Origin of the sequence: Kitasatospora dryopteridis, assembly GCF_050749075.1 — a bacterium.
Taxonomy (GTDB): domain Bacteria; phylum Actinomycetota; class Actinomycetes; order Streptomycetales; family Streptomycetaceae; genus Kitasatospora.
The window spans coordinates 3,720,320-3,775,283 of record NZ_CP192749.1 but is presented as its reverse complement, the minus strand read 5'-3'; the positions used below and the strand labels follow the sequence as shown (position 1 = coordinate 3,775,283).

At 72.9% G+C, this 54,964-nt stretch carries 55 protein-coding genes, 2 tRNA genes and 1 other RNA gene (1 of these 58 only partly in view); 32 read left to right on the top strand and 26 right to left on the bottom strand.

What is annotated here, in order from left to right:
* A protein-coding gene (locus tag ACQ614_RS17185; protein WP_431679435.1) for an ABC transporter permease subunit crosses the window boundary here: on the bottom strand, positions 1-336 show its beginning. It extends 1,200 nt beyond the left edge of the window; the window shows 336 of its 1,536 coding nt (coding positions 1-336); it begins with the start codon at positions 334-336; its stop codon lies off the left edge, out of view.
* Positions 333-1,274, bottom strand: a complete 942-nt coding sequence (locus ACQ614_RS17180; RefSeq protein WP_431679434.1) for an ATP-binding cassette domain-containing protein — start codon at positions 1,272-1,274, stop codon at positions 333-335. Before ACQ614_RS17180 ends, ACQ614_RS17185 begins: the two co-directional genes overlap by 4 nt.
* Before the next feature lie 153 nt (positions 1,275-1,427).
* Here ACQ614_RS17180 and ACQ614_RS17175 point away from each other — a divergent pair, with 153 nt between their 5' ends.
* Entirely contained in the window at positions 1,428-2,621 is a 1,194-nt protein-coding gene (locus ACQ614_RS17175) for a sensor histidine kinase (RefSeq protein WP_431679433.1), read from the top strand.
* Complete coding sequence (locus ACQ614_RS17170; protein WP_431679432.1) at positions 2,618-3,286, top strand: response regulator transcription factor; 669 nt, start codon at positions 2,618-2,620, stop codon at positions 3,284-3,286. The genes ACQ614_RS17175 and ACQ614_RS17170 overlap by 4 nt, the downstream gene beginning before the upstream one ends.
* Positions 3,287-3,383: 97 nt before the next feature.
* Here ACQ614_RS17170 and ACQ614_RS17165 read toward each other — a convergent pair.
* Positions 3,384-3,468, bottom strand: a tRNA-Ser gene (locus ACQ614_RS17165).
* 128 nt (positions 3,469-3,596) lie between these two features.
* On the opposite strand from ACQ614_RS17165, the gene ffs reads away from it, so the two are divergent.
* The 9 genes from ffs to ACQ614_RS17120 all read left to right on the top strand — a co-directional run bounded on the left by ffs (position 3,597) and on the right by ACQ614_RS17120 (position 12,042).
* Positions 3,597-3,693: signal recognition particle sRNA small type (gene ffs, locus ACQ614_RS17160), an RNA gene on the top strand.
* Between the two features lie 64 nt (positions 3,694-3,757).
* Positions 3,758-5,956, top strand: a complete 2,199-nt coding sequence (locus tag ACQ614_RS17155; protein WP_431679431.1) for a DNA polymerase III subunit gamma and tau — start codon at positions 3,758-3,760, stop codon at positions 5,954-5,956.
* A 131-nt stretch (positions 5,957-6,087) separates the two neighbouring features.
* Entirely contained in the window at positions 6,088-6,399 is a 312-nt protein-coding gene (locus ACQ614_RS17150; protein ID WP_431683948.1) for a YbaB/EbfC family nucleoid-associated protein, read from the top strand.
* Positions 6,400-6,617: 218 nt separating this feature from the next.
* The gene (gene recR, locus ACQ614_RS17145; protein WP_431679430.1) at positions 6,618-7,217 is read left to right on the top strand and encodes a recombination mediator RecR; all 600 of its coding nucleotides are present in this window, start codon (positions 6,618-6,620) and stop codon (positions 7,215-7,217) included.
* Positions 7,210-7,851: a DUF5063 domain-containing protein gene (locus ACQ614_RS17140; protein WP_363492184.1), complete on the top strand. Its 642-nt coding sequence runs from the start codon at positions 7,210-7,212 to the stop codon at positions 7,849-7,851. The genes recR and ACQ614_RS17140 overlap by 8 nt, the downstream gene beginning before the upstream one ends.
* A 238-nt stretch (positions 7,852-8,089) precedes the next feature.
* On the top strand, positions 8,090-9,370 hold the full coding sequence (locus ACQ614_RS17135; protein ID WP_363492183.1) for an aspartate kinase: 1,281 nt from the start codon (positions 8,090-8,092) through the stop codon (positions 9,368-9,370).
* A gap of 276 nt (positions 9,371-9,646) precedes the next feature.
* On the top strand, positions 9,647-10,171 hold the full coding sequence (locus ACQ614_RS17130; RefSeq protein WP_431683947.1) for a SigE family RNA polymerase sigma factor: 525 nt from the start codon (positions 9,647-9,649) through the stop codon (positions 10,169-10,171).
* Complete coding sequence (locus ACQ614_RS17125; protein WP_431679429.1) at positions 10,164-11,174, top strand: hypothetical protein; 1,011 nt, start codon at positions 10,164-10,166, stop codon at positions 11,172-11,174. Before ACQ614_RS17130 ends, ACQ614_RS17125 begins: the two co-directional genes overlap by 8 nt.
* 79 nt (positions 11,175-11,253) lie before the next feature.
* On the top strand, positions 11,254-12,042 hold the full coding sequence (locus ACQ614_RS17120) for an SURF1 family protein (protein WP_431679428.1): 789 nt from the start codon (positions 11,254-11,256) through the stop codon (positions 12,040-12,042).
* 10 nt (positions 12,043-12,052) lie between these two features.
* Here ACQ614_RS17120 and ACQ614_RS17115 read toward each other — a convergent pair whose 3' ends face one another.
* From ACQ614_RS17115 to ACQ614_RS17105, 3 genes are all read right to left on the bottom strand, one after another.
* Positions 12,053-12,463: a hypothetical protein gene (locus ACQ614_RS17115; protein WP_431679427.1), complete on the bottom strand. Its 411-nt coding sequence runs from the start codon at positions 12,461-12,463 to the stop codon at positions 12,053-12,055.
* Entirely contained in the window at positions 12,460-14,295 is a 1,836-nt protein-coding gene (locus ACQ614_RS17110; protein ID WP_431679426.1) for a S9 family peptidase, read from the bottom strand. The genes ACQ614_RS17115 and ACQ614_RS17110 overlap by 4 nt, the downstream gene beginning before the upstream one ends.
* 71 nt (positions 14,296-14,366) lie before the next feature.
* Positions 14,367-14,729 (bottom strand): nuclear transport factor 2 family protein, encoded by a 363-nt coding sequence (locus ACQ614_RS17105; RefSeq protein WP_431679425.1) that lies wholly within the window; start codon positions 14,727-14,729, stop codon positions 14,367-14,369.
* 127 nt (positions 14,730-14,856) lie between these two features.
* On the opposite strand from ACQ614_RS17105, the gene ACQ614_RS17100 reads away from it, so the two are divergent.
* Together ACQ614_RS17100 and ACQ614_RS17095 are read left to right on the top strand one after the other, a co-directional pair.
* Complete coding sequence (locus ACQ614_RS17100) at positions 14,857-17,538, top strand: AAA family ATPase (RefSeq protein WP_431679424.1); 2,682 nt, start codon at positions 14,857-14,859, stop codon at positions 17,536-17,538.
* A gap of 301 nt (positions 17,539-17,839) precedes the next feature.
* A complete protein-coding gene (locus tag ACQ614_RS17095; RefSeq protein ID WP_431679423.1) occupies positions 17,840-18,385 on the top strand; it encodes a DUF6197 family protein in 546 nt (181 codons plus the stop codon).
* Between the two features lie 59 nt (positions 18,386-18,444).
* Here ACQ614_RS17095 and ACQ614_RS17090 read toward each other — a convergent pair whose 3' ends face one another.
* The 5 genes from ACQ614_RS17090 to ACQ614_RS17070 form a co-directional block, all read right to left on the bottom strand.
* Positions 18,445-18,600, bottom strand: coding sequence for a hypothetical protein (locus ACQ614_RS17090; RefSeq protein ID WP_431679422.1), 156 nt, complete (start codon positions 18,598-18,600; stop codon positions 18,445-18,447).
* A 7-nt stretch (positions 18,601-18,607) separates the two neighbouring features.
* Positions 18,608-18,760, bottom strand: coding sequence for a hypothetical protein (locus tag ACQ614_RS17085; RefSeq protein WP_431679421.1), 153 nt, complete (start codon positions 18,758-18,760; stop codon positions 18,608-18,610).
* Between the two features lie 652 nt (positions 18,761-19,412).
* Positions 19,413-19,486 (bottom strand) — tRNA-Pro (locus ACQ614_RS17080).
* 100 nt (positions 19,487-19,586) lie between these two features.
* On the bottom strand, positions 19,587-20,528 hold the full coding sequence (locus ACQ614_RS17075; RefSeq protein WP_431679420.1) for a metallophosphoesterase: 942 nt from the start codon (positions 20,526-20,528) through the stop codon (positions 19,587-19,589).
* Positions 20,529-20,572: 44 nt separating this feature from the next.
* Positions 20,573-22,801 (bottom strand): O-methyltransferase, encoded by a 2,229-nt coding sequence (locus ACQ614_RS17070; protein ID WP_431679419.1) that lies wholly within the window; start codon positions 22,799-22,801, stop codon positions 20,573-20,575.
* Here ACQ614_RS17070 and ACQ614_RS17065 point away from each other — a divergent pair.
* Positions 22,800-23,255: a GatB/YqeY domain-containing protein gene (locus ACQ614_RS17065; RefSeq protein ID WP_363500639.1), complete on the top strand. Its 456-nt coding sequence runs from the start codon at positions 22,800-22,802 to the stop codon at positions 23,253-23,255. The genes ACQ614_RS17070 and ACQ614_RS17065 overlap by 2 nt on opposite strands.
* Positions 23,256-23,343: 88 nt before the next feature.
* On the opposite strand, the gene ACQ614_RS17060 is transcribed toward ACQ614_RS17065, so the two are convergent.
* Positions 23,344-25,563: a transglycosylase domain-containing protein gene (locus ACQ614_RS17060; RefSeq protein ID WP_431679418.1), complete on the bottom strand. Its 2,220-nt coding sequence runs from the start codon at positions 25,561-25,563 to the stop codon at positions 23,344-23,346.
* Between the two features lie 401 nt (positions 25,564-25,964).
* Here ACQ614_RS17060 and ACQ614_RS17055 point away from each other — a divergent pair, with 401 nt between their 5' ends.
* Complete coding sequence (locus ACQ614_RS17055; RefSeq protein ID WP_043175103.1) at positions 25,965-26,288, top strand: WhiB family transcriptional regulator; 324 nt, start codon at positions 25,965-25,967, stop codon at positions 26,286-26,288.
* A 56-nt stretch (positions 26,289-26,344) separates the two neighbouring features.
* Here ACQ614_RS17055 and ACQ614_RS17050 read toward each other — a convergent pair whose 3' ends face one another.
* Both ACQ614_RS17050 and ACQ614_RS17045 read right to left on the bottom strand, forming a co-directional pair.
* Positions 26,345-27,538 (bottom strand): ArsA family ATPase, encoded by a 1,194-nt coding sequence (locus ACQ614_RS17050; protein ID WP_431679417.1) that lies wholly within the window; start codon positions 27,536-27,538, stop codon positions 26,345-26,347.
* Positions 27,535-28,602, bottom strand: a complete 1,068-nt coding sequence (locus ACQ614_RS17045; protein ID WP_363490546.1) for an ArsA-related P-loop ATPase — start codon at positions 28,600-28,602, stop codon at positions 27,535-27,537. Before ACQ614_RS17045 ends, ACQ614_RS17050 begins: the two co-directional genes overlap by 4 nt.
* A 216-nt stretch (positions 28,603-28,818) precedes the next feature.
* On the opposite strand from ACQ614_RS17045, the gene ACQ614_RS17040 reads away from it, so the two are divergent.
* The 5 genes from ACQ614_RS17040 (at position 28,819) to ACQ614_RS17020 (ending at position 31,406) form a co-directional block, all read left to right on the top strand.
* Positions 28,819-28,977, top strand: coding sequence for a DUF4177 domain-containing protein (locus ACQ614_RS17040; protein ID WP_095874066.1), 159 nt, complete (start codon positions 28,819-28,821; stop codon positions 28,975-28,977).
* Positions 28,977-29,447 (top strand): RidA family protein, encoded by a 471-nt coding sequence (locus tag ACQ614_RS17035; RefSeq protein WP_431679416.1) that lies wholly within the window; start codon positions 28,977-28,979, stop codon positions 29,445-29,447. The genes ACQ614_RS17040 and ACQ614_RS17035 overlap by 1 nt, the downstream gene beginning before the upstream one ends.
* Before the next feature lie 69 nt (positions 29,448-29,516).
* The gene (locus ACQ614_RS17030) at positions 29,517-30,377 is read left to right on the top strand and encodes an NUDIX hydrolase (RefSeq protein WP_431679415.1); all 861 of its coding nucleotides are present in this window, start codon (positions 29,517-29,519) and stop codon (positions 30,375-30,377) included.
* Positions 30,378-30,420: 43 nt separating this feature from the next.
* A complete protein-coding gene (locus ACQ614_RS17025) occupies positions 30,421-30,588 on the top strand; it encodes a hypothetical protein (RefSeq protein WP_431679414.1) in 168 nt (55 codons plus the stop codon).
* Positions 30,585-31,406 (top strand): MBL fold metallo-hydrolase, encoded by an 822-nt coding sequence (locus ACQ614_RS17020; protein WP_431679413.1) that lies wholly within the window; start codon positions 30,585-30,587, stop codon positions 31,404-31,406. Before ACQ614_RS17025 ends, ACQ614_RS17020 begins: the two co-directional genes overlap by 4 nt.
* Before the next feature lie 108 nt (positions 31,407-31,514).
* Here the strand turns inward: ACQ614_RS17020 and ACQ614_RS17015 are convergent, their stop codons facing one another.
* The 3 genes from ACQ614_RS17015 to ACQ614_RS17005 form a co-directional block, all read right to left on the bottom strand.
* On the bottom strand, positions 31,515-32,189 hold the full coding sequence (locus ACQ614_RS17015) for a Crp/Fnr family transcriptional regulator (RefSeq protein WP_030272710.1): 675 nt from the start codon (positions 32,187-32,189) through the stop codon (positions 31,515-31,517).
* A 147-nt stretch (positions 32,190-32,336) separates the two neighbouring features.
* Positions 32,337-33,224: an aldo/keto reductase gene (locus ACQ614_RS17010; RefSeq protein ID WP_431679412.1), complete on the bottom strand. Its 888-nt coding sequence runs from the start codon at positions 33,222-33,224 to the stop codon at positions 32,337-32,339.
* Between the two features lies 1 nt (position 33,225).
* Entirely contained in the window at positions 33,226-34,170 is a 945-nt protein-coding gene (locus tag ACQ614_RS17005; RefSeq protein WP_431679411.1) for a reductase, read from the bottom strand.
* Between the two features lie 88 nt (positions 34,171-34,258).
* Between ACQ614_RS17005 and ACQ614_RS17000 the strand changes: the two genes are divergently transcribed.
* Positions 34,259-35,161, top strand: a complete 903-nt coding sequence (locus ACQ614_RS17000; protein WP_431679410.1) for a LysR family transcriptional regulator — start codon at positions 34,259-34,261, stop codon at positions 35,159-35,161.
* 18 nt (positions 35,162-35,179) lie between these two features.
* On the opposite strand, the gene ACQ614_RS16995 is transcribed toward ACQ614_RS17000, so the two are convergent.
* Together ACQ614_RS16995 and ACQ614_RS16990 are read right to left on the bottom strand one after the other, a co-directional pair.
* Positions 35,180-35,476: a hypothetical protein gene (locus tag ACQ614_RS16995; protein ID WP_431679409.1), complete on the bottom strand. Its 297-nt coding sequence runs from the start codon at positions 35,474-35,476 to the stop codon at positions 35,180-35,182.
* 281 nt (positions 35,477-35,757) lie between these two features.
* Positions 35,758-36,789, bottom strand: a complete 1,032-nt coding sequence (locus tag ACQ614_RS16990) for a LacI family DNA-binding transcriptional regulator (RefSeq protein ID WP_431683946.1) — start codon at positions 36,787-36,789, stop codon at positions 35,758-35,760.
* Positions 36,790-36,920: 131 nt separating this feature from the next.
* Here ACQ614_RS16990 and ACQ614_RS16985 point away from each other — a divergent pair, with 131 nt between their 5' ends.
* The 5 genes from ACQ614_RS16985 to ACQ614_RS16965 all read left to right on the top strand — a co-directional run bounded on the left by ACQ614_RS16985 (position 36,921) and on the right by ACQ614_RS16965 (position 43,457).
* A complete protein-coding gene (locus ACQ614_RS16985) occupies positions 36,921-38,231 on the top strand; it encodes an ABC transporter substrate-binding protein (protein ID WP_431679408.1) in 1,311 nt (436 codons plus the stop codon).
* Positions 38,232-38,249: 18 nt separating this feature from the next.
* On the top strand, positions 38,250-39,182 hold the full coding sequence (locus tag ACQ614_RS16980; protein WP_431679407.1) for a carbohydrate ABC transporter permease: 933 nt from the start codon (positions 38,250-38,252) through the stop codon (positions 39,180-39,182).
* Entirely contained in the window at positions 39,182-40,000 is an 819-nt protein-coding gene (locus ACQ614_RS16975) for a carbohydrate ABC transporter permease (RefSeq protein WP_431679406.1), read from the top strand. The genes ACQ614_RS16980 and ACQ614_RS16975 overlap by 1 nt, the downstream gene beginning before the upstream one ends.
* A gap of 8 nt (positions 40,001-40,008) precedes the next feature.
* Positions 40,009-42,369: a beta-glucosidase gene (locus ACQ614_RS16970; protein ID WP_431679405.1), complete on the top strand. Its 2,361-nt coding sequence runs from the start codon at positions 40,009-40,011 to the stop codon at positions 42,367-42,369.
* Between the two features lie 122 nt (positions 42,370-42,491).
* A complete protein-coding gene (locus tag ACQ614_RS16965) occupies positions 42,492-43,457 on the top strand; it encodes an acetylxylan esterase (protein ID WP_431679404.1) in 966 nt (321 codons plus the stop codon).
* Positions 43,458-43,559: 102 nt separating this feature from the next.
* On the opposite strand, the gene ACQ614_RS16960 is transcribed toward ACQ614_RS16965, so the two are convergent.
* The gene (locus ACQ614_RS16960) at positions 43,560-44,321 is read right to left on the bottom strand and encodes a CbtA family protein (RefSeq protein ID WP_431679403.1); all 762 of its coding nucleotides are present in this window, start codon (positions 44,319-44,321) and stop codon (positions 43,560-43,562) included.
* 13 nt (positions 44,322-44,334) lie between these two features.
* Entirely contained in the window at positions 44,335-44,559 is a 225-nt protein-coding gene (locus ACQ614_RS16955) for a CbtB domain-containing protein (RefSeq protein ID WP_363490516.1), read from the bottom strand.
* Positions 44,560-44,866: 307 nt separating this feature from the next.
* Between ACQ614_RS16955 and ACQ614_RS16950 the strand changes: the two genes are divergently transcribed.
* From ACQ614_RS16950 to ACQ614_RS16940, 3 genes are read left to right on the top strand one after another with little or no spacing between them, the layout of a single operon-like run.
* Positions 44,867-45,427 carry a histidine phosphatase family protein gene (locus ACQ614_RS16950; protein WP_431679402.1) on the top strand — a complete coding sequence of 187 codons (561 nt, stop codon included), beginning with the start codon at positions 44,867-44,869 and terminating at the stop codon, positions 45,425-45,427.
* Between the two features lie 47 nt (positions 45,428-45,474).
* On the top strand, positions 45,475-46,308 hold the full coding sequence (locus tag ACQ614_RS16945; protein ID WP_431679401.1) for a hypothetical protein: 834 nt from the start codon (positions 45,475-45,477) through the stop codon (positions 46,306-46,308).
* Between the two features lie 39 nt (positions 46,309-46,347).
* A complete protein-coding gene (locus ACQ614_RS16940; RefSeq protein WP_431679400.1) occupies positions 46,348-46,998 on the top strand; it encodes a DUF1963 domain-containing protein in 651 nt (216 codons plus the stop codon).
* Between the two features lie 37 nt (positions 46,999-47,035).
* On the opposite strand, the gene argJ is transcribed toward ACQ614_RS16940, so the two are convergent.
* Positions 47,036-48,190, bottom strand: a complete 1,155-nt coding sequence (gene argJ / locus ACQ614_RS16935; RefSeq protein WP_431679399.1) for a bifunctional glutamate N-acetyltransferase/amino-acid acetyltransferase ArgJ — start codon at positions 48,188-48,190, stop codon at positions 47,036-47,038.
* 168 nt (positions 48,191-48,358) lie between these two features.
* On the opposite strand from argJ, the gene nth reads away from it, so the two are divergent.
* Genes nth through ACQ614_RS16920 form a run of 3 tightly spaced genes read left to right on the top strand, consistent with a single transcriptional unit; the run spans position 48,359 to position 51,180 of the window.
* Positions 48,359-49,216 carry an endonuclease III gene (nth, locus tag ACQ614_RS16930; RefSeq protein WP_431679398.1) on the top strand — a complete coding sequence of 286 codons (858 nt, stop codon included), beginning with the start codon at positions 48,359-48,361 and terminating at the stop codon, positions 49,214-49,216.
* Positions 49,213-49,938: an NUDIX hydrolase gene (locus ACQ614_RS16925; protein WP_431679397.1), complete on the top strand. Its 726-nt coding sequence runs from the start codon at positions 49,213-49,215 to the stop codon at positions 49,936-49,938. Before nth ends, ACQ614_RS16925 begins: the two co-directional genes overlap by 4 nt.
* 57 nt (positions 49,939-49,995) lie before the next feature.
* Positions 49,996-51,180 (top strand): MarP family serine protease, encoded by a 1,185-nt coding sequence (locus ACQ614_RS16920; RefSeq protein ID WP_363490506.1) that lies wholly within the window; start codon positions 49,996-49,998, stop codon positions 51,178-51,180.
* An 88-nt stretch (positions 51,181-51,268) separates the two neighbouring features.
* Here the strand turns inward: ACQ614_RS16920 and ACQ614_RS16915 are convergent, their stop codons facing one another.
* From ACQ614_RS16915 to nhaA, 4 genes are all read right to left on the bottom strand, one after another.
* Complete coding sequence (locus ACQ614_RS16915; RefSeq protein ID WP_431679396.1) at positions 51,269-51,466, bottom strand: hypothetical protein; 198 nt, start codon at positions 51,464-51,466, stop codon at positions 51,269-51,271.
* 98 nt (positions 51,467-51,564) lie between these two features.
* Complete coding sequence (locus tag ACQ614_RS16910; RefSeq protein ID WP_431679395.1) at positions 51,565-52,587, bottom strand: alpha/beta fold hydrolase; 1,023 nt, start codon at positions 52,585-52,587, stop codon at positions 51,565-51,567.
* Between the two features lie 107 nt (positions 52,588-52,694).
* Complete coding sequence (locus ACQ614_RS16905) at positions 52,695-53,156, bottom strand: phage holin family protein (protein WP_431679394.1); 462 nt, start codon at positions 53,154-53,156, stop codon at positions 52,695-52,697.
* A gap of 115 nt (positions 53,157-53,271) precedes the next feature.
* Positions 53,272-54,585, bottom strand: coding sequence for a Na+/H+ antiporter NhaA (nhaA, locus tag ACQ614_RS16900; RefSeq protein ID WP_431679393.1), 1,314 nt, complete (start codon positions 54,583-54,585; stop codon positions 53,272-53,274).
* Positions 54,586-54,964 lie beyond the last annotated feature (379 nt).

Below are 54,964 nucleotides of genomic sequence, written 5' to 3'. Positions count from 1 at the left end.
CGGGGTGACGCCGGACGTGGTTCCGCTCGGCCCACCTGCCGTAGCAGCACTTGCCGTACCAGCACCCGCCGGATCAGCCAGTACGCCGGTCAGCGCGGTAACCGGGACGGTGATGCCGCCGTCGCCGGACAACGCCCGGTGCACGAAGTAGAAGCTGTCGTTGACCGCCCCGCCGCCGGGGCCTGCGGAGAGCGCCGTCGCCCGCTGCGGATGCTCGTTCGACGAGGCCGTGCCGACCAACAGGAACAGTGCGGACGCCAGCATCGCGCCGACGGCGCCCAGTGCCCAGCCGCGCACGGTGCGGAACTTGGTCCACTCGGCATGCAGCGCCCTCATCGCTCCACTCCCGCCGCCGCGTCGGCACTCCGATACTGAACGGCATCCCCGGTGAGCGCGAGATAGGCCTCCTCCAGCGTCGCGCGGTGGGTAGACAGTTCGGCGAACGGCACGGCCGCCGCGGTGAGCCGAGCGACGATCGCCTCGCCCGGCAGCCCGGTGATGCCGAGCGTCTCGGGCCCGGTCACCTGCACTGCTGCGCCGGTGCCCGACAGCACTTCGGCGGCGACGAGCGGTGCAGAGGTACGCAGCGTCACCCGGCCGGCCGCGACACCCGCCAGCAGTTCGCGCACGCCGGTGTCGGCCACGACCCGGCCGCGCCCGACAACCACCAGGTGGTCCGCGACGTCCTCCAGCTCGCCCATCAGGTGGCTGGAGACCAGTACCGCGCGGCCCTCGGCCGCCAGCGAGGTGAGCAGGCCGCGGATCCACCGGATGCCCTCCGGGTCCAGGCCGTTGAACGGCTCGTCCAACATCAGCGCGGGTGGGTCGCCGAGCAGCGCCGCCGCGATGCCGAGCCGCTGCCGCATGCCCAACGAAAAGCCGCCCGCCCGGCGCCGTGCCGCGCCGGCCAGCCCCGCCTGCTCCAGCACCTGGTCCACCCGGCGGGCCGGAAGGCCCTGTGAATGAGCCAGCCACAGCAGGTGGTTACGGGCGGTCCGGCTGGGTTGCAGAGCTCCGGCGTCCAGCAGTGAGCCCAGCCGCGTCAACGGACTGCGCAGACTCCGGTACGACCGGCCGCCGACCAGCGCGTGGCCCGCGTCGGGCGTGTCCAGACCCAGCACCACCCGCATGGTGGTGGACTTGCCCGCGCCGTTCGGGCCCACGAAGCCGGTCACCCGACCGGGCCGGACCGTGAACGTCATCCCGTCCAGTGCCTGCGTCTTCCCGAAGCGCTTCCGCAGCCCGGCCAGCTCGATTCCGACGTCGTCCCTCATCGCAACCGCCCGTCCTCTCACACGGTTCTCGGTTTCCGGCCCCACCATGCGTGCGAGGGCGTGACACGGGCGGAACGGGCGCTGTCATGTCGCTGTTAGGTCGCCTCGCCTAGCCTGATCAGGCAGCCAGGTGGTGCGGGAGAGGGAGGACCGATGACGGTGGACCAGGGTCTGCCCAAGCGACCCGTGCCACGCCGCCGCAGTGTCCGTTGGCAGTTCACGACCCTGTATTCCAGCCTCTTCCTGGCCTCGGGCGCCATGATGCTGGCGGTGGTCTGGCTGATCGCGGGCGGCTCGCTGGAGGTCACGCCCGCTCCGGACAACGGGACCGGGCCCATCGCCCCGGGCGCCCAGGCGCGGATCGCGAGCCTTGAGCACCAGCTCGCCGAGGCCCACACCCAGCAGACGCACCAACTGCTACTCGGCTCGGCCGTCGGCCTGACCGTGATGGGCCTGGTCTCGGTGGTGCTCGGCTGGTACGCCGCCGGGCGCGTGCTGCGCACACTGCGTGCGATGACCACCGCCACCCGCCGGATCTCCGCCGACAACCTGCACGAGCGGCTTGCCGTCCAGGGCCCGAACGACGAGCTGAGGAACCTCGGCGACACCATCGACGAGCTACTGGTGCGCCTGGAGGGCGCGTTCACGGCCCAGCGGCGATTCGTCGCCGACGCCTCCCACGAACTGCGCACCCCGTTGGCCACCATGCGGGCGGCAGTGGACGTGACGCTCGCCAAGCCGGGCCCCCTCCCCGAGCAGACACGGAGGCTGGCGGGCCGGGTGCGCGCGGAGCTCGACCAGGTCGACCGGCTGCTGGACGGCCTGCTGACACTGGCCCGCGCCCAGCACGGCGTGCTGCCGGGCACCGAAACCGTCCGCCTGGACGAGCTCGCCGCCGAAGCCCTCGACGAGCGGGCCGACACCATCGCCCGCCGCGGTCTGACGGCGACCCGCGAGACCGACTCCGACGTCCGCGTGCACGGCAGCCGCACGCTGCTGTGCCGACTGGTGCAGAACCTGGTCGACAACGCGGCGCAGCACAACGAGCCCGGCGGCTGGCTCCGCGTCGCCGTCCGCACCGGCAGCGACGCGCCCGTCCACCTGGTCGTGGAGAACGCCGGACCGAAGCTGACGCAGGACGAGGCGGCACAGCTCGTCCGCCCGTTCCGCCGGATCGGCCCGGATCGGCGCGGCGGCAGCGACGGATCGGGTCTCGGGCTCGCCATCGTCGCGGCGGTCGCCGAGGCGCACGGCGGCACGCTGGAGCTGCGTGCCCGCTCCGAGGGCGGCCTGCGGGTCACCGTCACCCTGCCGCAGGTCGGCGGAGACCAGGAGCCCGTGGCATGAGGGTTCTGGTGGTCGAGGACGCCCGGGCGCTCGCCGACCTCGTGGTCGAGGGCCTGCGCGACCAGGGCATGGCAGTGGACGTCGCCTACGACGGTCTGGAGGCCGCGGCAAAACTGAGCACCGCCGCGTACGAGGCGGTGGTGCTGGACCGGGATCTGCCGGGCATCCACGGCGACGCGCTCTGTCAGATGATCGCCGACCGGGACGAGCGGCCCATGGTGCTGATGCTGACCGCCGCCGACTCGCCGGGCGACCGCGTCGACGGTCTGAGCCTGGGTGCCGACGACTACCTGGTCAAGCCCTTCCACTTCCCCGAACTCGTCCTCCGGCTACGGGCCCTGGCCCGCCGTCGGCCCTACGCCCGCGCCCGCGTGCTCCGCGTGGCCGGCATCGAGCTCGACCCCGTCCGCCGCGCCGCCAGTCGGGACGGGCGACGACTCGACCTCTCGGTCAAGGAGTTCGAAGTCCTCGCCGCCCTGCTGCAGGCCAGCCCCGCCTTCCTCAGCACGGAGGCCCTGCTGGAACAGGTGTGGGACGAGCACGCCGACCCGTTCACCAACACCGTCGCGGTGACCATCGGCAGACTCCGACGCAAGCTCGGCGATCCACCAGTGATCGCCACCACACCCACGGTCGGCTACCGGATCGCCGATCCGACAGAGTGATCGCCTGTGCGAGCCGCCGCTGCACCACTTGCGGCAACGGCGACCCGCTGACGACGAAGGCCCGGACCGCGTGGTGCGGTCCGGGCCTTCGTGAAGGCGGAGGATACGAGATTCGAACTCGTGAGGGGTTGCCCCCAACACGCTTTCCAAGCGTGCGCCCTAGGCCTCTAGGCGAATCCTCCGTGGGAGAGCTTAGTACATGTCGAGGGGTGCTCGCGAACCGCTATCCCGCAGGTGGCCGTGCGCGGTCGCCTGCGGATCTCAGACGGGGTGGATGGGCCACCCCGCGGCTGGGATCCGCTACTCTTGGGGCAGCCCCTCGTGCGGCGTTATCTCTCTGAACCCCCCCAGGGCCGGAAGGCAGCAAGGGTAGGAGGGCTCTGGCGGGTGCACGGGGGGTCCTTGCGTTCAGGGGCGTCCGGCCGTCGAGGGACGACGCGTTTGTCGGCCCGTCCCGATATCGTCGGTGGCGTGTCCCTAGCCCTGTACCGCCGCTACCGCCCCGAGACCTTCGCGGAGGTCATCGGGCAGGAGCACGTGACCGCCCCGCTCCAGCAGGCCCTGCGCAACAACAGGGTCAACCACGCATACCTGTTCAGCGGGCCGCGAGGCTGCGGCAAGACGACGAGCGCCCGCATCCTGGCGCGCTGTCTGAACTGCGAGCAGGGCCCGACCCCGACCCCCTGCGGCGAGTGCCAGTCCTGCCGTGACCTGGCGACCGGCGGCCCGGGGTCGATCGACGTGATCGAGATCGACGCCGCCTCGCACGGCGGCGTCGACGACGCGCGCGAGCTGCGCGAGCGGGCGTTCTTCGCCCCGGTGCACAGCCGGTACAAGATCTTCATCCTGGACGAGGCGCACATGGTGACCTCGGCCGGCTTCAACGCCCTGCTGAAGGTCGTGGAGGAGCCGCCGGAGCACCTCAAGTTCATCTTCGCGACCACCGAGCCGGAGAAGGTGATCGGGACGATCCGGTCCCGCACCCACCACTACCCCTTCCGCCTGGTGCCCCCCGGCACCCTGCGCGACTACCTCGCCGAGGTCTGCGGCCGCGAGGGCATCCAGGTCGAGGACTCGGTCTTCCCCCTGGTCGTCCGGGCCGGTGCGGGCTCGGTGCGCGACTCGATGTCGGTGATGGACCAGCTGCTGGCGGGCGCCGGCGAGGCCGGTGTGACGTACCAGATGGCCACCGCCCTGCTCGGCTACACCGACTCCGCGCTGCTGGACGAGGTGGTGGACGCCTTCGCCGCGCACGACGGCGCCACCGTCTTCCAGGTGGTGGATCGCGTCGTCGAGGGCGGCCACGACCCGCGGCGCTTCGTGACGGACCTGCTGGAGCGGCTGCGCGACCTGGTGATCCTCGCCACAGTGCCGGACGCCGGCGAGAAGGGTCTGATCGACGCCCCGGCCGACCGGGTCGCGGTGATGCAGGCACAGGCGGACCGCTTCGGTGCGGCCGAGCTCAGCCGCGCCGCCGACATCGTCAACACCGGCCTGACGGAGATGCGCGGCAATGCCGCGCCCCGCCTCCAGCTGGAGCTGATCTGCGCCCGGGTGATGCTGCCCGGTGCGTACAGCGACGAGCTCTCGCTGCAGGCCCGGCTGGACAAGCTGGAGCGGCGTGCCACGGTGGGCGGTTTCCCCGCCGCGGGCGCCATGGCCGCCGGGCCCGGCCCGGTGATCGCTGCCGCCCCTGTACAGGCCGCCCCCGTCCAGGCAGCCCCCGTGCCGGTCGCCGAGGTGTCGCCCGTGCACCAGCCGCCGGCCCCGGCCCCCGTCCAGGCCCCTGCCACGGCCCCCGCGCCGCAGCAGGCAGCCGCCCAGGCCGCTCCGGCTGCTCCGGCGCCCGGCGCCTGGCCGATCCCGCGCAGCTTCCCCGCCCCCGGCGGGGCCCCTGCCCCCGGTACGGCCCCCGCGGCCGCCCAGGCACCGGCCCCGCAGGCCCCCGCGCCCGCGGCCCCTCCGGTGCAGCCGCCGGTGGCCGCGCCCGCCCCGGCGTCCGGTGCGCAGCCGTCCGCGGCCGCCCAGCAGGGCGCGGCCCAGATCCGGCAGATGTGGCCGCAGATCCTGGAGGCCGTGAAGAACCGCCGCCGTTTCACCTGGATCCTGCTCAGCCAGAACGGCCAGGTCGCCGGCTTCGACGGCAGCGTCCTGCAGGTGTCCTTCGTCAATGCGGGCGCCCGGGACAGCTTCGTGGGCAGCAACAGCGACGAGGTGCTGCGCCAGGCGCTGGCGGACGCGCTCGGTGTGGACTGGCGGGTGGAGTGCATCGTCGACCCGTCGGGCGGCGCCGGTGCGCCGGCCCCGGCCCCGCAGGGCGGGGGCGGTGGCTGGGGTGCTCCACCGCAGCGTCCGGCCGCCCCGCCCGCGCAGCCGTCGTACCAGCCGCAGTCCGCTCCGCCGCCGCAGCAGCCCGCCGCCCCGCAGGCCGCTCCGGTGCAGCCGCCGCGGCCCGCGGGCCCGTCCGCGGTGCAGCCTGCCGCGCCGGTGGCGGCTCCGCCGCAGGCCGCGGGCGGCTACCAGGCGCCGCAGCCGCCGCCGGTGGCCCCGGAGGACGACGTCCCGGAGGACGACGACCCGGATCTGACCGAGGAGGCCTTCTCCGGCCAGGAATTGATCATCCGTGAGCTCGGGGCGACGGTCCTGGAGGAGATCCACCACAACGGCTGACGCGCCCCGGCGGGCGGTGCCGGGCCGCGGCGGGGTTCCCGGCCGCGGCGCCCGGTGGCGCCGCGTAGGCTCGGGGGCGACGACGTCGTTGAAGGCAGGAGAGTGCCGTGTTCCCTGGTGGCCAGCCCAACATGCAGCAGCTGCTGAAGCAGGCGCAGAAGATGCAGGAGGAGCTCGGCCGGGCTCAGAAGGAACTGGCCGAGACGAAGGTGAGCGGTTCGGCGGGCGGCGGCCTGGTCGAGGCGACGGTGACGGGCGCCGGCGAGCTGGTGGCGCTGACCATCGCCCCGGCCGCGGTCGACCCGGAGGACACCGAGACCCTGGCCGACCTGGTCCTCGCCGCCGTCCGGGACGCCAACGCGGCGGCCCAGCGGCTGCAGGCCGAGCGGATGGGCCCGCTCACCCAGGGCCTCGGCGGCGGCATCCCCGGTCTGCCGTTCTGACCTGTGTCGCGAACCGGGTCCGCCCGCGGTGTCCGGCGGTTGCGGCCTGTCACCGGCGCGGTTCCCGGCGGGCCGGAACGCGCCGGTGCTGTGTGATTTATGGGTGAGTCGGGCGCCGGACGGTGTGTCCGGCGCCCGATTCGTTGGATGATGGCACCGGAGCGACGGGCCCGGAGCACTGGGCACCGGGCCGTGGCCCGGCCGAAGGAAGGCGTGACGTGTACGAGGGCGTGGTTCAGGACCTGATCGACGAACTGGGCAGGCTGCCCGGCGTCGGGCCCAAGAGCGCGCAGCGGATCGCCTTCCATGTGCTGCAGGCCGACCCGGTGGACGTCCGGCGGCTGGCGAACGCGCTGATGCAGGTGAAGGAGAAGGTCCGGTTCTGCGCGGTCTGCGGCAATGTCGCGGAGTCCGAGCAGTGCCGGGTCTGTCTGGACCCGCGCCGCGACCTCGCGGTGATCTGCGTGGTCGAGGAGCCGAAGGACGTGGTGGCGATCGAGCGGACGCGCGAGTTCCGCGGCCGGTACCACGTGCTGGGCGGCGCGATCAGCCCGATCGAGGGCGTCGGCCCGGACGACCTGCGGATCCGGGAGCTGATGACGCGGCTCGCGGACGGCACGGTCACCGAGCTGATCCTGGCCACCGACCCCAACCTGGAGGGGGAGGCGACCGCCACCTATCTGGCCCGGCTGTGCAAGCCGATGGGCCTGAAGGTGACCCGGCTGGCGAGCGGCCTGCCCGTCGGCGGGGACCTGGAGTACGCCGACGAGGTCACCCTCGGCCGGGCCTTCGAAGGGAGACGACTGCTCGATGTCTGACCACAGTGACACCGCCCACACCCGGGAACCCGACGACTTCGCCGTCCAGATCGCCGACTCGGTGGAGAGCTTCGTGCTCGCCGTGACCGAGGTGGCCAAGGGCGACGAGCCGGGCAGCGCGATCTCGCTGCTGCTGCTGGAGGTCTCGCAGCTGCTGCTGGCGGGCGGCCGGCTGGGGGCCATCGAGGACGTCCTGCCGGAGGACCGGTTCGAGCCGGACACCGGGCCGGAGCCGGACGGCGTCGAGCTGCGCGAGCGGCTCGCCGAGCTGCTGGCGCCGATCGACGTGTACCACGAGGTCTTCGACCCGTACGGGCCGCCGGAGAAGCCGAGCGCCTTCCGGATCTCGGACGACCTGGCGGGTGTGGTCGCGGAGCTGCGGCACGGCCTGGTGCACTACCGGGAGGGCCGGGTCAGCGAGGCGCTGTGGTGGTGGCAGTTCTCGTACCTGTCCAACTGGGGTTCGACCTGCACGGCGGTGCTGCGGGCGCTGCAGTCGCTGATCGCGCACGTCCGGCTGGACAGTCCGATCGGTGCGGCGGTGGACGGTGCGGACACCGACCAGGACGGGCTCACCGACGAGCAGCTGGAGCAGCAGGCCGGCGACCTGATGGCCGCCGAGCTGGGGCTGTGAGGAAGGTTCCACCGAATCTCCACAACGTGAAATCCGGGGTCGGGCTGGTGCCCGGCCCCGGATTTTCTTTCGGCGGGCGGGGCTCCGCCCGCAGACCTGCCTGTTCCCGCTGCTCACCAGGCGATATGGTCGTCTCGTCATATGGATGGCTCCGGTCGCCCGCGCCCCGCTCGATAGACTGGCCGCGACCGCAGAAGGGGGCCACCACCCCCGAAACGACACAAGTCGAGGAGCGCACGTGGGCCTTGTCGTGCAGAAGTACGGCGGCTCATCCGTTGCGGATGCCGAAGGCATCAAGCGCGTCGCCCGACGGATCGTCGACACCAGGAAGGCCGGCCATGAGGTCGTCGTCGTGGTGTCCGCGATGGGAGACACGACGGACGAGCTCATCGAACTCGCGGAACAGGTGACCCCTATTCCGTCCGGCCGTGAGTTCGACATGCTGCTGACCGCAGGAGAGCGCATCTCCATGGCGCTGCTGGCCATGGCGATCAGAACGCTGGGCTTCGACGCCCAGTCCTTCACGGGCAGCCAGGCGGGCGTCATCACCGACGCCACGCACAACAAGGCACGCATCATCGACGTCACGCCCGGCCGCATCCGCAACGCCCTGGACGAGGGCAACATCGCGATCGTGGCCGGCTTCCAGGGCGTGTCGCAGGTCAGCAAGGACATCACCACGCTGGGCCGCGGCGGCTCGGACACCACCGCCGTCGCCCTGGCGGCGGCGCTCGGCGCCGAGGTCTGCGAGATCTACACCGACGTGGACGGCGTGTTCACCGCCGACCCGCGCGTGGTGAAGAAGGCCCGCAAGATCGACTGGATCGCCTTCGAGGACATGCTGGAGCTGGCGTCGTCCGGCTCCAAGGTGCTCCTCGACCGCTGCGTCGAGTACGCGCGCCGCTACAACATCCCGATCCACGTTCGCTCGTCGTTCTCCGGTCTGCCGGGGACAATCGTGAGCAACGACAACCCCAACAAGCCCGAAGGGGGCGAGATGGAGCAGGCCATCATCTCCGGAGTCGCCCACGACACGTCCGAGGCCAAGATCACGGTCGTCGGGGTGCCGGACAAGCCGGGCGAGGCGGCCCGCATCTTCCGCGCCATCGCGGACGCCGAGGTCAACATCGACATGGTGGTGCAGAACGTCTCCACCGCGTCCACCGGCCTGACCGACATCTCCTTCACCCTGCCCAAGACCGACGGCCAGAAGGCCATCGACGCCCTCGGCAGGGTCAAGGACGGCATCGGCTACGAGTCGCTGCGCTACGACGACGCCATCGGCAAGCTCTCGCTGGTCGGCGCCGGCATGCGCTCCAACCCGGGCGTCACCGCGACGTTCTTCGAGGCGCTCTCCGAGGCCGGGGTCAACATCGAGCTGATCTCCACCTCCGAGATCCGCATCTCGGTCGTCACCCGCTCCGAGGACATCCCGGAGGCCGTGCGCGCCGTGCACACCGCCTTCGGCCTGGACACGGACACCGACGAGGCCGTCGTCTACGGCGGCACCGGCCGCTGATCCACCGGACGGGCCGGGCGCACCGATCTGCGGTGCGCCCGGCCCGTTCGTTCGTGGAACGGGAGCACCGTCACGGTTTCTCCCGATCCTGCCGAGACAATCCGTCATAATCACCCGTTGTCCCGCTGGAGCGGCCTCCCGTTCGTACGGAAGAATGGCAGGCCGTCCGGGCAACCATGACGGGGGATCGAGTGTCCAACAGGCGTGTCGAACGTGATCGAGGCGGTGCCGGTGGTGTCGCTGCCGCTGCCGGTGCGCCGGTCGGCAGCTAGTCGGATGGGCTCGGCCGCGGCGGCGGACGCGACGGGGGCCAGCGTCGACCAGCTCACCGAGACCTACCAGGCCCACTACCGGTCACTGCTGCGCCTTGCCGCGCTGCTGCTGGACGACCTCTCCTCCTGCGAGGACGTCGTGCAGGAGGCGTTCATCCGGGTCCACGCCGCCCGCAAGCGGGTCCGCGAGCCCGAGAAGACCCTCGCCTACCTGCGGCAGACCGTCGTCAACCTGTCCCGCTCCACGCTGCGCCGACGCATCCTGGGCCTCCGCCTGCTGCCCAAGCCCATGCCTGACATGGCCAGTGCAGAAGAAGGGGCCTACGATGCGCTGGAGCGCGATCAGCTGAGGACCGCGCTGAGAGGGCTGCAACGCCGTCAGCGGGAGGTGCTCGTGCTGCGCTACTACGCGGACCTGACGGAGGCCCAGGTCGCCGAGGTGCTCGGCGTCTCCGTCGGCTCGGTCAAGGCGTACGGCTCGCGCGGACTGGCCGCCCTGCGCGTCCTGATGGAGAGCAGCCATGACTGACGACCAGCAGGGCCGCGAGCGCGCCGAGTACGAGCTGCGCGCCCTCCTCCGCGAATCCGTGGCCGCCGTCGAGCCCGACCCGGCCGCACTCGGCCGCATCCGCCTCGCCGTGCCCCGCCGCCGCGCCCGCCGGCGCCACGCCTGGACGGGCGCGGTCGCCGCCACCCTGGTCGCGGCCGCCGCCCTGCCCACCCTGCACGCCGTCCGGCCCTTCGACCTCTCCGGCGGGCCCACCGCCGGCAGCGCCGACGCGCACGGCGCCAGCAGCGTGCCCCGGCCCAGCCGGGGCAGCCCCGGTGGCCCGCGCAGCACCCCGCTGCCCGCCTTCCCCGACGGGCGTCCCACCCCCTCGGCGAGCGGCAGCGGCACCGCCACCGACCCCGGGCGGTCCGGCACCCCCGCCAGCGCGCCCCCGGCCGTCCCCGCCTGCCTGCGGGCCGACCTCGGCCGCGCCACCGCCCACCTGGACACGGCCGACAGTGCCGGCAGCATCTACGGGTACTTCACCGTACGGAACACCTCTGCCCGCAGCTGCGGGCTGACCGGCCCCGGCACCGTCGCCGCCACCGCGGGCGGCCCCGCCGAACAGGCCCGGATCAAGGTCGTCGACCACATCGCCGGCGACGCCGCCGCGGCACTGCCCGCCCCGACCGCCGTCCCCCTCCCGCTGGTGCTCGCGCCCGGCGAGGGCTACCGCGTCCGGTTCGGCTGGGTGCCCGAGGGCACCTGCCCGAGCAGCGCCCCCCGGGCCGCCGGGCCGGCCGCCGCCCCCGCCGCCGACAGCGCCGCCCCGGCCGCCCCCGGCGCGGCCGGCACCGAGACCAGCCCCAGCCCGACCCCCTCGGCCGTCCCGCCGAGCGTCACCGTCGCGCACACCCCCGAGGGCGGCGTGCCCGAGGCGGCCAGTGCGGTGATCACCGGGAGCTGCGGCGGCACGGTCTACCGCACCGCCCCCGAGACCGTCCCGGTCGAGCCGCCCACCGCCGCACCCACCTCCGGCTGACCGCCGCGCGGCGCGGCGCGCCGGCCCGCGACGGCACCCCTGCGGCCGGGGCCGGCGTAGGGGTCGTTACCGTGGTGGTGTGTACCGGTTTCTCCTGACTCCGCGGTGGATCGCCGCCAGTGCCGTCGGCGTGGCCGCCATCGTGGTCTGCCTGATGCTCGGCAGCTGGCAGCTCGGCCGGTTCGAGGACCGGGTCGACAGCCACCGGGACACCGCCCGGGCCTCCGCCGCCGCGGCCGCCTCCGCCGCCGCACCGCTCACGGACGTGCTCACCGCCGACCGGCCGCAGGTCGGCACCGACACCGTCGGCCGGGCCGTCACCGTCACCGGCAGCTACGACGGCGCCCACCAGTTCCTCGTCCCCGGCCGCACCGTCGACGGGAAGCAGGGCTACTACGTGCTCACCCCGCTGCGCACCACCGACGGCCGGGCCGCCGCCGTCGTCCGCGGCTGGGCGCCCGGGGAGCCCGGCAGCGGGCAGGCGCCGCCCGCGGCGCCGACCGGCGAGGTCACCGTCGTCGGCCGGCTCCAGGCACCCGAGAACAGCGGCAGCGGCGGCGCCGTCGCCGGCGGCCTGCCCGCCGGGCAGCTCGGCACCATCAGCCCCGCCACCCTGATCAACGTGCTGCCCTACCAGGTGTACGACGGCTGGATCGCCGCCGACAGCGTCACCCCGCCGCTGGCCCAGGTGCCGACCGTCGAACCGCAGGGCGGCAACGGCCTCACCCTGCGCGCCTTCCAGAACCTCGGCTACACCCTGGAGTGGTTCGTCTTCGCCGGCTTCGTGGTGTTCATGTGGTTCCGGCTGGTCCGCCGGGAGGCGGAGGCCACCCAGGACCGGGCCCTCGGGTTGGACCCGGTCCAGTAGGCCGCGCCCGCTAGCGCTTGGTCGGCAGCGGGGTCTTCGCCGTCGGCAGCGGAGTCCGAGGCGAGGGCAGCAGGCTGCCGGAGCCCGGCACCGGGCTCGGCGAGAAGGACCACGACCGGCTCGGCACCGGGCTCGGCGAGGAACCGCAGCCGTAGCCGTCACCGCTCGACCCGCTCGTCGAGCCGGACGTGCCCGAGTGGTGGTGCACCGTCCGGCTGCTCTTGGACTTCTTGGCGCTGCGCCCCGACTTGGCCATCAGCTGCGCCGACAGGTCGCCGCCGAGCGCCCCGCCGTCCACCGAGACGGCCGGAGCACCGGCCGCATCGGGGTCGCAGGGGTCGTCGCTCTCGTCCGAGCATGCCGTCGCCGTCAGCAGTACCGTCAGCACTGCGGCCGCAGCCAGGGCGGTGCGTCTGCTCATTGTCCGTCTCCCCCGTGCACAGGGCCGCCGAGGTGCCGCTGCGCGAAGTCGATCTCAAGCCTCAGCTGCCGGATGCGCTCCTCCACCACCAGCGAGCCGTGGCCGGCGTCGTAGCGGTAGACCTCGTGCACCTTACCGAGGCCCTCCAGCCGGGCGACATAGTTCTCGATCTGCCGGATCGGGCAGCGCGGGTCGTTCACGCCCGCGCTGATGTACACCGGGGCCTTCACCTGCTCCACGTACGTCAGCGGCGAGGACGCCCGCCAGCGGTCCGGCACCTCCTCCGGCGTGCCGCCGAACAGCGTGCGGTCCAGCGACTTCAGCGCCTCCATCTCGTCCGCGTACGCCGTGAGGTAGTCCGCGACCGGGACGGCCGCCAGGCCCAGCGTCCAGTCCTCGGGCTGCACCCCGAGACCGAGCAGCGTCAGGTAACCGCCCCAGGAACCGCCGGACAGCACCAGCCGGGCCGGATCGGCCAGCCCCGACGCCACCGCCCACGTGCGGACCGCGCCGATGTCCTCCAGCTCGATCAGGCCCACCCGCTCGCGCAGCGCGTCCGTCCAGGCCTGCCCGTAGCCCGTCGAGCCCCGGTAGTTGACCCGGACGACGGCGAAACCGTGGTCCAGCCAGGCGGCGGGCCCGGCCGCGAAGGAGTCGCTGTCGTGGTGGGTCGGGCCGCCGTGGATCTCGAAGACCGTCGGGAACGGGCCCTCGCCGGCCGGCCGCTGGACCAGCGCGTGCACCCGCCCGCCCGGCCCCTCCACCCAGACGTCCTCCACCGGCACCGACCCCGGCGGCACCGGGCCCGGAGCCCGCAGCACCACCGTGCCCGCCGTCGAGCGGACCGCCGACGGCTCCGCCGCCGACGACCACAGGAACTCCACCGTGCCGTCCGGCCGCGCCGTCGCCCCCGCGACCGTGCCGCGCGGCGTGTCCAGCCGGGTCAGCTCCGCCGCCGCCAGGTCGTACGAGAAGAGCTCGCTGCGCGCCTCGTACTCGTGCTCGATGAGCAGGGACCGCGCGCCCGGCCGCCACTGTGCCGACAGGTCGCCGGGGAACTCCCGGCCCTGCTCGTCGCGGAGCACCAGCTCGGTCTCGGTGCCGGCCACGACGTCCCACAGCATCGGCTCCCAGCGGCCCCGGCGCTGGTGCGCGACCAGCAGCCGGGTGTCGCCGTCGGCCGGCGCGAAGCCCAGGCAGGCCACCCCGCGCGGGTCCTCGCGCCCGGTGACCTCGTCCAACTCGGCGACGGCCGCACCGTCGGACAGCCGCAGCACCCGGATCGCCGAGTGCATCGCGTCGCCGTGCTCGGTGTGGTCCACCGCCAGCAGCGAACCGTCGTACGACAGGTCGCCGATGCCGCCGTACTCGGCGTGCCGGTACACCACCTCGGCCTCGGACGAACCCGGCCGGCGCAGGTACAGCGCGGTGCCCTCGTCGTCCGTGGAGGTGCCCACCACCACGGTGCCGTCCCGGCCGAGCGCCAGACCCGCCGAGTACGCGGCGGGCACGCCCGGCACCGCCTCCTCGTCCGGGCCGCCCGCGAACGGCTGACGGCGCCACACCCCGAACTCGTCGCCGTCGGTGTCGTCGAACCACCACACCCAGGCGCCGTCCGGGCTGAGCTCCGCATCGGTCGTGCCGTTCGGGCGGTCGGTCACCCGGCGGTGCGTGTCCGTCACCCGGTCCCAGGCGTACACCTCGTAGGTACCGGTGCCGTTCGACACGTACAGCGCCCGCTCCGGGGCCTCCTCCGCCCAGTCGGGCAGCGACACCCGTGCCGCCCGGAACCGCTGCTCCCACGCCGGTGCGGCGCTCTTCTCCTCGCTCATCCCCCCATCCAACCCGATGCCCGGCGCGGAACGGAACGCGTCCGCAGCGCCGGGCACCGGACGGCCCCGCCTCAGGCGCCGGGCACCTTGTCGAGGAAGCCCGCCACCGAGGCGACCCGGCCCTCGCCGTCCACGGCCAGCACGTCGAAGCCCTCCACCAGCGGCTCCGCCCCGGCCGGGCCGAGACCCCAGGTGAACCGGGCCACCCGGTGGTGCGCGTCGACCGGTCCGAGCGTGAACACGAAGCCCGGGAACTGCGCCTGCACCGCCGCCACCGTCGCGTCCAGCCCGTCCCGCCCGACCACGTCCACCAGGGGGTCGGTGTAGCTGCCGTCCTCGGCCCACAGGGCGTCGATCGCCGCCAGGCGGGCGCCGCCGTCGGTCTCGTTCCACACGGAGATGTACTCCTCGACGATCTGCCGGAGGTCGCTCACGATGCTGTCCCTTCGATCCGCCGCGGGCCGTTCCCCGCTGCTCACGAAGGTAGCCGCGGCCCAGTGCCCGGCGAATCGGTCGGCCATAGGCAACTGTCCCGCCCCGCACCGGACATGGCTGGGTAGGGTGGCAGACGTGCTGTACGGCAGGACGGGGGAGCAGGCAGCGGTCGAGGCCCTGCTGGGCGCCGCGCGGGAGGGCCGCAGCGGCGCCCTGGTGCTGCGCGGCGAGGCCGGCATCGGCAAGACCGCGCTGCTCGACGCCGCAGCCCGCACCGCCGACGGCTTCCGGGTGCTCCGGGCCACCGGCATCGAGTACGAGGCCGAACTCCCCTTCGCCGGGCTGCACCTGCTGCTCGCACCCGCCCTCGACCGCCTGGACGCCCTGCCCGGCCCGCTGCGCCGCGCCCTGGAAGGCGCGTTCGGCCTCGCCGACACCGGCCCCGGCGACCGGCTGCTGCTGGGCCTCGCCACCCAGCACCTGCTCGCCGAACTCGCCGGCGACCGGCCGCTGCTGTGCCTGATCGACGACGCCCAATGGCTGGACGCCGCCTCCGCGGAGGCCCTGCTGATCGCCGCCCGCCGGCTCCGCGAGGAGGGCGTGGCGCTGCTGTTCGCCGCCCGCGACGGCGAAGGCGCCTTCCCTGCAGGCGGGTTGGCCGAACTCCGGCCCGCCCCGCTGGCCACCGCGGACGCCGAACAGCTGCTCCCCGCCGGGCTCGACCCCGCCCTCCGCCGCCGGGTGCTCGCCGAGGCGCACGGCAACCCGCTCGCCCTCACCGAACTCCCCGCCGCCCTCGCCGCCGGCGCCCAGGCGGGCCCGCTGCCGCTGCCCGGCCGCCTCCGACTCGCCTTCCACGGACGGCTGACCCGCCTGCCCGCCGCGACCCAGACCCTGCTGCTGGCCGCAGCCGCCGAGGAGACCGGCGACCTCGGCACCGTCCTCGCCGCAGCCGCCGCACTCGGAGCCGGCCCCGCCGACCTCCCGCCCGCCGAGCAGGACGGCCTCGTCCGCGCCGCCGACGGCGGCATCGCCTTCCACCACCCGCTGCTGCGCGAAGCCGTCCTGCAGCGCGCCCCGCTCGACCAGCGGATCGCCGTCCACCGGGCCCTCGCCGGCGTCCTCGACGGCGACCGCCGCACCTGGCACCTCGCCCTCGCCGCCACCGGACCCGACGACGGCCTCGCCGACGCACTCGAAGAAGCCGCCCACCGTGCCGAGGCCCGCGGCGGACACGCCGGCGCCGCAGCCGCCTTCGAGCGGGCCGCCCGGCTCACCGCCGACCGCGACGGACACACCAGGCGCCTCGTCCTCGCCGCCGAGGCCGCCGCCGACGCCGGCGAGAGCGACCGGGCCGCCGACCTCGCCGTCCGCGCCCGTGCCCGCACCGCCGACCCCGTCGCCCACGCCCTGATCGACCACCTGCGCGCCGCCGCGGCCTTCCAGCACGGCGACCACCCCGCCGCCTACCGGCTGCTCCTCGACGCGGCCGGCCCCGGCACCCCGGCCCCGCACGCCGCCCGGATGCTCTTCCTCGCCTTCCACGCCGCCTGGTACCTCGGCGAGGCCGAACTCGCCACCGCCGTCGACCGGCTGGCCGCCCTGGAACTCCCGCCCGACGACCCGGCCGCGCCGATCGCCGACTACCTCCTGGCCGGCACCCTCCCGCTGCTCGGCCGCCCCGCACCGCCCGCCCCCGACGCCGCCGAGGCCGTCGACCGGGCCCGCCGCGCCGGTGCCGACGCCGTCCGGGACTTCGCCCAACTCAGCGGCGTCACCCTCGTCCTCGGCCGGGACGAGGAGACCCACCGGGTCACCGCCGCCCTGATCGAGGAGGCCCGCCGGGCGGGCGCCGTCGGCACCCTCCCCACCCTGCTCTTCTTCCACGCCGAGGCCCAGCTCTTCCACGGCCGGCACCGCGAGGCCGAGATCACCGCCGACGAGGGCCTCTCGCTCGCCCGCGACACCGGCCAGCACCAGTGGGCCAGCCAGCTCGGCGCCCTGCTCGCCCTGCTCGCCGCCCTGACCGGGGACGCCGGGCGCTGCACCGCCCTCGCCGCCGAGGCCCTCGACGGCCGCGGCCCGGCCCGGCCCGCCGGACGCGCCTGGACGCAGTGGGCACTCGGCCTCCTCGACCTCGGCGAGGGCCGCGCCGCCGAGGCCCTGGACCGGCTCGCCGAACTCACCGGCGGCAGCCAGCGGCACCACGTCTCCGGCACCCGGGCCGTGCCCGACCTGGTCGAGGCCGCCGTCCGGATCGGCCGCCCGGAGCAGGCCGAGGAGCCGTACCGGCGGTTCGCCCGCTGGGCGGAGGCCTGCGGACAGCCGTGGGCCCGCGCCCTGCTGCTGCGCTGCCAGGCCCTGCTCGGCCCCGACGAACTCGCCGAGGCCGGCTACCTCGCCGCCCTCGACCTGCATCGCACCGCCGAGCGCCCCTTCGAACAGGCCCGCACCGCCCTGCTGTACGGGGAGTGGCTGCGCCGCTCGCGCCGCCGCACCGACGCCCGGCCGCACCTGCGGGCCGCCCTGGAGGCCTTCGACCTGCTCGGCGCCGGGCCCTGGGCCGACCGGGCGCGCACCGAACTCACCGCCACCGGCGTCGGCGCCCCCGCCGCACCGGCGGCCGGACCGCTCGCCGCCCTCACCCCGCAGGAGCTGCAGATCGTCCGGCTCGCCGCCCAAGGCCTGAGCAACCGGGACATCGCCGCCCAGCTGTTCCTGAGCCCGCGCACCGTGGGGCACCACCTCTACAAGGCCTACCCCAAGCTGGGGGTGGCCTCCCGCCAGGACCTCGCCGGCCTGCTCTGACGACGGCCGCGGGTTCGTGCCGCGGGTTTTGCGTGGTCCGCCCTGCCGGTTCTTGCGTGGTCCGCTCTGCCGACACGCCGGACGGCCGCGGCGACCTGTCGGCCCGTTCCTTCGGGGTGCCCGCCGCCCCTCCGCCCCGCCGCTCGACGCCGCGACCTCGCGGTTCGCGGGCCGGGGGCCGGCCGGTCCGGCTGCCCGTCAGGGCGCGGGGACTCGCCCGCTGCCGCGGCCCGCGTCGCCGCGGAGAGCCTTCCGGGTTATCAATGAAGCTGCGACAAACCCGGACAAAAGGACCAGCGCCATGCCCGTCTCCAACCTCATCGTCGGTCCGCCGCCCCCACTGACCGTCACCGTGGACGGCTCCGCCCTGATCACCGAGATCGAGGACTACCTCGCCTCACTGCCGCCGTCCGCGCGTATCCCCGTCCCGTACGTCTGCCCGCTGGGCCGGGCCCTCCAGCCCTGGAACGCCGACCAGCCGCTGCCCCGCCGCACCGTCCTGGACCGGCTGGCGCACCGTCCGCCGCGGCCCGTCCCGGTGTCCGTCGCCGGGCACCTCCAGCTGACGTCGCGCTACCTCACCGCCTTCGGCTGGCTGCAGGGCGCCCTCTGGGACATGCACGGCCGGGTCTGCCTGCTCGGTGCCCAGACCGCCGTGCTCGCCCACGGCTACGGCACCCCGCAGACCGTCCGCCGCGCCCGTACACAGGTCATGGAGGTCCTGCACGCCGGCGGCATCACCGTCAGCTCGCCGGACGTCTACAACGACGCCCCCACCACCCGCGAGGCCGACATCCACCGCCTCCTCGCCTCGGCCGCAGCCCGCGCCCACCACCTGGGCATCTGAGGCGGGCCGGTCCGGCCGACGGCGGGCGGTGCGGCCGGGCGGTGTGGCGGGGGCGGGGCTCAGCCGGCCGTGCCGGCCGGCTTGACCAGGTCGACCGCGGCGGCCAGACCGAGGCCGGGGACGGCCCGGCGCAGCTCGCGGACGGCGCGCACCTCGTCGCCCTGCGGATCGACGCCGGCCTGCACGAGCGCGCCTGCGACCCACCGCCCCTTCACCTGCCGCTCATTGCCGACCGGCCCGGCCAGGACCGACGGGGGCGCGCTCCAGCCCGGGCCGCTCCTCGGCGCCGGCGACGGCCGGCGACTGCTGCAGCGCCTCGCGGGCAACGTTCGGCTCGCGCAGGGCCACCAGGCGGGTGTCTTTTGACGAAAGCATGATCAACCCCTTGCCGGTCAACGTATCAGAGTGATCGTCAGATCGATCCGGCCCGCAAGGTCGAGCACCTCTGCGCAGGGCGAGGCTTGCTCGGGATCCGACAGCCCGGGGCTAGCGGGAGAGCTGATCGTGTGACAGCCCGTAGCCCGCAGGGGGTGATGCCAGCCCGTGGGCACCGCCGGGCCTGGGCTGAGGCGGGGCCCAGGGCGAGGTGCCGGGCAGAGGACGGCACACCCGGCCCCGGCCCCGGGTGTGCCGTCCTGGCCGCCGTATCTGATGCCGGCGCCGCCGCCCGCAACGGCCTGGGCATCGCCGCCATGCTGCTCGGGATCCAAGGGCGCTGAGTGCTCCGGGACCACTGGGTGGGCCAGGGGTGGGACCGTCTGCCAGCCGGCGACAAGGGGGAGCACACCCTCGCCTTCACTCCGCCGTCCGTACCGAGCCCGACCATCCCGCGTCCGCCGGGCCTTCCGCGCCGCCATCACCAAGATGGAGGGCGTGACTGGGGTCGAGTGGACTCCGCATGAGCTGTGCCGCAGCTTCGCGCCCTGCTCGCTGGAAACGGTGCGCCCTGAGGCGCAGTCACGCAGTTAGACACGCACAACGAGAAAGGGCCCCACCGGATCTCTCCGATAGGGCCCTTCCCACTGGGTCGGGGTGGCGGGATTTGAACCCACGGCCTCTTCGTCCCGAACGAAGCGCGCTACCAAGCTGCGCTACACCCCGGTCCTGCTCTGTTGCCTTCCGTCTCCGGCGCAACGAGTAGAACTCTACAGGAGGTGTGCCGAGAGACGAAATCCGATTCCTCTCGGGGCGTCGTGGCTGGTCAGCGGCCCGGTGTCAGGGTGAGGAGGGTGGCCTCGGGCGGGCAGGCGAAGCGGACCGGGGTGTAGCGGTTGGTGCCGCAGCCGGCGGACACGTGGAGGTAGGAGCGGTGGCCGCCGGCCTTGTGGGTGGAGAGGCCCTTGACCCGGTCGGTGTCGATGTCGCAGTTGGTGACCAGGGCGCCGTAGAAGGGGATGCACAGCTGCCCGCCGTGGGTGTGCCCGGCGAGGATCAGCGGGTAGCGGTCGGCGGTGAAGGCGTCCAGCACCCGCAGGTAGGGGGCGTGCACGACGGCGAGCGACAGGTCGGCGTCGTCGGAGGGGCCGCCGGCCACCTTGGCGTACTTGTCGTGGCGGATGTGCGGGTCGTCCAGGCCGGTGAATTCGACGTCCAGGCCGCCGATCGTGAGGCGTCCGCGGGCGTTGTTGAGATTGAGCCAGCCGGCCTCGTCGAAGCCGTCGCGGAGCTTCTGCCAGGGGTTGTGGACGGCGCCCTTGATGCCGCGGCGGCCGGTGCCGTCCGGGTTGTTGAGGCCGTGCACGCCGGTGCGCAGGGCGGTGAGGTACCGGGTGGGGCTCTTGCGGGCCGGGCCGTAGTAGTCGTTGGAGCCGAAGACGTACACGCCGGGGAAGTCCATCAGCGGCCCGAGGGCGTCCAGGGTGGCCGGGACGCCGAGCGGGTCGGAGAGGTTGTCGCCGGTGTTGACCACGAGGTCGGGGCGCAGGCCGGCGAGGCTCTGCAGCCACCGCTGTTTCTTCTGCTGTCCGGTCACCATGTGTATGTCGGACACCTGCAGGATCCGGATCGGCCGTGCGCCGCGCGGCAGGATCGGGACCTCGACGCGGCGGAGGCGGAACGAGCGGACCTCGTAGCCGGCGGCGTAGGCGAGGCAGGCGGCGCCGGTGGCGGCGATTCCGAGCGGGACGGAGTACAGCGGTCGCATCGGTCCATGCTCTCAGACCCCGCCGGGGCCCGTGAACGGGCTGGTCACCCCGGGTGGCGGCGCACCGCGACGACGCCGCTGAGGTCGGCGGCGAGCGGGAGGTCGACGGCGCGCAGGGCGGGGTGCTGCAGCCAGTGCAGGCGGGCCTCGTCGGGCCGGCCGTCGAAGAGCGGCGGCCAGCTGTCGGCCGGGGTGAAGTCGTCCACGACCAGGACCCCGCCGGGGGTGAGCAGCTTCTCCGGGTCGGCGGCCGGGCCGCCCTTGCCCTGCCCGCCGCCGTCCAGTACCAGCAGGTCGTACGGGCCGTGGGCGTACAGCTCGGTCCAGTCCGCGGTCAGCACCCTGACGTGCGGGGCGTCCGCGAAGAGGGCCGCCGCGGCGGCCGCCCGCCCGGGGTCGCGCTCGACGCTGACCAGCTCGATCCCCGGCCGTGCCCCGGCGGCCAGCCAGGCCAGCCCGACGCCGTACCCGGTGCCGCTCTCGCCGATCCGCAGTCGGGCGCCGCCGGCCAGGACCTGCAGCAGCCGCCCCTGTTCGGGGCGGCAGGAGTACGGGAATCCGGCCCGCCGCGCCGCTGCAACCGCCCTGGCCACCCCGCCGGGCAGCCCGGTCTCCCCGGTGTACGCGTCCGTCCCCGCCGTCGACATGGGCGGATCGTCGCACGCCTGCGGGCAGCCTGTGGGCCCTTTGCCGGTCCCCGCCGGGGAGAGAGAGAGAGAGAGAGAGAGAGAGAGAGAGAGAGAGAGAGAGAGAGAGAGAGAGAGAGAGAGAGAGAGAGAGAGAGAGAGAGAGAGAGAGAGAGAGAGAGAGAGAGAGAGAGAGAGAGAGAGAGAGAGAGAGAGAGAGAGAGAGAGAGAGAGAGAGAGAGAGAGAGAGAGAGAGAGAGAGAGAGAGAGAGAGAGAGAGAGAGAGAGAGAGAGAGAGAGAGAGAGAGAGAGAGAGAGAGAGAGAGAGAGAGAGAGAGAGAGAGAGAGAGAGAGAGAGAGAGAGAGAGAGAGAGAGAGAGAGAGAGAGAGAGAGAGAGAGAGAGAGAGAGAGAGAGAGAGAGAGAGAGAGAGAGAGAGAGAGAGAGAGAGAGAGAGAGAGAGAGAGAGAGAGAGAGAGAGAGAGAGAGAGAGAGAGAGAGAGAGAGAGAGAGAGAGAGAGAGAGAGAGAGAGAGAGAGAGAGAGAGAGAGAGAGAGAGAGAGAGAGAGAGAGAGAGAGAGAGAGAGAGAGAGAGAGAGAGAGAGAGAGAGAGAGAGAGAGAGAGAGAGAGAGAGAGAGAGAGAGAGAGAGAGAGAGAGAGAGAGAGAGAGAGAGAGAGAGAGAGAGAGAGAGAGAGAGAGAGAGAGAGAGAGAGAGAGAGAGAGAGAGAGAGAGAGAGAGAGAGAGAGAGAGAGAGAGAGAGAGAGAGAGAGAGAGAGAGAGAGAGAGAGAGAGAGAGAGAGAGAGAGAGAGAGAGAGAGAGAGAGAGAGAGAGAGAGAGAGAGAGAGAGAGAGAGAGAGAGAGAGAGAGAGAGAGAGAGAGAGAGAGAGAGAGAGAGAGAGAGAGAGAGAGAGAGAGAGAGAGAGAGAGAGAGAGAGAGAGAGAGAGAGAGAGAGAGAGAGAGAGAGAGAGAGAGAGAGAGAGAGAGAGAGAGAGAGAGAGAGAGAGAGAGAGAGAGAGAGAGAGAGAGAGAGAGAGAGAGAGAGAGAGAGAGAGAGAGAGAGAGAGAGAGAGAGAGAGAGAGAGAGAGAGAGAGAGAGAGAGAGAGAGAGAGAGAGAGAGAGAGAGAGAGAGAGAGAGAGAGAGAGAGAGAGAGAGAGAGAGAGAGAGAGAGAGAGAGAGAGAGAGAGAGAGAGAGAGAGAGAGAGAGAGAGAGAGAGAGAGAGAGAGAGAGAGAGAGAGAGAGAGAGAGAGAGAGAGAGAGAGAGAGAGAGAGAGAGAGAGAGAGAGAGAGAGAGAGAGAGAGAGAGAGAGAGAGAGAGAGAGAGAGAGAGAGAGAGAGAGAGAGAGAGAGAGAGAGAGAGAGAGAGAGAGAGAGAGAGAGAGAGAGAGAGAGAGAGAGAGAGAGAGAGAGAGAGAGAGAGAGAGAGAGAGAGAGAGAGAGAGAGAGAGAGAGAGAGAGAGAGAGAGAGAGAGAGAGAGAGAGAGAGAGAGAGAGAGAGAGAGAGAGAGAGAGAGAGAGAGAGAGAGAGAGAGAGAGAGAGAGAGAGAGAGAGAGAGAGAGAGAGAGAGAGAGAGAGCGGCCGCTGCGGGCCCCGCCCAAATTGCTGCGCGGAAAGCGGTCCGGCCTGCGAAGATTTGGGCCATGACGACGCTCAAGGAGCAGCTGCAGGAGGACCTCACGGCTGCGATCAAGGCCCGGGACGAGCTGCGCTCGTCCACCCTCCGGCTGACGCTGGCCGCGGTCACCTCGGAGGAGGTGGCGGGCAAGACCAAGCGGGAGCTCTCGGACGACGAGGTGCTGAAGGTGATCGTCCGCGAGGCGAAGAAGCGCCGGGAGGCCGCGGAGGCGTTCGAGAACGCCGGGCGTGCCGAGTCCGCCGCCCAGGAGCGGGCGGAGGGCGAGGTGCTCGCCGGGTACCTGCCGCAGCAGCTCTCGGACGAGGAGCTGGCCGCGATCGTGGCCGAGGCGGTGGCCGAGAGCGGTGCCTCCGGGCCGCAGGCGATGGGCGCCGTGATGAAGCTGGTGCGCCCGAAGGTGGGCGACCGGGCGGAGGGCGGCCGGGTCGCGGCCGCCGTGAAGGCCGCGCTGGCGGGCTGACCGGCCCGACGGACCGCGGAGGCGAACGCCGGAGGGCGGCCACCCCGTGTCGGGGTGGCCGCCCTCCGTGTGTCGCGGGGCCGGTCGCTCAGTGCCTGGGGCGGCCGGTGTTGCCGCCGAAGGTGCCGGGCGGCAGGGTGAAGCCGCCGTTGATCAGGCCGGTGGCGTTGCCGTTCCCGTTGCCGTTCCCGTTCCCGTTGCCGCCGCCGGGCGGCGGGGCAGGGGAGTTGGTCGGCGCGGGGTTGGAGTCGGGCACGCTGACGACCTCGAAGGAGCTGCGCTTGGTGCCGACGAGCACCTCGTTCATGGCCTTCTCCCAGATCGGGCCGGGGCCGTCGGCGCCGTAGACCGCGGAGTAGTACCGGCCGCCGATGCGGATGTTGCGCATCGAGACGTTGCCGGTGGGGCCGCCGAGCCAGACCGAGGTGGCCAGGTCGGGGGTGTAGCCGGTGAACCAGGCGGCGTACCGGTTGTCGGTGGTACCGGTCTTGCCGGCGATCTGGCGGCCGTCGGTGATGCTGATGCCGGAGCCGGTGCCCTTCTCGGTCACGCCGAGCAGCAGGGTGTTGATGCCGTCCGCGGTGGACTCGGCCATCGCCTGGAGGCAGTCGGCCTTCGGCACGGGGAGCTTCTTGTTCTCGGCGTTGACGACCGAGGTGATGGCGATCGGCTTGCAGTACTTGCCGCGGGAGGCGAAGGCGGCGTACGCGCTGGCCATGGTCAGCGGGCTGACCTCCTGGGTGCCGAGCACCATGGACGGGACCTGCTTGATCGCGCTGCCGTTGGCGAGCTTGCCGATGCCGAGCTTGGTGGCCATCTGCTTCATGGCGCAGAGGCCGACCTCCTCCTCCATCTGCACGAAGTAGGTGTTGACCGACTTCGCCATGGCGTCCCGGAGGCTGTACGGGCCGACCTCGCCGGAGCTCTCGTTCTCGACCGGCACGCCCTTCTCGTTCCAGGTGCCGTCGCAGGTGGTCATCCGCGGGTAGTCCATCTTGTACGGCGAGGGGTACTGCTGGTCGATCGGGATGCCCGCCTCGAGCGCCGCCGCGGCGAGGACCGGCTTGAAGGTCGAACCCGGGGCAAAGCCGTTGCCGCCGCCCATCGCGGCGTCGACGTTGAGGTTGAGGACGGTCTGGTTCTGCTTGGAGTCCAGGCCGTAGGGGCGGGTCTGGGCCATCGCGAGGATCTCGCCGGTGCCCGGCTTGATCATGGTCATCGCGGCGGACACCGTGTCGGTCGGCCGGACCTTGGTGGTGACCGCCTTGTAGGCCGCCTCCTGCTTGTCCGGGTCGATGGTGGTGTAGATCTTGAGGCCGCCCTGGCTCCACAGCTTCTGGCGGTCGGCCGCGGTCTTGCCGAAGACCGGGTCCTGCTTGACCGCGTGGCGCACGTAGTCGCAGAAGAAGCCCATGCCGGACTGCGCGGTGATGCAGCCGTTCAGCGGCTCCTTGTACTTGATGCCGAGCGGGGTGGCGATGGCCTCCTTGGCCTGCTCCGGCGTGATGTGCTTGTTCTCCAGCAGCTTGTTGATCACGGTGTTCCGGCGGGCCTCGGCGGCCTTGGGGTGCAGGATCGGGTCGTAGGCCGAGGGGTTCTGCACCAGGCCGGCGAGCATGGCGGCCTCGGGGAGGGTGAGGTCCTTGGCGCTCTTGCTGAAGTACCGGGTGGAGGCGGACTCGACGCCGTACGCCTGGTGGCCGTAGAACGTGATGTTGAGGTAGTTGGTGAGGATCTGGTCCTTGGTCAGGTCCTCTTCCAGCTTGATGGCGTACTTCAGCTCCTGGACCTTGCGGCCGAGGCTCTTGCGGGTGGCGTCCAGGAAGGCCTCCTGGTTGTCGCCGGCCTGCTCGACGAAGACGTTCTTCACGTACTGCTGGGTGAGCGTGGAGGCGCCCTGGGTGGCGGATCCGGCCTCGGCGTTCTTGGTGATCGCGCGCAGCACGCCCTTGAGGTCGACGGCGCCGTGCTCGTAGAAGCGGCTGTCCTCGATGTCGACCTGGGCCTGGCGCATGATCGGCGCCATCTGCTCCTTGGTGAGGATGGTGCGGTCGCGGTCGTAGACCTTGGCGATCACGCCGCCCTTGGCGTCGTAGATCATGGACGCCTGGGAGAGCGGGGGCGTGGTGAAGTCGCTCGGGATGTCGTCGAAGCTGTCGGCGGTGTCCTTGGCGGTCAGTCCGAGTGCGCCGACGGCCGGCAGGGCCATTCCGGCCACCAGGATCCCGGCCAGCACGCTGGTGCCGAGGAGCTTGATGCCGAGCCCTGCCTTGTCGAGTGCGGAGCCCAAGGGTCGCTGAGTCGCCATGGGGAGAACACTACGTCGCCGATTCCCGTACAGGGGGGCAGGTGTTCGCCTACGCTTGTCACAGAACTGCGACAGCTTCGCTCTGTTTATCGTCATCACTCTTGTGAGTGATGAGAATTGTCCGATTCGCCCGGGTTTGCCGCCCGCCGTCCAGCTGTGACGGGCGATACCCGGTTGCGCAGTGTGACGAGAGTGGTCCTGAGGGTTCTGGCAAGACCCGTGACCTGCGATCACTCCAACGAGTGAGCTTCCGGGCACCCATAGTCCGATTGGGCCATGCGAGATTGAGCCCGAAGGGGCTGTTGCTCGCTGCCGTTCTTCCGTAACGTCCTCAACTGGCAGCGGTGAATATGCCGTTGCCGCCGTGGGGGAGCCCCGATTCGGGAGAGGACGGCGCCGAAATGGGCTGGGTGGACGACTGGAGTGCGCAGGCGGCCTGCCGCACTAGTGATCCGGACGAGCTGTTCGTGCAGGGGGCGGCGCAGAACCGCGCCAAGGCGGTGTGCAGTGGCTGCCCGGTGCGCACGGAGTGCCTTGCCGACGCACTGGACAACCGGGTGGAGTTCGGCGTCTGGGGAGGGATGACCGAGCGCGAGCGCAGGGCACTGCTTCGCCGCAGGCCCACGGTGGTCTCGTGGCGCCGACTGCTGGAGACCGCCCGCACCGAGTACGAGGCCTCGCTGGCCACCGGTGTGGTGCTGACGGACTACGCACAGGCGGGCTGAGCGGGCGGCGGGCCCTGCGGTCCGCCGTCGGCCGGGACACCACACCTGGCGGGCGCTCAGTTCACCGCGCCCGCGGGGTCGGTGGTGCCCAGGCGATCACCGATGGCCCGCAGTCCGTCCAGGTCGTGGACGTCTCCGGCCAGCGCGGCCACCTCGACGATCGGCACGTCCGGGTAGACCGAGACGAACCGGTCCCGGGTGCGCATTTCCCGCGCCATGATCTGCACCCGCTCGGCGTGCAGCCGCAGCAGTCCGACCGCCAGCGTCTCGGCCGCCACCGACGACGTCTGCGAGCCGTTCTCCTCCAGCGCCTCCGCCGCCGCCAGGGCCCGTTCCGCGGTCAGCTGCGGCGCGCCCGTGCCGTGCACCCGGTTCAGCACCAGCCCCGCCAGCGGCATCTCGTCCGCGGCCAGCCGGTCCACGAAGTACGCCGCCTCGCGCAGCGCGTCCCGCTCCGGGGCCGCCACCACCAGGAAGGCCGTGCCCGGCGCCTTGAGCAGCTGGTACGTGCGGTCGGCGCGCTCCCGGAAGCCGCCGAACATCGAGTCCATCGCCGCGACGAAGGTCTGGATGTCCGTCAGCAGCTGGGCGCCGAAGATCTTGCCGAGGGTGCCGGTGAGCAGCCCCACGCCCACGTTCAGGAACTTCATCGCACTGCGCCCGCCGACCTTGGCCGGCGCGGTCAGCAGCCGGATCAGCTTCCCGTCCAGGAAGGAGCCCAGCCGGCTCGGCGCGTCCAGGAAGTCCAGCGCCGAACGGGACGGCGGGGTGTCCACGACGATCAGGTCCCAGCGGTCCTCGGCGCGCAGCTGGCCGAGCTTCTCCATCGCCATGTACTCCTGCGTGCCGGCGAAGCCGGCCGACAGGGACTGGTAGAACGGGTTCTCCAGGATCGCCTTCGCCCGCTCCGGCTCGGCATGGGCCAGCACGACCTCGTCGAAGGTCCGCTTCATGTCGAGCATCATGGCCTGCAGCTCGCCGGGCCCCTGGGCGCCCTTGACCAGCCGCGGGGTGTTGTCCAGCTCGGTCAGGCCCATCGACTGCGCGAGCCGCCGGGCCGGGTCGATGGTCAGCACGACCACCTTCCGGCCGCGCTCCGCCGCCCGCAGCCCGATCGCCGCCGCCGTGGTGGTCTTGCCGACGCCGCCGGAGCCGCAGCAGACCACGATCCGGGTCTCCGGGTCGTCGATCAGCGCATCCACGTCCAGCACGGACGCCTGCCGGGGCTTCCGGGTGCCCGCCGCGGTCATGCCGCCCCCTGCCGCTTCAGCTCGCCCGCGAGGCGGTACAGCCCGCCCAGGTCCACGCCCTCGCCCAGCAGCGGCAGCTCGTAGGTCGGCAGCTTTGAGCGCTGCAGGTCGGCGCGCTGCTCGCGCTCCAGCTCGACCCGCTCGGCGTGCTCCCTGGCCTGCTCCAGCAGCGGGCCCAGCAGCGGCTCCACCGCCGCCCGGACGGTCTCCGGCTTGCGCGACCGGCCGCCCAGCCCGGCCTCGCCCAGCGCCACGGCGACCTCCTCCCGGTGGTCACCGTCCACCGCGGCCACCGCGGCCGCGTCCAGCACCGGGGGACGGACCATGTTGACCATCACCCCGCCCACCGGCAGCTGCGCCTCCCGCAGGTCGGCGATGCCGTCCACGGTCTCCTGCACCGGCATCTCCTCCAGCAGCGTCACGAAGTGCACCGCGGTCTCCGGGGACTTCAGCACCCTCATCACCGCCTGCGCCTGACCGTGGATCGGGCCGAACCTGGCCAGCCCGGCCACCTCCTCGTTGACGTTCAGGAAGCGGGTCAGCCGGCCGGTGGGCGGCGCGTCCATCACGATCGCGTCGTACGCCCGGCGGCCGTCCGGGCCCTTGCGCCGGGCCGCCTCGCAGGCCTTGCCGGTCAGCAGGACGTCCCGCACGCCCGGCGCGATCGTGGTGGCGAAGTCCACGAAGCCGACCTTCTGCAGCGCCTTGCCGGCCCGGCCCAGCTTGTAGAACATCTCCAGGTACTCCAGCAGCGCCAGCTCGGTGTCGATCGCCAGCGCGTACACCTCGCCCTGTCCGCTGCCGGGCAGCCCCAGCCTGGCCTGCGAGACCGAGGCGACCTTGCGCTCCTCGTACGGCAGCGCCGCCATCCCGAACAGCTCGGCGATGCCCTGCCGGCCCTCGACCTCGATCAGCAGCGTCCGGCCGCCGTCGGCCGCCAGTGCCATGGCCAGCGCCGCCGCGACCGTGGTCTTCCCGGTGCCGCCCTTGCCGCTGACGACGTGCAGCCGGACCCCCTCCCAGTCGGGGTCGGCCTGCCCCGATGGGCCGGGGGTGCTCGCCACGCTCCGTCTCCGTCCTGCGTCGACCGGGCACCGCACGGGTGCCCCTCCCTGGCGAGGGTAACCAGCCGACGCCGCCGATGGCGGGACCATCCGGGTGCCCGGCCGGATTCATGCCCCCTTTGTGGCCCACCTCACACCGCGGCCCTGCGCCGGGCCCCGCGGCCGCGGCCCCGTGGCGTCGCGGGCCGGGAAGCCGGACCGTCTAGAGTCACCCCCATGACCAAGTGGGAATACGTCACCGTGCCGCTTCTCGTGCACGCCACCAAGCAGATCCTGGACACCTGGGGCGAGGACGGCTGGGAGCTCGTCCAGGTCGTGCCCGGCCCGAACAACCCCGAGCAGCTCGTGGCCTACCTCAAGCGGGAGAAGAGCTGATGAGCAAGGTTGAGGAGAAGCTGGCCGAACTCGGCCTGACCCTCCCCGACGTGGCCCCGCCGGTGGCGGCCTACGTGCCGGCCGTCCGTTCCGGCGACCACGTGTTCACCTCCGGCCAGCTGCCCATGGTGGCCGGCAAGCTGCAGCACACCGGCAAGGTCGGCGCCGAGGTGACGGCCGAGCGGGCCAAGGCACTGGCGCAGATCTGCGCGCTCAACGCCCTCGCCGCGGTGAAGTCCGTGATCGGCGACCTCGACAACATCGAGCAGGTCGTCAAGGTCGTCGGCTTCGTCGCCTCCGCCCCCGACTTCACCGGCCAGCCCGCCGTCGTCAACGGCGCCAGCGAACTGCTCGGCGAGGTCCTCGGCGAGGCCGGCGTGCACGCCCGCAGCGCCGTCGGCGTCACCGTCCTGCCGCTGGACGCCCCGGTCGAGGTCGAGATCCAGGTCCGCGTCCGCGCCGGCGCCTGAGCACCGCGACGCACGTCGGGTGGGGTGGGCTCTGTCCAACCCCACCCCCGCGCGCTTAGCATCCGGGGCATGGATGATCGCGCACCGTCGGCCCCGATGCCTCCCGGCTGGCCCGCCCGCATCAGGGCGGTCGCGGCCGGCGAGCTGACCCCGGCCGTGCCCAAGGCCGCGGCCACCGTCGTGCTGCTGCGCAACGGCGCCGACGGACCGGAGGCCTACCTGCTGCGCCGCCGCACCTCGATGGCGTTCGCCGCCGGCATGTACGCCTACCCGGGCGGCGGGGTCGACCCCCGGGACGCCGACGCCGAGCTCGCCTGGGCCGGCCCCTCGCCCGCGGAGTGGGGCGTCCGCCTCGGCACCGACGCCCGCACCGCGCAGGCGGTGGTCTGCGCGGCCGTCCGGGAGACCTTCGAGGAGGCCGGCGTGCTGCTCGCCGGCCCCGACGCGCACTCCACCGCCGACGCCCGCGACTGGTCCGCCGAGCGGGCCGCACTGGAGGCCCACGAGCTCTCCTTCGCCGAGTTCCTCCACAAGCACGGCCTGGTGCTGCGCAGCGACCTGCTGGCCGGCTGGGCGCGCTGGATCACCCCGGAGTTCGAGGAGCGCCGGTACGACACCTGGTTCTTCGTGGCGGCGCTGCCGGACGGCCAGTCCGCGGCCGACCAGGTCGGCGAGGCGGACCGGGTGGCCTGGCTGTCCCCGGCCGAGGCCGTCGCCGGGTACGCAGAGGGCCGCTACGGCATGCTGCCCCCCACCGTGACGGTGCTGCGCGAACTGCTGCCGGTGCGGACCGCAACGGGCGCCCTGGAGGCGGCCGCCCGGCGCACCGTCGCGCCGGTCCTGGGCCGCGCCGAGGTGGCCGGCGACCGAATGACCGTCCGGTGGGCCGGGTATGACGAGCTGACCATCGACGGAGACTTCCCGGCGTGATCCCCGCGCCGGGCGAACCGAACACACGGAAGGACACTGGCCGATGAACCACAACGACGTGGCTCGCCGGACGGCGCACACCCTGCCCGCCCGCAGCCTCACCCCGAGGGCCGTCGCCTGCGACGGAGAGGTCGAGGAGCGCACCGCGGTGCGTGCGCTCGTGCGCGAACTGCCCGCGCGCGCACTGGTCCACAGCGAGGGCGGCCGGTGAGCGGTCTTCTTCCGGGCGACCCCGCCGCCACCGTCGGCGGCGGGGCCACCCCGCGGGCGCTCTGCGTGCTGGCGCCCAACCCTTCCCCGATGACCCTGGACGGCACCAACACCTGGCTGCTGTCCGAACCCGGCTCGGACCTCGCGGTCGTCGTCGACCCGGGCCCGCTCGACGAGGGCCACCTGCGCCGCGTCGTCGACGCCGCCGAGCAGCAGGGCAAGCGGATCGCGCTGACCCTGCTCACCCACGGGCACCACGACCACGCCGAGGGCGCCGCCCGCTTCGCCGAGCTGACCGGTACGCACGTGCGCGCGCTGGACCCGGCCCTGCGCCTCGGCGAGGAGGGCCTGCGGCCCGGCGAGGTGCTGGAGGTCGGCGGGCTGGAGATCCGGGTGGTCGGCACCCCCGGGCACACCGCCGACTCGCTGACGTTCCACCTGCCCGCGGACGGCGCCATCCTCACCGGCGACACCGTGCTCGGCCGGGGCACCACGATGGTCGCCCACCCGGACGGCCGGCTCGGCGACTACCTGGACTCACTGCGCCGGCTGCACACCATGGCGGCGGAACACGGCGTGCGCACCGTGCTGCCCGGGCACGGCCCGGTGCTGGCCGATGCGCTCGGCGCCGTCGACTACTACCTCGCCCACCGGGCGGCCCGGCTGGCCCAGGTGGAGACGGCCGTGGAGGCCGGTTGCCGCACCGCCCCCGAGGTGGTCGCGCGGGTCTACGCGGACGTGGACAAGGCCCTGTGGCCGGCCGCCGAACTGTCCGTCCGGGCCCAGCTCAGCTACCTGGAGGACCACGGCCTCATCTAGGGCTCATCGACCTGTGGGGCGACCACCCAGGGGCGCGGGGAACTGCGCCCCTGAGCGGTTCGCCCGGCGCCCCCTGAGCGGTTGCCAGTGGGCCCGGGCGAAGCCCGGTCAGCGGGAGCGGCGGGAGAGGCGCTCGACGTCGAGCAGGACGACCGCGCGGGCCTCCAGCTTCAGCCAGCCGCGGCCGGCGAAGTCGGCGAGTGCCTTGTTGACCGTCTCGCGGGAGGCGCCGACCAGCTGGGCCAGCTCCTCCTGGGTGAGGTCGTGGGAGACGTGGATGCCCTCCTCCGACTGCACGCCGAAGCGGCGGGAGAGGTCGAGCAGCGCCTTGGCGACGCGGCCGGGCACGTCCGAGAAGACCAGGTCGGACATGACGTCGTTGGTGCGGCGCAGCCGACGGGCGATGGCGCGGAGCAGCGCGATCGAAACCTCGGGGCGGGCGTGCAGCAGCGGCAGCAGGTCGCCGTGGCCGAGGCCGAGCAGCTTGACCTCGGTCAGCGCGGTGGCGGTGGCGGTGCGCGGGCCCGGGTCGAAGAGCGACAGCTCGCCGATCATCTCGCTGGGGCCGAGCACGGCGAGCATGTTCTCGCGGCCGTCCGGCGAGGCGCGGTGCAGCTTCACCTTGCCCTCGACGACGACGTAGAGCCGGTCGCCCGGATCGCCCTCGTGGAACAGCGACTCGCCGCGGGCGAGGGTCACCTCGGTCATGGAAGCGCGCAGCTCGGCAGCCTGGTCGTCGTCGAGGGCTGCGAACAGCGCGGCGCGGCGAAGAACGTCGTCCACGTGCTTCCTCCTGCATCGTCCGGTGGTGTTTCTCACCACCAAGGATGGCGCATGTCGCTCCGATCATATGAGGAGGGGTCGGCAGCGGAGCGTCCTACGGGGCCATTCGCACCCGCCCGTACCAGCGGTGCGGGCCCGTACCGCCGGTTATCCGGTGGCCGGTCGGCCGGGGAGCAGGGCGAGTTCGGCGGCGTCCAGGACGGTGTCGGCGGCGAGTGCGGAGTCTCGGATCGTGGCCGGACGGCTCGCGCCCGGGATGGGGACGACCGCCGGGGAGAGGGCCAGCAGCCAGGCCAGGCAGATGCGCTGCGGGGAGACGCCGCGGGCGGCGGCGACCCGGTGGAAGGGCGTGTCGGCGGCTCCGAGGTCGGAGGGGCCGTCCAGGGAGCTGCGGGAGAGGCCGCCGAGCGGGCTCCACGGCAGGAAGGCCAGGCCGAGCTCCTCGCAGAGCCGCAGTTCCGGTTCGGCGGTGCGGACGGCGGGGGAGTAGCGGTTCTGCACGGAGACCAGGGCGGGCCCGAGGATCGCACGGGCCTGGAGGATCTGTGCCGCGTCGGTGTTGGAGATGCCCGCGGCGAGGATCTTCCCGGCGTCCAGCAGGTCCTTGAGGGCGCCCACCGACTCGGCCCACGGCACCTGCGGGTCCGGCTTGTGCAACTGGTAGAGGCCGATCGCCTGGGTGCCGAGCCGCCGCAGCGACTCCTCGCAGGCCCGCCGGAGGTGGTCGGGGCGGCCGTCGACCGTCCAGGAGCCGTCGCCGGGCCGGCCGCGGCCGCCCTTGGTGGCCACCAGCACCCGGGCGCGGTCGCCGCCCCGGGAGGCGAGGGCGCGGGCGATCAGGCGCTCGTTGTGGCCCTGCTCGCCGGCGTGCCAGTGGTAGGAGTCGGCGGTGTCGATCAGGGTGACGCCCGCGTCCAGTGCGGCGTGGATCGTGGCGGTCGCGGCCTGCTCGTCGGGGCGGCCCTCGACGGACAGCGGCATGGTGCCGAGGCCGATCGCGGAGACGGTCGTGCCGCCGATGGCGCGCTGCTGCATCTCAGGCCGCCTTCCCGGCCGCGGCGGCCTCGTCGATCGCGCTGGGCAGCCAGTCGGCCGTCCGGGAGAAGCGGAAGCCGAGCCCGGTGGCGCGCGCGTTGTCCATGGCGTACGAGCGGTCGAAGGAGTACGGGGAGGCGGCACCGCCGTCCGCGGGCTCGAAGTGCGCGGTGGTGCCGAGCCGGTCGGCGACCAGTCGGCCCAGGTCGACGGCGGTGAGGGCGCCGTGCGAGCAGGCGTTCAGCGGGCCGGTGGCCTCCGCGGCGGCGGCCCACGCCAGGACGGCGGCGATCTCGCGGTGGTGGACGAAGGAGGTCGGCCGGGCGTCCTCGTGCACCGCGACGGGGCGGCCGGCGGCGATCCGGTCGACGTAGTGGGCGAGGCGCCCGGTGAAGTCCTGGGCACCGCCGCCGAGCACGTGGGCGCTGCGGATGCTCGCCCAGGAGAACGGCGCCGTTCGGGCGAGGACGGCCTCGGCCTGCCGCTTGCCCTCGGCGTAGCCGGTCGCCTCGTCGAAGTGCCGGGCGAGTGCCTGCGGGTCGTGCCAGGGCAGCCCGAGGTCGACGGCCCAGCGGGCGGGGTCGACCTGCGACTCGGCGACCGGGGCGGCGGAGGCCGGGACGAGCGGGGAGGTCGCCGGGTCGTAGACCTCCATGGTGGAGGTCATCACGTAGCGCGGGGTGCGGCCGGCGAAGACCCGGCAGGCCACGTCGGCCTGCGCCGGGGTGTAGAGCACCTGGTCGACGACCGCGTCGAAGGTGCGCCCGCCGAGGGCGGCGGCCAGCGCGGCCTCGTCCGACCGGTCCGCGACGAGGTGGGTGACGCCCGGGGGAGGGGCGGCGGAGCCGCGGTTGACCAGGGTGACGCGGGCGCCGGACTCCTGGAGGAGGGAGACGAGGTGCAGGCCGAAGTACCGGCTTCCGCCGATGACGCAGACGCTTCTCATGGCTCCACCCTCCTGCCGTATCGTCACCAGCGGAACTGGCGGCCTGCTGATGCAGTCGTAAGCCCAGCTGTCGACCGGGGAGGGTGCGGTGATCGACGTCCAACGGCTCAGGGTGCTGCAGGCGGTCGCCGAGCACGGGAGCTTCAACCGGGCGGCGGCCGCGCTGCTGCTTACCCCGTCCGCGGTGTCGCAGCAGGTCGCGGCGCTGGAGCGGGGCCTGGGGACACTGGTCGTGGAGCGTTCGACGCGCGGTGTCACGCTCACCGAGGCCGGGCGGCTGATGGTCGAGGCGGCCGGCGCGATCGGTGCCGAGCTGCGGCACGCCCGCGAGCAGATCGACCGGTTGAAGGCGCCCCGCCCGCGGTTCACCGTCGCCACCTTCACCACCGGCGGCCGGCACCTGCTGCCCGCGGCGCTGGCCCGGTTCGCGGCCGAGCATCCGGAGGCCGAGCTGCACGTGCTGGAGCGGGAGCCGGAGGACAGCCTGCCGATGGTCCGCGAGGGCGCCGCTGACCTGGCGATCGCCTACCACTTCGACGGGCCGCTGCCGGTGCAGCCCGGCGACCGCTCGGGCCTCGACTGGACGCCGCTGATGGAGGACCCGCTCTCGGTGGTGCTGCCGGACGGGCATCCGCTGGCCGGCCGCGAGGACCTGGACCTCGCCGAACTCGCCGACGACCGCTGGGTGGTGGGCTGCTCGAAGACCGAGGCCTTCCTGCACCGGCACGCGGCGCTGGCCGGCTTCCGGCTGCAGGTCGCGGGCAGCACCACGGACTACTTCTTCGCCCGGTCGCTGGTCGCCGCCGGGGTGGGCGTCTCGCTGGTGCCCTCGGTGGCACTGGACCCGCCGTTCCCGGGCGCCCGGGTGGTGCCGGTGCGGCCGCCGGGGCCGGCCCGGCACTTCGGCATCGCGGTGGCGCGGCGGCGCCGGCCGCAGCCGTACGCCGAGGCGCTGGCCCGGATCCTGCGGGCCGGGGCGGGTGCCGGCTGAGGCACCGGCCGGCGGCGGTCAGCGGTGCAGGACGGCGCTGGCGTTGCGGAGGTCGATGCGGGCGCCGCGGCGGCGGGTCCGGGCGCTGTCGTCGTGCGCGCGGCGGCCGGCGCCGGCCATCGCGTCCTGCGCGGTGAGGGCGCGGACGACGAAGCTCTGGGTGCCGGTGCGGCCGTCGTGGTGGGTGGTGGGCACGGTGACCAGCCACAGCGGGTGGTGGTAGGCGAGGCGGCCGGACCGCAGGGCGGGGACGGCGGAAGCGGTGGTGGCGGCGGGGCGTGGACGGGCCCCGGCCGGGGGGAGGCCGATGGTCATGGGGGCTGGCCCTCCTCGGACGGCACAGGCGGTCGCGTGGGGGCGCGACCGTCAGCGGATGGGGCGGCTGACCTGCGGGGATGGCACAGGAGGAGGGGCCGCGCGGGGTGGTGGCGGCGTACTCCCCGACGATGCGCCCGGCTGGGGCGGGGAGTCAAGGTTACCCGCAAGTATGAATGTAACTTTCTGCAAGACCTTGCCGAAATCCACCGCGGCTGTCCGCGCCGGAGGCCCCGGAAAGATGGCGCGACCGGCGCCGACCGTTTTCGGACCACCTGTCCTCAGGCGGGCGGCGGCGGTGCGGTGCTCTTGCGGACGACCAGGCTGGTGGCGAGCTCCAGCCGGGTGGCGGTGCCGCCCTCGGCGCGCATCCGGAGCAGCATCTGCGCGGCCTCCTCGGCCATTTGCCGCAGCGGCTGGTGAACGGTGGTCAGCGCCGGGCTGGTCCACTGGGCGACGGCGACGTCGTCGTAGCCGACCACCGAGAGGTCGTCCGGCACCTTCAGCCCGTGCACCCGGGCCGCCTCCAGCACGCCGAGAGCCTGCAGGTCGCTGCCGGCGAAGATCGCGGTCGGCCGGTCGGGCCTGGCCAGCAGCTCCATGGCCCGGCGCCGCCCGCCCTCGACGTGGAAGTCGCCGAAGGAGACGAAGTCCGGCGGGATCTCCAGCCCGGCCATGCCCATCGCTGAGCGGAAGCCGTCCAGCCGGGCCAGCGAGCAGAGCATGTCCTCGGGACCGGTGATGATGGCGATCCGCCGGTGCCCGCACTCGATCAGGTGGCGGGTGGCGGCGAGGCCGCCGGACCAGTTCGCCGAACCCACCGACGGCACGTCGGGCTCGGGGTCACCGGCCGGGTCGATGATGACGAACGGGATGGCGCGCGACCGCAGTTGCTGCTTGACCTCGAGCGGGAGGCTGGAGAAGACCAGCACCACGCCGAGCGGCCGGCGGCGCAGCACGCCCTCGATCCAGCCCGGGGCCGGGGAGTGCCGGGTGCCGCTCTCGGTGAGCACCACGCTCGCGTCGTGCTCCTTGGCGACGTCCTCGACCCCGCGGATCAGCTCCATCGCCCAGATGCTGTCGAGCTCGTGGAAGACGATCTCGATGAGCGGCGCCTCCCAGGCCGATTTGGGCGTGCGCTGGTAGCCGTGGATCTCCAGGAGGCGCTCGACCTTGAGCCTGGTCGGCCGGGAGACGTCCTGCCTCCCGTTGAGAACTTTCGAAACCGTGGAAACGGAGACGCCGGCCTCCTCGGCCACCTGGGCGAGGGTGACTCGCCCGCTCTCCTCCTCTTCGCGCATGCCGTGCAGCATAGGGCACGTGTCCAAGGTCACGTTCTGGTAACTGCGGAACCGGGGGTTGACCCCTCCCGAGGGGCGGTCTTAGCGTCACAGCGCGCCAAGAATTTCGGCGATGATGCCGAAACATTTCGAAAGGCACCGCGATGAGAAGACACGCTCGGCTCTCCCGTGCACTGGCCGCCGGCAGCGCGGCAGTCGTCCTCGGGATCACCCTGACGGCCTGCGGCAGCGGCTCCGGCTCCTCGGCCGACAGCGGCTCCGGCGAGATCCACGTCCTGGTCTACGGGGACGCCACCAACAAGGTCGAGAAGCAGATCGTCGAGACCTTCAACAAGACGTCGAAGGTCAAGGCCGTCCTGGACACCATTCCGGGCGCCGACTACCAGCAGAAGCTCCAGACGATCATCAACACCAAGCAGGCCCCGGACGTCTTCTTCAACTGGGGCGGCGGCAGCATCAAGCCCTTCGTCGACGCCGGACTGCTGATGCCGCTCGACGACATGATCGCCAAGGAGCCGGGCCTCAAGGCCAACTTCCTCTCCTCGGTGTTCGACACAGCGGTGATCGACGGCAAGTCCTACGGCGTCCCGATGCGCGGCACCCAGCCGGTGCTGCTCTTCAGCAACACCAAGGTGCTCGCCGACGCCGGCGTGGCCGCGCCCAAGACCTTCGACGAACTGCTCGCCGCGGTGCAGACGCTCAAGGGCAAGGGCGTCACCCCGATCGCCCTCGGCGGCGGCGACCAGTGGCCCACCCTGATGTGGTTCGAGTACCTCTACGACCGCGTCGCCGGCCCCGAGCTGTTCAAGAAGGCGCTCGGCGGCGACAAGGCGGCCTGGGCGAGCGAGGACAGCAAGAAGGCCCTCGGCATGCTCAAGCAGCTGATCGACGCGGGCGCGTTCGGCACCAACTTCGACTCGGTGAAGTTCACCGACGGCGGCTCCCCGGCGCTGCTCGCCCGCGGCAAGGCGGCCTTCGAGCTGATGGGCTCCTGGGAGTACTCCACCCAGCAGGACGCCAACCCGGACTTCACCAAGTCCAGCCTCGGCTACGGCTCCTTCCCGACCGTCGCGGGAGGCAAGGGCGACCCGAAGAACGTCGTCGGCAACACCAACAACTTCTACTCGGTGCTGAAGAAGACCAAGCACCCCGAGGCCGTCGCCGAGTTCCTCAAGCTGCAGTACTCCGACGAGTTCGTGCAGGGGCAGCTGGCGATCGGCAACCTGCCGACCACCGCCAACACGCCCAAGTTCCTCAGCAGCGCCGCCAACCCGGCCTACTCCACCTTCCAGTTCGACCTGGTGAAGGCCGCGCCCTCGTTCCAGCTGTCCTGGGACCAGGCGTACCCGCCGGCCGCGATCACGCCCATCCACCAGGCCGTCCAGCAGTTCTTCAACGGCCAGATCGACGAGAACGGCTTCATCAAGGCCATGCAGGCCCTGCCGAACTCCTGACACCAGACGGGCCGCACCATGACCACAACTCTTGCCACCGGGGCCGTGACGCGGCGCCGACCGGCGAGCCGGGCGGGCACCGCGGTGACCCGCCCGGGCTTCGCCTGGGCGCTCCCCGCCACGGTCTTCTTCGTCCTCTTCGCGATCGTTCCGCTCGTCCTGGTCGCCGTGCTCTCGTTCACCCGCTGGAACGGTCTCGGCTCGCCGGAATTCGCCGGACTCGACAACTGGAACCGGCTGTTCGACGACCCCGTGATGGTCAAGAGCCTGTGGCTGAGCCTGCTGCTCACCCTGCTCGGCGTGGCCGTCCAGACCCCGATCAGCATCCTGCTCGGGGTCTGGGCGGCCGGGCACCAGCGCAACCGGGCGGTGCTGTCGGCGATCTACTTCGTGCCGCTGCTGCTCTCCGCCACCGCCGTCTCGGTGCTGTGGCGGGCCCTGCTCGACCCGAACTTCGGCATCCCCGCCGAGGCCGAGTGGCTCTTCGGCGACGGCAACCTGTTCGGCACGCAGACCGGGGCGATCGGGGTGCTGGTGCTCGTCGGTGCCTGGCAGTTCACCCCGTTCCACACCCTGATCTACCAGGGCGCGGCGCGCGCCGTTCCGCAGGTGCTCTACCAGGCCGCCGCGATCGACGGGGCCGGCACCGTACGGCAGTTCTTCCACATCACGCTGCCGCAACTGCGCAACGCGATCATCACCTCGGTGATCCTCATGGTGGTCGGCGGCCTCACCACCTTCGACACCGTGCTCATCCTCACCCAGGGCGGGCCCGGCACCGACACCACCATCAGCGCCTACTACATGTACCAAAAGGCCTTCAAGGGCTTCGACTTCGGCACCGGCTCGGCCGTCGCCCTGCTGCTCGTCCTGGTGGCCACCGTCATCTCGCTCGCCGTCGTCCGGCTCTCCGGCTACGACCGGATGCGCAGCACCTCGGAGGGCCTGTGATGAGGCAACGACCCAACATCCTGGCCGGATTCGGCTCGCTGGTCTGGCTGTTCGTCGTCGGCCTGCCGCTGTACACCATGCTGGCCGCCACCCTGCAGAGCCGCTCCGACTACGCACAGAGCGGCCCGCTCGGACTGCCCCGGCACCTGACCCTGCAGAACTACCTGGACGACCTCGAGGGCGGCTTCGGCCAGTACTTCCTCAACACCGTCATCGTCACGGTCAGCGTGGTCGCCATCGTGCTGCTCGTCGTGCCGCCGCTGTCGTACGCCATCGTGCGCAGCCGCGGCCGGACGACCACCCTGGTGTTCCGGCTGTTCCTGCTCGGCCTCGCCATCCCTGCGCAGGCCGTGATCGTGCCGATGTTCTACGTCATCAGCAAGGCCGGCCTCTACGACAACCTCATCGGCGTCATCCTGCCGACCGCGGCGTTCTCGCTCCCGGTCTGCGCCCTCGTCCTCACCGGAGTGATGCGCGACATCACCCCCGAGCTGTACGAGGCGATGGCGATGGACGGCGCCGCCCCCTGGCGGGTCTTCGTCCAGCTGGTGCTGCCGCTCTCCAAGGGCGGGCTCTCCACCATCACCGTCTTCTCGGCCCTCCAGGCCTGGAACGGCTTCCTCTTCCCGCTCGTGCTGACCCAGTCGAACGAGACCAAGGTGATCACCCTCGGCCTCTACGACTTCCAGACCCAGTACGGCATCAACGTCCCCGGGCTGCTGGCGGCCGTCGTGCTGTCCATGATCCCGATCCTGCTCGTCTACCTGTTCGCCCGCCGCGCCCTCGTCCAGGGGCTCATGGGCGTCGGAGGAAAGTGACCGACATCGTGAACCTGGCCGTAGAGACCGCTTCCTCCGTCCCCGCCTGGCACGACACCGCCCTGGACCCGCAGGCCCGGGCGGACGCGCTGATCGCCGCGATGACCCTCCGGGAGAAGATCGCCCAGCTGTTCGGCGTCTGGGTGGGCGCCTCCGACGAGGGCGGCGAAGTCGCCCCGTACCAGAACGAGATGGAGCCAGCGGCCGACCTCGACGGGCTGCTGCCGCACGGACTCGGGCAGCTCACCCGGCCGTTCGGCACCGCCCCCGTCGACCCGGCGACCGGCGCGCTCTCCCTGCTGCGCACCCAGCAGCGGATCGCCGCCGCCAACCGGTTCGGCATCCCGGCCGTCGCCCACGAGGAGTGCCTGGCCGGCTTCGCCGCCTGGAAGGCCACCGCCTACCCCGTGCCGCTCTCCTGGGGCGCCACCTTCAACCCGTCGCTGGTCCGCCGGATGGCCGCCGCGATCGGCGCCGACATGCGCTCGGTCGGCATCCACCAGGGCCTGGCACCCGTCCTGGACGTCGTGCGCGACGCCCGCTGGGGCCGCGTCGAGGAGACCGCCGGCGAGGACCCGTACCTGGTCGGCACCGTCGGCACCGCGTACGTGCAGGGCCTGGAGTCCGCCGGGATCGTCGCCACCCTCAAGCACTTCGCCGGCTACTCCGCCTCCCGCGCCGGCCGCAACCTCGCCCCGGTCGGCATGGGCGCCCGGGAACGCGCCGACGTCATCCTGCCGCCGTTCGAGATGGCCGTCCGCGAGGGCGGCGTCCGGTCCGTGATGCACGCCTACACCGACACCGACGGCGTGCCGTCCGCCGCCGACGACCGCCTGCTCACCGAACTCCTCCGCGACACCTGGGGATTCACCGGTACCGTGGTCGCCGACTACTTCGGCATCGGCTTCCTCAAGACACTGCACGGCATCGCGGGCGACTGGGCGGAGGCCGCCGGTGCCGCCCTCGCCGCCGGCGTCGACGTCGAACTGCCCACCGTGAAGACCTTCGGCGAACCGCTCCTGGAGGCGGTCACCGACGGCCGCGTCCCCGAGGCACTGATCGACCGGGCGCTGCGCCGCGTCCTCGTCCAGAAGGCCGAACTCGGCCTGCTCGACCCCGACTGGACACCCGTCCCGGCCGTGCTCGCCGGCGCCGACCTCGGCGACCCGGCCGCCCTCCGCGGCACCGTCGACCTCGACCCGGCCGGCAACCGCGAACTCGCCCGCGAGATCGCCGAACAGGCCGTCGTCCTGCTCCGCAACGACGGCACCCTGCCGCTCGCCCGGCCCGCCCGGATCGCCCTCGTCGGCCCCAACGCCGACGAGCCGACCGCCGTGCTCGGCTGCTACGCCTTCCCCGTGCACGTCGGCCGCCAGCACCCGGACACCCCGGTCGGCGTCCGGCTGCCCACCCTGCGCGAGACGCTGGCCGCCGAATTCCCGGACAGCGAGATCACCACCCTGCCCGGCGCCGGCATCGACACCGCCGACACCGCCGGCTTCGCCGAGGCGGTGGCCGCCGCCCGCGCCGCCGACGTCGTGGTGCTCGCCCTCGGCGACCGGGCCGGCCTCTTCGGCCGCGGCACCAGCGGCGAGGGCTGCGACGCCGAGTCCCTGGAACTCCCCGGCGTCCAGCAGCAGCTGCTCGACGCCCTGCTCGACACCGGCACCCCCGTGGTGGTCACCCTGCTCGCCGGCCGCCCCTACGCACTCGGCCGGGCCGTCACCGAGGCGGCCGCGATCGTGCAGGCCTTCTTCCCCGGAGAGGAGGGCACCGGAGCCGTCGCCGGCGTCCTCAGCGGACGCGTCGCCCCCTCCGGCCGACTGCCGGTCAGCGTGCCCCGCCGCCCCGGCGTCCAGCCCTCCTCCTACCTGGCCGCCCGCCTCGCCGGACCCACCGACGTCTCCAGCACCGACCCGACCCCGGCGTACGGCTTCGGCCACGGCCTCACCTACACCGCCTTCGACTGGTCGGACCTCGCCGTGGAGAACGACCTCGCCGACACCGCGGGCGAGTTCCGGCTGGCGCTGACCGTGCGCAACACCGGCGGGCGGGCCGGCACCGAGGTGGTGCAGGTCTACCTGCACGACCCGGTCGCCTCCGTGGTGCAGCCCGTCCAGCGGCTGATCGGCTACCTGCGGCTGCCGCTCGAAGCGGGCGAGGCCTGCAGGATCACCGTCACCGTCCCCGCCGACCTGGCCTCCTTCACCGGGCGCGACGGCCGCCGGATCGTCGAACCCGGCGCGCTGGAGATCCACCTCGCGGCCTCCAGCACCGACCCGCGGCTCACCGCGGCCGTCGAGCTCACCGGCCCCGTCCGCACCGTCGACCACACCCGCCGGCTGCACCCCGCCTTCGACACGGTGTAGCCCCCGGACCCCACCTGCCCCGGCCTCCTGCACTCCGGACCCCGCTTCCCGGAGTGCGGCGGCCGGGGCCGGGGCAGGTGGACCCCGACAGCACAGCCGCACCACCGTCGAAGGAGCCGACGTTGTTCACCGACCTGCCCGAGGACCAACTCCGCTCGTACCGCAGCACCCAGACCGAGCCCGCCGACTTCGACGCCTTCTGGCAGAAGACCCTCGCCGAGGCCCGGGCCGCGGGCGGCGAGGCCACCGCCGTCCCCGTGCCGACCGGGCTGACCACCGTCGACACCTTCGACGTCACCTTCCCCGGGTACGCCGGCGAGCCCGTCCGGGCCTGGCTGCGGCTCCCGCGCGGAGCCGGAGGACCGCTGCCCGCGGTCGTCCAGTACGTCGGTTACGGCGGCGGCCGCGGCCACGTCCTGGAGAACCTCGTCTGGGCCTCCGCCGGCTTCGCCCACCTGCAGATGGACACCCGCGGGCAGGGCTCGGTGTGGAGCCGCGGCGACACCCCCGACTCGGGCCCCGCGGGCCCGCAGGTCCCCGGCGTGATGACCCGCGGCATCGAGGACCCGCACGGCTACTACTACCGGCGGCTGTTCACCGACGCCGTGCGGGCCGTCGACGCCGTACGCACCCTGCCCGCCGTGGACCCGGACCGGGTCGCCGTCATGGGGAACAGCCAGGGCGGCGGCACCGCCCTCGCCGCGGCCGGCCTCGTCCCCGACCTCGCCGCGATCGTCGCGCACGTGCCGTTCCTCTGCGACTTCCCGCGGGCCGTGGTCGTCACCGACGCCCACCCGTTCCGGGAGATCGCCGACTACCTCGCCATCCACCGCGGCCGCGACGAACAGGTGCACCGCACCCTCTCCTACATGGACGGCGTGCACTTCGCCGCCCGCGCCACCGCCCCGGCCCGCTTCTCCGCGGCCCTGATGGACCAGATCGTCCCGCCGTCCACGGTCTTCGCCGCCCACAACGCCTACGCCGGGCCGAAGCAGATCGACGTCTGGCGCTACAACGGCCACGAAGCCGGCGGGCCGGACGACGACGAGGCCGCCCTCCGCTTCCTCCGCCGCCACCTCGGCGGCTGACGCACGGGTGCAACGGAGGGGGCGCGGGGGCTGCGCGATCCGGAGGCTGTCGTGACGCCCGCATCCGAACCGCGCAGTCCCCCGCGCCCCCTCACTTGCCTGTCAGGCTGCCGAGGCCACCGCATCCGGTGCGGCCGCCGCAGCGGGCCTCGGGTTCAGCAGGCGCTCGGCGAGGTGGCCGAAGACCAGGCCGAAGCCCACCCAGAGGGTGGCCTGCACGGCCAAGGTCGCCAGCCGGAACTGCCACAGCAGGGTGGCCGAGAAGTCCGCCGGCACCTCGTTGAACGACGGCAGGAACGCGTACGCCAGGCCCACGGCCAGGACGAACGCGGCCACCGCGGCCACCGAGGCGTTCCAGTTGCCCAGACGCGGTGCCAGCCGCTTGCCGAGGATCACCGCGGCGATCGACAGCAGCAGACCCAGCAGCATCATCAGGAAGTACAGCGTGGTGCGCTGCCCGATGGTCTCCGGATCACCCACCGCGGGCGGGTTGGCCGGGTACTTGAGGAACGGGACGACGTACACGGCGACCAGGCCGGTGCCGGCGACCAGCATCGCCGTGGCCCGGGGGCCGAAGCGGCCGATCCGGCCCAGCGCGAAGCAGAACGCCAGGGCGAGGATGCCGCCCAGCGCCACGCCGAACACCAGGATGCCGGTGGCGAGGCCGGCCGTGGACTGCATCGACCGGCTCACCAGCTCCACCCCGTGCTCGTGGGTGTGGGGCTGCGACTCCTCGTACGCGATGGCGGCTTCGACCCGGGGCTCGCCCAGCAGGTAGGCGACCAGCAGGGCGGGCACGGCTGCGCCCAGCCCGCCCAGCATGCCGCGGACGAGCAGGGATCTGACGGGTGTGGAGTTGTTCACGGTGCCCGTCCCGTCAGTGGCAGGGGAAGCCGAGCAGGTGGCGACCGTCGTGCACCCACTCGTGCACGTCCTCGCCGGCGATGAGGGAGACGGCGCCCTGCTCGGCGCCGACGAAGTAGACGAGGGTCATCATCAGGATGCCGAAGAACACCGCCCAGGGCAGGATCGCCTTGACGGAGAGCGGTGCGGCGGACTGGCCGACGGGGGAGACGACCGCAGGAGCGGCGGACTGGGCCATGGCAGGACCTCCTCGGGAACTCGCGTCCCGCTAGATGGTGCACAGTCGACGGCAGTGGGTCTGACTCACCGACAGCCCGCCTCCCGCAGGGGGCGACCCGTCGGCACACAGTGGCGCGACCGTGCCGGAGTTCCACCGGGCTTCCGTCGTGCCGTCGCACATCGGCAAGAAGGTACCGTCAAGGGCAGGGCCCGCCAAGGGCGTGCGGACGGCGCATTCACCACCAATGGCGCGCCGCGGCACCCGGCCGTGCCCTCACCGGCGGCGATTCGCCCACCGGCAGACGGAGTTGGGGGAGGACGCGGTCATGCGCGTGACATTGATCTCAGCGGCCATGAGCGAGGCCGCCCGCGCCGCCCGCTTCGACGACGGCTCACCGCTCGACGACCACGGGCTGCGCGCCGCCGCCCGAGCCGCCGGCACCCTCCGCCCGGCCGGCCGGGTGCTGGCCTCCCCGTCCCCGCGCTGCCGGCAGACCGCCGAGGCGCTCGGCCTGCCCGCGCCCGCCGACGAACCCGCCTTGGCCGGCTGCGCCGTGGGCCGCTGGCGGGGCCGCACCCTGGACGAGGTCGCCGCGACCGAGCCGGAGGCCCTCTCCCGCTGGCTCGCCGAACCGGCGGCCGCCCCGCACGGCGGCGAGCCGCTGCAGGCGCTGCTCGACCGGGTCGCCGCCTGGCTGGACGGCCTCCCCGAGGAGCCGGCCTCGCTGATCGCCGTCGTCGAACCGGACACCGTCCGCGCCGCCGCGCTGCACGCCCTCGGCGCCCCTGCCGCCGCCTTCCGGCGCCTCGACGTCCGCCCGCTCACCGCCACCCACCTCAGCGGCCGGGCCGGCCGGTGGAACGTGCGCTGCGGCGAGCCCCTCTGACGCGCCGCCGATAGGGTGGTCGGCGGACGATCGAACCGGGGGGACCGATGACGCCCGCGCGTGCCGCACAGCCCGCAGCCCTGCCGAAGAACGGGCTCCGTACGCTGCTCGCCGTCGTGCTCACCACACTGCTGGCCGCTGTGCTCGCCGGGTGCGGCAGCACCGTCACCGGGCAGGGCACCCGGCCGGACGCCGCGGAGATCCCGTGGACGGTGATGGGGGTCTCCGCCGTCGACGCCGTCCGCACCACGCCCGACGGCCGTTCCCTGGTCGTCGATGTGAAGGTCCCGTCCGGTGCCGAGAACTGCACCCGCGGACTCACAGGCGAGGTGACGGGCTCCCGCCCCGGTGCGGTGGATGTCCGGATCACCTTCGAGTCCCGCTCCATGGACCGGAGTTCCGGCTGCACGAGCTCGGAGGCCGCCACCGTCGAGGTGCCGCTGCCGGCGCCGGTCGGCGACCGCACCGTCCTGGTCGGCGGCACTCACTCCTTCACCGCCGCGGGCGCCACCCCGCCGGCCCTCCGCCGGTGCGGGGAACTCGGCTGCAACCCTGCCCCGACCGGCTGCACCGCTGATTCGTACCGGCAGGCGCTGACCGGCGCCGACTCGCCGCAGCACACCGGCTGGACGGTGCGCGGCTGCGACGGGCACTGGCTCGTCCTCGACCTCTCGGCGCCGACCGGCCCGGTGTGCGGCGACCCCGGCCCCGGCTGCGACAACCACGTCCGTACCACCCGCTGGTTCTACCGGGCGGCGGCCTCCGGGTGGACGGCGGTCACCTCGGCCGGCGGCGCGGGCTGCACGGCCGTGCAGCGCGTCGAGCCTGCCTTCCCGACCGCTCTCTGCAAGGACCTCGGGGCCGTCCCGGCGGCCGGCTGACACCGCCGGCGTCGGTGGCCCGCCCTATCGTGGCCTGCCGTGACGATCCTGATGACCGACGCCGGCCCGATGGCGCCCGACGCCCTGCTCACCCGTACCGGCGGCGTGCCGCTGGCCCCGGCCGGGACGGACTGGCCGGACTGCGCGACCTGCGGCGGGCCGATGCAGTTCCTCGCCCAGATCCTGCTCGACGACCTCGGGCGGGAGGCCGGCGAGGGGGCCGCGGAGGGCCGGGGCCTGCTCGCGCTGTTCATGTGCCAGAACGACCCCGGCGGCTGCCAGGAGTGGAGTGCCGACGCGGGCGGCAACCGGGCGCTGGTCCTGCCCGCCGACGGCGTCCGCCCGCTGCCGCTGCCCGACCTCCCGGCAGGCCACGACGAGGACGACGAGGACCCGCGCCTGCTCGGCGCGGTGCGCGCCGTCGCCTACCGGGCGGCTCCCGGCGGGGACTACGCCCGGGCCCGACTGGCACCGCGCTCCGAGGCCCCGCTGGGACGGCTCGGCGGAGAGCCCGAATGGCTCCAGTACGAGCAGACGCCCGACTGTCCGTCCTGCGGGCAGGAGATGGTGTTCGTCGCCCAGCTGGAGGAGGGCCCGGATTCCCTCACGGCGATGAACTTCGGCAGCGGCTGCGCCTACGCCTTCGCCTGCGAGCCCTGCGGCAGCGGCGCCTTCCTCTGGCAGTGCTGACACCGGCCGTACTGACGGCCCGGCTGCTGCCCCGGCGTCAGGTGGTGTACCCGGCGTTGAGCCGGACGTAGCCCTCGGTCAGGTCGCAGCCGTACACCGTGAACTCCCCGTCGGCGATGCCGAGGTCGATCCGGACGACGACCTCGGCCCCGGCGAGGTGCGACCGGGCCCGCACCAGCGCCGCCGCGTCCGGCTCCCGCGGGAACATCTCCGTCCCGCCGTAGTGGATGCGCAGCCGGGACTGCACGATGTCGGCCTCGTCGGAGAGCTTGCCGACGGCCATCGCGATCCGGCCCCAGTTGGGGTCGGCCCCGTGCACGGAGGCCTTCACCAGCGGGGAGTTCACCACCGCCTTGCCGACCCGCTTCGCCTGGGCCGTGTCGCGGGCGCCGGTGACCCGCACCTCCAGGAGCTTGGTCGCGCCCTCCCCGTCCGAGGCGATGCTGCGGACGAGGGTGAGCGCCGCCCGGTGCAGCACCTCCTCGAACTCCGCCTCGTCCACCGGCCCGGCCAGGCCGTTGGCGAAGACGGCGGCGGTGTCGCTGGTCGAGGTGTCGGTGTCGATGCTGAGCGCGTTGAACGTCCGGTCGACCACCCGACGGAAGACGGCGTCGAGCCGGTCGGCAGCGATCCGTGCGTCGGTGAAGAAGAAGGCCAGCATGGTCGCCATGTCGGGCTCGATCATGCCGACGCCCTTGGCGATGCCGGCCACGGTCGCGGCCCCGCAGCGCAGGCGGACGGACTTGGGCCGGGTGTCGGTGGTCATGATCGCGGCCGCCGCGGCCTCGAAGTCGGCCGCCGGCAGGGGCGTCGGCACCGCCCCGATGCCCGCGCGGAGGCGCTCCATCGGATACGGGCGCCCGATCACCCCGGTCGAACCGATCACCAGCTCCTCCGGCAGCACCCCGGCCTTCGCGGCGGCGAGCCGGCGGACCTCCTCGGCGTGCAGCGCACCGACCCGGCCGGTCGCCACATTGGCGTTGCGGGCGACGACCACCATCCCGCGGCTCCGCTGCGGCGCGGCGTCGATCCTGCTCAGGACCACGCTCGGTCCGGCGAACCGCGACCGGGTGAAGACCGCCGCCGACACCGCCGGCACCTCGGACACCACCAGTGCGAAGTCGTCCGCCGAGTCCTTCAGCCCCATGTTCGCGGTGTACGAGCGGTACCCCCGAGGCCCTGCGACCGCCATGGCCGTCCCTCTCCCTAGAATGAATAGCAATGCAGAACTCAGCATAAGTACTCGGACTGATGGTCTGTCACCCGATTTCGGCGGCCGCCCGCACACCGCGGCGCCGGCCGGTGGCGGCGGCGGGCCAATCGGTCCCGCACGACCGGTCGCGGGGCGTAGCCTTCCTGCATGGCAGAGAGCAAGGTCCGGACGGCCAGGCCCAGGGCGGCGCGGCCGAAGAAGCCGGAGTCCCACCTGGCGATGGTGCGGCGGGCACGGAGGATCAACCGGGCGCTCGCGGAGCTGTACCCGTACGCGCACCCGGAGCTGGACTTCGACAACCCCTTCCAGCTGCTGGTGGCGACCGTGCTGTCGGCCCAGACCACCGACCTCCGGGTCAACCAGACCACCCCGGCGCTCTTCGCGAAGTACCCGACGCCGGAGGACATGGCGGCAGCCGTCCCCGAGGAGCTGGAGGAGATCATCCGGCCGACCGGCTTCTTCCGCAACAAGGCGAAGTCCCTGCTCGGCCTCTCCGCCGCACTGCGCGACAACTTCGGCGGCGAGGTGCCCGGCCGCCTCGCCGACCTCGTCACCCTGCCCGGCGTCGGCCGGAAGACCGCCAACGTCGTCCTCGGCAACGCCTTCGGCGTCCCGGGGATCACCGTCGACACCCACTTCGGCCGGCTCGCCCGCCGCTTCGCCTGGACGCAGGAGGAGGACCCGGAGAAGGTCGAGGCGGCCGTCGCCGAGATCTTCCCCCGCTCCGAGTGGACGATGCTCTCCCACCGCGTGGTCTTCCACGGCCGCCGCGTCTGCCACTCCCAGAAGCCGGCCTGCGGCGCCTGCCCGGTCGCCTCGCTCTGCCCCGCCTACGGCGCCGGCGAGACCGACCCGGAGAAGGCCGCGAAGCTGCTCAAGTACGAACTGGCCGGAAAGCCCGGCCAGCGGCTGCGCCCGCCCGCGGACTTCCCGGGCGAGGCGGCGGCCCGCGCCGAGGCCGACGCGCACGACGGCGAGGTCGCGGACATGGCGGTCGCCGGATGACGGCCGCGATCGAACGGGACGGACTGCCCGAGTGGCTGCTGCCGGTGCGGGCGGCCGCCGAGTCGGTACTGCCCGAGCAGCTCAGCCGCTTCCTCCCGCCGACCGAGGGCGGCCGGCCGTCCGCGGTGCTGATGCTGTTCGGCGAGGGCGCGGCCGGTCCCGACCTGCTGCTGCTGCTGATCGAGCGGGCCCGCTCGCTGCGGGCGCACGCTGGCCAGCCGTCCTTCCCCGGCGGCGCGCTCGACCCGGAGGACGGCGACCCGGCCGGGCCCGGGCCGGTCGCCGCGGCCCTGCGGGAGGCCGAGGAGGAGACCGGCCTCGACCCGACGGGCGTCCAGGTCTTCGCGACCCTCCCCGCGCTCTACATCCCGGTCTCCGGCTTCGTGGTGACCACCGTGCTGGGCTGGTGGCGCCGGGAGAGCCCGGTGGGGCCGGTGGACCCGGCCGAGACCGGCGCGGTCTTCCGGGTGCCGATCGCGGACCTCACCGACCCGGCGAACCGGGCCCGGCTGCGGCACCCCTCCGGCTACACCGGCCCGGCGTTCGAGGTCGCCGACCGACTGGTGTGGGGCTTCACGGCCGGGGTCATCGACCGGGTGCTGCACTACAGCGGCCTGGAGCAGCCCTGGGACAGGAGCCGCACCCTGGCCCTCTCCGAGGAGGCCCTGCAGCTCACCGCACCCGACCGGCAGCGCGACCGGGGCTCGCCCGCACCCCGCTGAGGGCGCCGGGCCGGTGGCCCGTGCGGGGCCGGGCTCCGTCCATGGGAGGGTATCTGGGTGAATGTCCTGGATCTGCTGCTGATCGCCGCCGCGGCGGGCTTCGCCGTGACCGGCTACCGTCAGGGCTTCGTGGTGGGCGTGCTGTCCGTCCTCGGGTTCCTCGGCGGCGGCCTGATCGCGGTCCAGCTGCTGCCGCTGCTGCTGCGCCGGCTAGGCCCGGGCACCACGGCGTCGGTGGTCGCGGTCGTGGTGGTGATCGTCCTCGCGGCGGTCGGCCAGGCGATCACCACGCACTACGGCTGGAAGCTGCGCGGCAGGATCGGCCGCCGCCGGGCCAAGACCCTGGACGCGATCGGCGGCTCGGTGGTCAACGTGATCTCGATGCTGCTGGTGGCCTGGCTGATCGGCTCGGCGCTGGCCGGCACCTCACTGCCCACGGTCTCCAAGCAGGTCCGCACCTCGAAGGTGCTCTCCACCGTCCAGGACGTGCTGCCGGCCGACGCACCGAACTGGTTCTCCGACTTCAGCAAGGAACTGGCCCGCAACGGCTTCCCGCAGGTCTTCAACCCCTTCGAACACGAGCCGATCACCGAGGTCGAGGCGCCGGACCCGGCCCTGGCCGGCAGTGACGCAGTGCGGCGGGCCCAGCAGAGCCTGGTCAAGGTGGTCGGCACCGCGCCGTCCTGCGGCAAGACCCTGGAGGGCAGCGGCTTCGTCTTCGCCCCGCACCGGGTGATGACCAACGCCCACGTGGTCGGCGGCGTCGACGAGCCCACCGTGCAGATCGGCGGTACCGGCAGGGTCTACGACGCGACCGTGGTGCGCTACGACTGGCAGCGCGACATCGCCGTTCTGGACGTCCCGAAGCTGAACGCCCCGGCCCTGCCCTTCGCCGGGGACGCGCGCACCAACGACAGCGCGATCGTCGCCGGCTTCCCGGAGAACGGCGCCTTCAACGTCCAGCCCGCCCGCATCCGCGGCCGCATCCAGGCCAACGGCCCGGACATCTACCACCGCGGCCAGGTCGTCCGCGACGTGTACTCCGTCCGCTCGCTGGTGCGCCAGGGCAACAGCGGCGGCCCGCTGCTCACCCCGAACGGCGAGGTCTACGGCGTGGTCTTCGCCAAGTCGCTGGACAGCGCCGACACCGGTTACGTGCTGACGGCGGCCGAGGTGCGCCAGGACGCGGCCGAGGGCGCGAGCGCCACCGCCCGGGTGGACACCGAGGGCTGCGCGCTCTGACCCTCTCCCGGAGGCACCGTCCTTCCCGGAGGCGCCGTTCGGCGGGCCCGCCGGCGGTTGCGGCCACCGGCCCCGTGCGCGGGCCCGGTCAGCCCTCCCGGCGGAGCCGGGCGCCCACCCAGCGGGCCCGGCGGCCCAGGATGCGGGGGATGCCGAGCCGGTGCGCCCCTGTGCCGTCCGGCCGTCCTGGCGAGGCCCCGTAGGACCACTCGGACTCGTGGGACTGGCTCTGCGAGGTGCTGCTCCCGCGGCGGCGTCGGCGCGGTGCGGCATCGCGATCGGGCATCCAGGTCATACCGGATGGATGCCCCTAGGCCGAGAGGAGTAACCGCCTCCGGACTTCCCATCTGGCCTATGCGATTGTCATATGAGTGATAGTCAGGCTCAGTCGGTGTGCTGACGGACCCATGCGAGCAGCTCTTCCGAGACCTGCTCCGGGGTCTCCTCGTGCGGGAAATGGCCGACCCCGGGCAGCAGCCGCCACCGGTACGGAGCCTCCACGTACTCGCCCGCGCCCAGCGCGGTCTGCGCCAGCAGCACCGGGTCCGCGGCGCCCTGGACGTGCAGCGTCGGCGCGGTGATCGGCTTCTTCATCCGGCGCGCGAACTGGATGCCGTCCGGGCGGGCCATCGACCGCAGCAGCCACCGGTACGGCTCGATCGAGCAGTGCGCCGTGGACGGGATCTGGATGGCCTTCCGGTACGCCTCGACGGCCTCCGGCTCGATGCCGTTCGGCCCCGTCCAGGCGCGGAGGTAGTCGGCGACCAGCGCGGCGTCGTCCGCGACCAGCTGCCGCTCGGGAATCCACGGCCGCTGGAAGCCCAGTACGTGCTCGAAGGCGGCGATCTGCCGCCGGTCGGTGAGCAGTGCCCGGCGCAGGTGCCGGGGGTGGGCCGCCGAGACGACGGTCAGGCTGCGGATCACCGAGGGCCGCATCACGGCCGCCACCCAGGCCAGCGAACCGCCGGTGGCGTGCCCCACCAGGTGGGCGCGGCGCTCGCCGAGCGACCGGATCACACCGGTGATGTCGAGCGCGAGGTTGCCCGGGTCGTAGCCGCGCGGGGTGCGGTCGCTGCCGCCGATGCCGCGCAGGTCCAGGGCGACGGCCCGGTACCCGGCCTCGGCGAGGGCGGCCATCTGGTGGCGCCAGGCCCACCAGTACTCGGGCCAGCCGTGCACCAGCAGCACCAGCGGGCCCTCGCCGGCCTCCGCGATGTGGAAGCGGGCCCCGTTGGCGGCGAGGTCGCGGTGCGTCCAGGGGCCGGGCGCGCGGACGCTCCAGGCGGCCCCGGCAGCGCCGTCCTGGCGTCCGCCGGGGGAGGACGCGGAGCGGCCCGCGGCGGGCCGGGGCGTCCCGGGCCGGGGCTCGGCGGGCTTCGCGGGTACGGGCTTCTGGTCCAGCGGCATACCGAGAGACTGTCATACCCGTGCTACGAACACGTCTCCGGCACTCGTGCCGCTTCGCAACGATCCGGTACGGGCGGCCGCCGCAGGGTCCGGCGGGCGCCGGCTCGTCAGGAGATCCGGCCGAGCGCCCGGTCGATCTCCTCCTTGGTGGCCGGCCGCGGGCGTGCGTTCTTCAGCACGTCGGCGGTCGCCTGGGCACCCTCGATCGTCCGGTGCGGCTTCTCGATCTTCTTGAACGAGCGCATCGCCAGCAGGCCGAGCAGGCCGGCCAGCAGCAGGTAGGCGCCGCCCACGATCAGGAACGACCAGCCCAGGGTCAGCCCGAGCGCCTGCAGGCCGTAGGCCGCGGCGAAGCTGAGCATCGGGACGGACGCGAGCGCCACCACGCCGGCGACCGAGAAGGAGGCGCCGCCGGCGACCCCGCGCTTGACGTCGGCCCGGATCTCCGCCTTGGCCAGCGCGATCTCGTCGTGCACCAGGGCGGAGAGGTCGGTGGTTGCCGCCGCGAACAGCTCGCCGATGGAACGCTCGCCCTCGTACGGGGCCCGGCCTGCGGTTCCTGCGGACATCGGCGGTTCTCCTTCGCGGCGGCTGCACTCGGTCGACAGCTCAGCATCATGCCTCCCCCGCATGCCCGCACACCACTCCGGCCCCCTATCCGGCGGCGTGTCAGGAGACAGCGCGTCAGTTGGGGCGCCCGTACACGTCCGGAATGCCGTCCTGGTCGGAGTCCGCGTTCTCCTCCTCGTACAGCAGGCGGTAGTGCCGGGTCCGCAGCTTCAGCAGGACGGTCGCGAACACCGCGCACAGCACCGAAGCGGTCAGCACCGCGGCCTTGGACTTCTCCGCCAGCAGGTGGTCGTCCGGGAAGGCCAGCTCGCTGATCAGCAGGGACACCGTGAAGCCGATGCCGGCCAGGGTGGACAGCGCGAAGACGTCGCCCCAGCCGAGCTGCGGATTGAGCTCGGCCCGGGTGTAGCGCGCCGCCAGCCACGTCCCGCCGAACACCCCGACCGTCTTGCCGGCCACCAGGCCGAGCACCACACCGAGCGGAGTGGCCTGCGAGAACACCTCGCCGAGCGCCTTTCCGGAGATCGTCACCCCGGCCGCGAACAGGGCGAACAGCGGCACCGCGAAACCGGCCGACAGCGGCCGCACCTGGTGCTCGATGTGCTCGCCGGGGGAGTGCTCCTCGCCCGGCCGTGTGTGGCAGCGCAGCAGCAGCCCCATCGCCACGCCCGCCACCGTGGCGTGCACGCCGCTCTCGTGCATCAGCGCCCAGATCACCAGCGCCAACGGCACGTACAGGTACCAGCCGTGGACGTCCCGGCGGTGCAGGAACCAGAACAGCACCAGGCCGGCCAGGGACAGCCCCAGCGCCCAGAACTTGATGCCGGAGGTGTAGAAGACCGCGATGATCAGGATCGCGATCAGGTCGTCGACCACGGCCAGTGTCAGCAGGAAGGCGCGCAGCGCCGAAGGGAGCTGACTACCCACCACGGCCAGCACGCCCAGTGCGAAGGCGATGTCGGTGGCGGTCGGGATCGCCCAGCCGTCGGTGTGGCCGCCCGGCCCGAGGTTGACGGCGGTGAAGACGACCGCCGGCAGCACGACACCGCTCACCGCCGCCGCCACCGGCAGCACCGCTGCGCTCGGCGAGCGCAGCTCGCCCGCCGTGAACTCCCGCTTGAGCTCGATCCCCGCGACGAAGAAGAAGATGGCCAGCAGGCCGTCCGCGGCCCACTCCTCGACGGTGAGGTCCAGGTGCAGCGGCTTGGACGGGCCGAGGGTGTACTCGATGACCTCCTCGTACGAGCCCGGCCAGACATTGGCCCAGACGAGCGCCGCGACCGCGGCGACTAGGAGCAGGACACCGCCGACTGTCTCGGTGCGCAGGGCGTCCAGGATGATCCGGCGCTCGGGCAGCGGCAGCAGGCCGAGGAAGACACGGCGCTGCGCGGGTACGGGCGGCTGGTCGGATGCGGACGGCCTGGCCACGGCGGGACCTCCTGGGGCGGGGCGGACGGTCTCCCGTGCGGGGACACCGGTGTGCAGTGCCGACCAGACTTCCCGGCGCGCCTCGGAGTTGCGTTGTGCCCCTGCATCCTATGGGGCCCGCGATTGCTGCTTCCTCGTCCGGTTGCTTGTCGGTTCGGCGGAGGGGCCGACAGGCCCCGCGCGGGGGCGGTGCACGGGTCGGGCGCAGTCTACGTGCGCGGCTTTCGCGACCGGCGCGACGCGACCGGCACTTGCCGCCGTGTCGGCGAGGGCCCCTCGGACGGTCTGCGACCGGATGCGTGAACGGAGGTCCGTCCTTATGGTCGGCTCGTGCGCCCGCCCGGGACACCGCACCCGTACGGACGGAGGGCACGGGCCA

What these genes read in the sequence shown, in the direction of transcription:
- argJ (WP_431679399.1), bottom strand. Translation starts at nt 48,190, where the DNA reads ATGGCGGTCGCAGGGCCTCGGGGGTACCGCTCGTACACCGCGAACATG.
- ACQ614_RS17075 (WP_431679420.1), bottom strand. Translation starts at nt 20,528, where the DNA reads ATGCGACCGCTGTACTCCGTCCCGCTCGGAATCGCCGCCACCGGCGCC.
- ACQ614_RS16990 (WP_431683946.1), bottom strand. Translation starts at nt 36,789, where the DNA reads ATGCTGCACGGCATGCGCGAAGAGGAGGAGAGCGGGCGAGTCACCCTC.
- ACQ614_RS17170 (WP_431679432.1), top strand. Translation starts at nt 2,618, where the DNA reads ATGAGGGTTCTGGTGGTCGAGGACGCCCGGGCGCTCGCCGACCTCGTG.
- ACQ614_RS17055 (WP_043175103.1), top strand. Translation starts at nt 25,965, where the DNA reads ATGGGCTGGGTGGACGACTGGAGTGCGCAGGCGGCCTGCCGCACTAGT.
- ACQ614_RS16905 (WP_431679394.1), bottom strand. Translation starts at nt 53,156, where the DNA reads ATGTCCGCAGGAACCGCAGGCCGGGCCCCGTACGAGGGCGAGCGTTCC.
- ACQ614_RS16910 (WP_431679395.1), bottom strand. Translation starts at nt 52,587, where the DNA reads ATGCCGCTGGACCAGAAGCCCGTACCCGCGAAGCCCGCCGAGCCCCGG.
- ACQ614_RS16975 (WP_431679406.1), top strand. Translation starts at nt 39,182, where the DNA reads ATGAGGCAACGACCCAACATCCTGGCCGGATTCGGCTCGCTGGTCTGG.
- ACQ614_RS17010 (WP_431679412.1), bottom strand. Translation starts at nt 33,224, where the DNA reads ATGCAGCAGCGCGCCATCGGCGGCACGACCGTCTCCGCGATCGGCCTC.
- ACQ614_RS17085 (WP_431679421.1), bottom strand. Translation starts at nt 18,760, where the DNA reads ATGCTTTCGTCAAAAGACACCCGCCTGGTGGCCCTGCGCGAGCCGAAC.
- ACQ614_RS16995 (WP_431679409.1), bottom strand. Translation starts at nt 35,476, where the DNA reads ATGACCATCGGCCTCCCCCCGGCCGGGGCCCGTCCACGCCCCGCCGCC.
- ACQ614_RS16955 (WP_363490516.1), bottom strand. Translation starts at nt 44,559, where the DNA reads ATGGCCCAGTCCGCCGCTCCTGCGGTCGTCTCCCCCGTCGGCCAGTCC.
- ACQ614_RS17030 (WP_431679415.1), top strand. Translation starts at nt 29,517, where the DNA reads ATGGATGATCGCGCACCGTCGGCCCCGATGCCTCCCGGCTGGCCCGCC.
- ACQ614_RS17065 (WP_363500639.1), top strand. Translation starts at nt 22,800, where the DNA reads ATGACGACGCTCAAGGAGCAGCTGCAGGAGGACCTCACGGCTGCGATC.
- ACQ614_RS17095 (WP_431679423.1), top strand. Translation starts at nt 17,840, where the DNA reads ATGCCCGTCTCCAACCTCATCGTCGGTCCGCCGCCCCCACTGACCGTC.
- ACQ614_RS17060 (WP_431679418.1), bottom strand. Translation starts at nt 25,563, where the DNA reads ATGGCGACTCAGCGACCCTTGGGCTCCGCACTCGACAAGGCAGGGCTC.
- ACQ614_RS16925 (WP_431679397.1), top strand. Translation starts at nt 49,213, where the DNA reads ATGACGGCCGCGATCGAACGGGACGGACTGCCCGAGTGGCTGCTGCCG.
- ACQ614_RS17050 (WP_431679417.1), bottom strand. Translation starts at nt 27,538, where the DNA reads ATGACCGCGGCGGGCACCCGGAAGCCCCGGCAGGCGTCCGTGCTGGAC.
- ACQ614_RS17175 (WP_431679433.1), top strand. Translation starts at nt 1,428, where the DNA reads ATGACGGTGGACCAGGGTCTGCCCAAGCGACCCGTGCCACGCCGCCGC.
- ACQ614_RS17115 (WP_431679427.1), bottom strand. Translation starts at nt 12,463, where the DNA reads ATGAGCAGACGCACCGCCCTGGCTGCGGCCGCAGTGCTGACGGTACTG.
- ACQ614_RS17005 (WP_431679411.1), bottom strand. Translation starts at nt 34,170, where the DNA reads ATGAGAAGCGTCTGCGTCATCGGCGGAAGCCGGTACTTCGGCCTGCAC.
- ACQ614_RS17180 (WP_431679434.1), bottom strand. Translation starts at nt 1,274, where the DNA reads ATGAGGGACGACGTCGGAATCGAGCTGGCCGGGCTGCGGAAGCGCTTC.
- ACQ614_RS17025 (WP_431679414.1), top strand. Translation starts at nt 30,421, where the DNA reads ATGAACCACAACGACGTGGCTCGCCGGACGGCGCACACCCTGCCCGCC.
- ACQ614_RS17040 (WP_095874066.1), top strand. Translation starts at nt 28,819, where the DNA reads ATGACCAAGTGGGAATACGTCACCGTGCCGCTTCTCGTGCACGCCACC.
- nth (WP_431679398.1), top strand. Translation starts at nt 48,359, where the DNA reads ATGGCAGAGAGCAAGGTCCGGACGGCCAGGCCCAGGGCGGCGCGGCCG.
- ACQ614_RS17130 (WP_431683947.1), top strand. Translation starts at nt 9,647, where the DNA reads ATGGGCTCGGCCGCGGCGGCGGACGCGACGGGGGCCAGCGTCGACCAG.
- ACQ614_RS17035 (WP_431679416.1), top strand. Translation starts at nt 28,977, where the DNA reads ATGAGCAAGGTTGAGGAGAAGCTGGCCGAACTCGGCCTGACCCTCCCC.
- ACQ614_RS16915 (WP_431679396.1), bottom strand. Translation starts at nt 51,466, where the DNA reads ATGCCCGATCGCGATGCCGCACCGCGCCGACGCCGCCGCGGGAGCAGC.
- ACQ614_RS16945 (WP_431679401.1), top strand. Translation starts at nt 45,475, where the DNA reads ATGACGCCCGCGCGTGCCGCACAGCCCGCAGCCCTGCCGAAGAACGGG.
- ACQ614_RS17110 (WP_431679426.1), bottom strand. Translation starts at nt 14,295, where the DNA reads ATGAGCGAGGAGAAGAGCGCCGCACCGGCGTGGGAGCAGCGGTTCCGG.
- ACQ614_RS17070 (WP_431679419.1), bottom strand. Translation starts at nt 22,801, where the DNA reads ATGGCCCAAATCTTCGCAGGCCGGACCGCTTTCCGCGCAGCAATTTGG.
- ACQ614_RS17140 (WP_363492184.1), top strand. Translation starts at nt 7,210, where the DNA reads ATGTCTGACCACAGTGACACCGCCCACACCCGGGAACCCGACGACTTC.
- ACQ614_RS16985 (WP_431679408.1), top strand. Translation starts at nt 36,921, where the DNA reads ATGAGAAGACACGCTCGGCTCTCCCGTGCACTGGCCGCCGGCAGCGCG.
- ACQ614_RS16980 (WP_431679407.1), top strand. Translation starts at nt 38,250, where the DNA reads ATGACCACAACTCTTGCCACCGGGGCCGTGACGCGGCGCCGACCGGCG.
- ACQ614_RS17125 (WP_431679429.1), top strand. Translation starts at nt 10,164, where the DNA reads ATGACTGACGACCAGCAGGGCCGCGAGCGCGCCGAGTACGAGCTGCGC.
- ACQ614_RS17150 (WP_431683948.1), top strand. Translation starts at nt 6,088, where the DNA reads ATGCAGCAGCTGCTGAAGCAGGCGCAGAAGATGCAGGAGGAGCTCGGC.
- ACQ614_RS16950 (WP_431679402.1), top strand. Translation starts at nt 44,867, where the DNA reads ATGCGCGTGACATTGATCTCAGCGGCCATGAGCGAGGCCGCCCGCGCC.